Raw genomic sequence first — 55,265 nt, forward strand, 5'->3', positions numbered from 1 at the left:
GGGCGGCTACCGCGCCGGCTTTGAAGCCAACGGCAAGATCAAGCTGAAAGATTTCGGCATCACCACCGATCTTGGCCCGGCGTCGCAAGACGTTGAGCTGATCATCTCCGTAGAAGGCGTGCGCGAGAAATAAAAAAAAAGCCCGGCTTGGCGGCCGGGCTTGTCGGTTCCTCAGGCTCAGCGGGCTGGGCCTTCTTCTTCCGGTGCCGGAATGTGCATCGTGGTCTGCAACAATCCTTTCGATTTATTGAAAATCTTGACGCCGTTTTCGCGGCCGGCACGGCGCGCGCGCTGCTCTTCGCGCGGCAGCTTCAGCTCTTCGCGGCAAATCTCGCTGCAGCATCCTTCAAACTTGGCGGCGCAGCTCGGGCACTGAATGAACAGCAGATGGCAGCCGTCGTTCTTGCAGTTGGTATGGGTGTCGCACGGTGCGCCGCACTGGTGGCAGTTGGCGATCACATCGTCGGAGATGCGCTCACCCATACGCTCATCGAACACGAAGTTTTTGCCGATAAACTTCAGCGGCAACCCCTGTTCTTTCGCTTTGCGGGTGTACTCGATAATCCCGCCTTCCACGTGGTAGATGTTTTTAAAGCCGTTGTGCAGCATATAGGCGCTGGCTTTTTCACAGCGAATGCCGCCGGTGCAGTACATGACGATATTCTTGTCTTTGCTGTCCTGCAGCATCTCCACCGCCATCGGCAGCTGATCGCGGAAGGTATCCGACGGCACCTCGATGGCGTTTTCGAAATGGCCGACTTCGTACTCATAGTGGTTGCGCATATCGACGAATACCGTATTCGGATCGTCGATCATCTGATTGACGCGATCGGCCTGCAGATACTCACCGACGTTGCTCGGATCGAAGCTCTCGTCATCGATGCCGTCAGCCACGATGCGCTCGCGCACCTTGAGGCGCAGCACCCAGAAGGATTTGCCGTCGTCTTCCAGCGCGATATTCAGGCGGACCTGATCCAACGCCGGGTGCGAGGCGAACAGCGCGGCTTTGAACGCGTCGAAGTTATGCTGCGGCACGCTGATCTGCGCGTTGATGCCCTCTTTCGCCACGTAGATGCGGCCGAACACCTTCAGTTTTTCGAACTGAACGTACAGGCTGTCGCGAAACGCCTTGGGATCGTCGATGGAGAAGTATTTGTAAAAAGAAACTGTGGTGCGCGGCTCGGTTTCCGCCAGCATGCGCGCCTTCAGTTCCTCATTAGAAATTCGGTTATGTAACACTGGCATGGTGTACTTTCCTGTCTTTCGGGAGGTGACTGATTACCGCGCGCAGCCAGCCGGCCCGCGCGCGGCGCACATCATACCCGAAAAACCGCCGCCGCGCAGCCCTGGCGCTCGCGTACGCATACCCGCATCGCGCACTCATCCCGGAAGCCACCGTATTGACCTTCCTGATAATGATATCGCCATGGGCTTTTGGCAGGAAACATTGTGGAAAAATTCGGCATTCGATGCATATTTAACGCCCAAAAAGGGATTTTAATGCGTTGTGTTTTCCCGGATCGTCAGAAAAATGCCACAATAGTCGCAAACAATCGGCAGAAACGAACCTAGCGACCGAGCCCACCCGGCCGTCAGACCATGCTATGACTCTGTCATTACACTTAAACAACCGTATTAAAACAGAGAACCCATGACTCAAGTTCCTACTTTCAATCGCTCCTTACTGCACCCGCGCTACTGGCTGACCTGGGTAGGCATCGGCTTGCTGTATCTGCTGGTGTTGCTGCCTTATCCCGTCATCTACTGGCTCGGCACCTCGATCGGGCGATTTTCCATGCGCTTTCTCAAGCGACGCGTCGTTATCGCCCAACGTAACCTCGAACTCTGTTTTCCCGACATGCCGCAGGCTGAACGCGATGCGCTGGTGGTAAAGAATTTCGAATCGGTCGGCATGGGGTTGTTTGAAACCGGCATGGCGTGGTTCTGGCCGAACTGGCGCATCGAGCGCTGGTTCAAGGTCAGCGGCCTGGAGCACATTCAAAAAGCGCGCGACAACCATCAGGGCGTGTTGCTGATCGGCCTGCACTTTTTGACGCTGGAGCTGGGCGCGCGCATCTTCGGCATTCACAACCCGGGCATCGGCGTTTACCGCCCGCACGACAACAAGCTGATGGACTGGCTGCAAACCTGGGGCCGGATGCGTTCCAACAAATCGATGCTGGATCGTAAAGACGTCAAAGGCATGATCCGCGCCCTGAAACAGGGAGATATCATCTGGTATGCGCCGGATCACGACTACGGCCCGCGCAGCAGCGTTTTCGTGCCGCTGTTCGCGGTGGATAAAGCCGCCACCACCACCGGCAGCTACGTGCTGGTGCGGATGGGCAAACCGGCGATCATTCCGTTCACCCCGCGTCGCCTGCCGGACGGCAAAGGCTATGAGCTGATCATGCAGCCGGCGGTGGAAAACTTCCCGCTGGACAACGAACTCGACGCCGCCGCCTTTATGAATAAAGTGGTGGAAAAAGAGATCCTGATGGCGCCGGACCAATACATGTGGCTGCACCGCCGCTTCAAGACCCGCCCGGAAGGCGAGCCTTCGCTGTACTGATCACGCAAACCCGCCGCCGGCGGGTTTTTTATTGCACGCCCCTTGAGAATCGCCGGCGAGGGTGGGATGGTAATGCTTTTGCCGCCACCCTTGGAGCCGCCATGTATATTGTCAGCCTGACCTACCATCGCCCGATCGCCGACGTCGACAGCCACCTTGACGGGCACATCGCCTGGCTTAAGAAATATTTTCAGGACGGCACCTTCGTCGCCTCCGGCCGCAAGAATCCCCGCACCGGCGGCGTGATCCTGGCCAAAGGCATTGAGCGTGCTCGGCTGGACGCCATCCTGGCCGAAGATCCGTTCAACGCCGTGGCCCACTACGAGGTCACCGACTTTAGCGCCACCACCACCGCCGCCGGTTTCGAGGCGCTGGCCGGACTATAAAACGCTGTAAATTCCGCGCGCCAAGCGCGGAATAAGGTTTAAACGCCATTTTTAAAACTTTATTTCATTTTTTGCCCTATCTGCGTCCCCTCGTTTGCCGTCGCCGCGCCTGCGGCGCATACTTACCACGCTAACTTTCACGTTTTGCCCCATCATCTCGCCACCGGCAAAACGCGTCACCTTTCGGCAGTGGACATTTATGGCTTCGGCAGCAGAACCCGTTAACTGGAAACGCAATCTTTTCGTCGCCTGGCTGGGATGTTTTCTCACCGGCGCCGCCTTCAGCCTGGTGATGCCGTTTCTGCCGCTGTACGTAGAGACGCTGGGCGTTACCGGCCATCAGGCGCTCAACATGTGGTCCGGTCTGCTGTTCAGCATCACCTTCCTGTTTTCCGCTATCGCCGCACCGTTCTGGGGCGCCCTGGCCGATCGACGCGGCCGCAAACTGATGCTGCTGCGTTCGGCGCTCGGTATGGCGATCGTCATGGCGCTGATGGGCATGGCGCAAACGGTCTGGCAGTTTCTCGCACTGCGTGCGGTGCTGGGGCTGCTCGGCGGGTTCATTCCCAACGCCAACGCGCTGATCGCCACCCAGGTGCCGCGCAACCGCAGCGGCTGGGCGCTCGGCACCCTGTCCACCGGCGGCGTCGGCGGTGCGCTGATCGGCCCGCTGATCGGGGGGCTGCTGGCCGATTTATACGGTCTGCGCCCGGTGTTTTATATCACCGCCGCGGTGCTGTTCGTCTGCTTCGTGCTGACGCTGCTGTATGTCAAAGAACAATTCACCCCGGTGCAAAAGCGCGACATGCTGCACGCAAAACAGGTGTTCGCTTCGCTGAAAAACCCGAAGCTGGTGCTCAGCCTGTTCGTCACCACCATGATCATCCAGATCGCCACCGGCTCGATCGCGCCGATCCTGACGCTGTATGTGCGCGATTTGGCCGGCGCCACCCACAATCTGGCGTTTATCAGCGGGCTGATCGCCTCGGTGCCCGGCGTCGCGGCATTGATGAGCGCCCCGCGGCTGGGCAAGCTGGGCGATCGCATCGGCCCGGAACGCATACTGGTGTTCATGCTGATCGTTTCGGTGCTGCTGCTGATCCCGATGGCGTTCGTGCAAACACCGTGGCAACTCGGGGTGCTGCGTTTTCTGCTGGGGGCGGCCGACGGCGCGTTGCTGCCGGCGGTACAGACGCTGTTGATTTATAACTGCACCAATCAGGTGGCCGGCCGTATTTTCAGCTATAACCAGTCGTTCCGCGACGTCGGCAACGTCAGCGGCCCGCTGCTCGGCGCCGCAGTCTCCGCCGGTTACGGTTTTCGCGCGGTCTTCGGCGTCACCGCGCTGGTGGTGCTGTTCAACGCCGGCTATTCCTGGTGGTGTCTGCGACGACGGCCGGGCTATATGCGGGAAGATACGCTGCAGGAAGAGCAATAGCTGCATTTATCGCCAGCTTTCGCCATTGGCCGGATCAACGGCGCGTTTCCCCTATTTTTAATAATGCTTTCTCGCCGCCGGTGAATTTTCACCTAACTCAGAACCTTCTTAATACAACATCTTGTTTATCAACAATTAATTAACTTTCAGCGCATAAAACCCGCTGTCAATCATATTCCCGCCACAACCAACAGAAAAACCAGAAAAGGAGATGCTTGTCGACTTTTCGTCTAAAAAATGGGATACAGGTACTAGACAAAACCAACGACCAGTTATCAAATGGTTAAATAATATCACGCCAGATGTGAACCATCGGCCAAGTGAAAAAAGGTCAGCACGCTTTCCACGGTTTATCAGCGTTGCAGCCACGGTTTTGTCGGGTAATCCGCATTGGGCGGATCGCCTTCATTAAATACACATACAACCACAGTACGGGCTGCAGCCATGCAGCGCCTTTTTATTGGGAAATCGTTATGCAATCCTCTGTCAATAAGTCAGAAAGCCGGACCTTCTTCGGCCATCCCTATCCGCTGGGTTCTCTGTTCTTCACCGAAATGTGGGAACGCTTTTCGTTCTACGGCATCCGTCCGCTGCTGATCCTGTTTATGGCCGCCACCGTGTACGACGGCGGCCTGGGTCTGGCGCGTGAGAACGCGTCGGCGATCGTCGGCATTTTCGCCGGCAGCATGTACCTGGCGGCACTGCCGGGCGGCTGGCTGGCGGACAATTGGCTCGGCCAACGCAAGGCCGTCTGGTACGGGTCTATCCTGATCGCCCTCGGCCACCTGTCGATCGCGCTGTCCGCAGTGATGGGCACCAACCTGTTCTTCATCGGTCTGATGTTCATCGTGCTCGGTTCCGGCCTGTTCAAGACCTGTATCTCGGTGATGGTCGGTACGCTGTACAAGAAAGGCGATGCGCGTCGCGACGGCGGTTTCTCGCTGTTCTACATGGGCATCAACATCGGTTCGTTCATCGCCCCGCTGATCTCCGGCTGGCTGATCAAGTCACACGGCTGGCACTGGGGCTTCGGCATCGGCGGTATCGGGATGCTGGTGGCGTTGGTGATCTTCCGGGTGTTCGCCGTCCCGGCGATGAAACGCTATGACCGCGAAGTGGGCCTGGACTCCACCTGGAACAGCCCGGTCGCGAAGAAAAAAGGCGTCGGCGCCTGGTTGCTGGCGTTGGCGGCCATCCTGGTGGCGGTCATCGTGCTGATCGCCCAAGGCACTATCGTCATCAATCCGGTCGAGGTGGCCAGCCTGCTGGTGTACGTGATCGCCGCGTCGGTCACGTTGTACTTCATCTATCTGTTCGCCTTTGCCGGCCTGAGCCGCAAAGAGCGCGCACGCCTGCTGGTGTGCTTCATCCTGCTGATCTCCGCCGCGTTCTTCTGGTCAGCGTTTGAACAGAAACCGACCTCGTTTAACCTGTTCGCCAACGATTACACCAATCGCATGATCGGCGACTTCGAGATCCCGGCGGTATGGTTCCAGTCGATCAACGCCCTGTTCATCATCCTGCTGGCGCCGGTCTTCAGCTGGGCCTGGCCTGCACTGGCACGCAATAACGTGCGTCCGAGCAGCATCACCAAGTTCGTGATCGGCATCCTGTGCGCCGCCGGCGGTTTTGGCCTGATGATGCTGGCCGCGCAGAATGTGCTGAGCAACGGCGGCGCCGGCGTATCGCCGATGTGGCTGGTGGGCAGCATTCTGATGCTGACGCTGGGTGAACTGTGCCTGAGCCCGATCGGGCTGGCCACCATGACGCTGCTGGCGCCGGAGAGAATGCGCGGTCAGATGATGGGGCTGTGGTTCTGCGCCAGCGCGTTGGGCAACCTGGCAGCCGGTCTGATCGGCGGTCACGTCAAGGCCGACCAACTGGATATGCTGCCGAATCTGTTCGCCCGCTGCTCAGTCGCGTTGCTGATCTGCGCCGCCGTGCTTATCGTGCTGATCGTGCCGATTCGCCGCATGCTGGAAAATACCCAGTCCAAGAGCGCGCAAAAACCGGCGACCAACGCCTGACGGATAGCCCGTTTTATCTCGCAAACCGGCGCTCGATGCGCCGGTTTTTTTATGCTTGCCAAGCCTGATGCTGCAATACCACCCGGTAGCCATCAGGATCTTCAAAGGTTTGCCCCGCCCGATCCCAATAGGGATTATAGGCGGCGACCGATAAGAATCCCGCCTCCCGCATCCGCTCACACGCGGCCCGCCATTCGTTCTCATCCGGCAGATAAAATACCAGCAGATGATCCTGCGTCGGCGCCTGCCCGACCCGTACCCCGCGATGCTGCGTGAACTCCAGATGGTAGGCATGCTGCGGATGCCCGATCATCATGCCGTCAAAGCCCTGATGATCGACAAACTCGCCCAGCTTTTCGAACCCCAACCCGCGGCAATACAGCGTAGCAATCTCTTGCAACCGATCGGTCGGGCGCGCAATGCGCAACACCGCTTTGGCTATCGACATGTCCTCCTCCTCCTCATGATAACGTCATACAGCGCCATGCCCGCCAGCATTGCCAGCAGGAACGGCCATACCCGGCTTATCTCCGCCCCGGCCAACACCCAGGCTGGGCCGGGGCAAATACCCGCGATACCCCAGCCGATGCCGAACAGCGCGCTGCCCGCCAGCAAACGACGATCCAGACGCCCGGCGGCCGGGATCTGCAGCGTTTCCCCCAACAGGCTACGCTCTCGTCGCCTCGCCCACAGGAAGGCCGGCGCCGCCACCGCGATCGCACCAGCCATCACCAACGCCAGCGAGGGATCCCACGCGCCGGTAACGTCGAGAAACGCCAACACTTTGGCCGGATTGGCCATGCCGGCGACGATCAGCCCCAGACCAAAAATGACGCCGCTCAGCAGCGCCAACAGCGTTTTAAGCATTCTCAACCTCCCGCCAGGTGGCGCATCAACCACACGGTCATAAAGCCCAGCAGCATAAACACCGCCGTGGCGGCCAGCGAACGCGGCGCCAACCGTGCGACGCCGCACACGCCATGCCCGCTGGTGCAACCGCTGCCCAATCGAGTGCCCAATCCCACCAACAGCCCCGCGATCGCCAGCCAGCCGCTGCCGGCCGCGATCTCACCAGGAGGCAAAGCCGCCGCAGCAGCATACAGCCAGGGAGAGAGCAGCAACCCGCCAATAAATGCGGCGCGCCAGCCCCGCTCCTGGCCAGCGGCACTCAATACACCGCCGGTAATGCCGCTGATGCCGGCGATCCGGCCGTTGAACAGCAGCAGCAGCGCCACCGCGCCGCCGATAATGGCCCCGCCCGCCAGCGCGGAATAAGGCGTGAAGTGTTGCCAGTCAATGGTCATCGCGGTTCTCCGGTTGTGGGCAATAAAGCTGATACAGGGTATGGAGCAGCGCCAGCGCTTTGGCATCGGCCACCGCATAGTAAATCTGCTTGCCGGCGCGCCGGGTGGACACCAACCCTTCCTCCCGCAGCACGCCAAGCTGCTGGGACAGCGTCGGCTGGCGGATATCCAGCGCCTGCGCCAGCTCGCTTACCGCCATCTCGCCCTGACTGAGCCGGCACAGCAGCAGCAGCCGATCTTCGTTGCCCAGGATGCGCAGCATCGCGCCGGCCTGCGTCGCCGCCTTACGCATCGCGTCAATATCCATTGCCCCTCCATCAATATATAAAATTATATAATATTATTTTATAAAGTATTCGCACACAAAGCCACCGGCTGGCGTGAAATAACGCCGCATGGCATGCTGTTTGGTCTTATCCTTTTGCCGCGCGGAGGGCGCCAGCGATGCTATTTTTTCACGACGTTCTGCCGCCCGATCAGCCTGTCCGGCCGTTAGCCAGGGATTATCATCATGGCGACAGCGAGCCGGAGCACTACCATAACTGCGCGCAGCTGATCCACAGCCTGAGCGGCGTGGTGCAGGTCACTACCCGGCTCGGCAGTTGGGTGGTGCCGCCCGGCCGCGGCGTCTGGGTACCGGCGAAAGTGGTGCACAGTCTGCGCATCACCGGCCAGGTAGCGGCCAGGACGTTGTTCATCGATCCGCTGGCGCGCGCCGATCTGCCGGCTCAGTGCCAGGTGGTGCAGGTGTCGCCGCTGCTGCGCGAGCTGATTATCAGCGCGATGGAGATTGCGCCCGGCTACCCCAGCGGCGGGCGCGACGAGCGCATCATGGAGTTGATTCTGGATGAATTACGGGTACTGCCGAGCTTGCCGCTGCACCTGCCCGAGCCGCGCGAGGCCTCGCTGCTCGCCCTGTGCCGCCATATTCAGGCCACGCTGGCGCAGCCCTGGACGCTGGAACAGGCGGCCGAACGCCTCAATGTCAGCGGACGCACCCTGTCGCGGCGCTTCCAGCGAGAAACCGGGCTGCGTTTTGGCGATTGGGTGCGACGCGCCCGTTTACTGGCGGCGCTGAACGCGCTGGCGATCGGACGTTCGGTGTTGGAAGTGGCGCTGGATCTCGGCTATGACAGCCCCAGCGCGTTCAGCGCCATGTTTCGCCGGGTGCTGGGGGTCGCGCCCAGCGACTATTTCAGCCGGGCCGCGCCGACGTTGACGCCAGATAGCGCCCGGCGACGTTGAACAACGCCTGCAGCGAAGCGCTGGCGGAGTCGACGTCGATGCCAACGCCGTAGCTCGCCTCGCCGTACGGCAAAACGCAGCGAATGTAAGCCACCGCTCGGCTGTCGCTCTGATGCCCCAGCGTATGCTCGTGGTAATCTTCGATAGCCAACCGCAAACCGAAGCGTTGGCGCAGCGCATCCACCGCGCTGGAAAGCAGGCCGTTGCCGGCCCCCTGCAGCTGCAGAGGCTCCCCCTGCCAGGCGACTCGCGCGTTGAAACTGTACGCTTCCACGCCGTGACTTTCCGTTTGATAGCTCAACAGCTGCAAGCGCGGCTGCTCCACCAGCCCGTAAGTGTCGCGGAATAAGCGCCACAGCTGCGCGACGCTCATTTCCTTACCGCTGCCGTCGGTCGCCCGCTGGACCACCTGGCTGAAATCAATCTGCAAACCGCGCGGCAACGCCAGCCCATGGTTCTGCTCCAACAGCCAGGCGGCGCCGCTTTTGCCGGACTGGCTGTTAACCCGGATCACCGCCTCATAGCTGCAGCCGACATCGGCGGGATCGAGCGGCAGGTAAGGCACCTGCCACCAGCCATCTTGCCGCTGCCGTTGCGCGGCGAAGCCTTTCTTGATCGCATCCTGATGCGATCCGGAGAAGGCGGTAAACACCAACTCACCGGCATAAGGATGGCGAGGATGTACCGGCAGCTGATTGCACTGCTCCACCACCTCCACCACCTGCTTCAAGCGGCTGAAGTCCAGGCCCGGCGCCACGCCCTGGGTATAGAGATTCAACGCCAGCGTGACCAGATCAACGTTGCCGGTACGCTCGCCGTTGCCGAACAGGCAGCCTTCGACCCGATCGGCGCCGGCCAGCAGCGCCAGCTCGGCGCAGGCGACGCCGGTGCCGCGATCGTTATGCGGGTGCACGCCGATCGTCACATCAGCGCGACGGCTGAAGTGGCGACAGAACCATTCGATCTGATCGGCATACACGTTGGGCGTACTCACCTCCACCGTCGCCGGCAGGTTGATGATCATCGGCCGCTGTGCCCCCGGTTGCCAAACATCCGCCACCGCTTCGCAGATCTCCAGCGCGAACGCCAATTCGGTAAAGCAGAAGGTTTCCGGCGAATATTCGAAGCACCAGACGGTATCAGGCTGCGCCTCGCAATGCCGGCGAATGCGCCGCGCGCCGTTCACCGCTAGCGCCACGGTAGCCGCCTTATCCTGGCGGAACACGATGTCGCGAAACATCGGCGCCGTGGCGTTATACAGATGCACGATAGCCCGCGGCGCCCCCTGCAGCGCCTCGAAGGTGCGGTCGATCAGATCGTCGCGCGACTGCGTCAGCACCTGAATGGTGGCATCGTCCGGGATCAGCCGCTCGTCGATCAGGGCGCGCACAAAGTCGAAGTCCGTTTGCGACGCCGAAGGGAAAGCCACCTCAATCTCTTTGAAACCGCACTGCAACAGCAGCTGATAGAACTCGCGCTTGCGCGCGTTATCCATAGGCTCCGCCAGCGCCTGGTTGCCGTCGCGCAGATCGCTGGAGCACCAGCGCGGCGCCTGTCGCAGGGTACGCGAAGGCCACTGGCGATCCGGTAACGTCACCGGCGGGAACGGTCGGTATTTGCTTGAAGGGTCGATTAACATGGGCTTCTCCTGATGCCTGAGTGAACGATACCGTCATTATTTCCCGCCTCCGCGCCTGCTTCTCCCGCTTTGCGGACAACCGTCGTCGCAGAGCGGACAACAAAAAAATTTGCATCCTGCGCCAGTGAGACAACAATTAGTTTTGACGTTTTCCCCCACCGCGCCGGCAGCACGCCGGACGCTTTACTCTCATTGTCAACGGAGGCGAACATGAGCCTGTATGCAACCCTGGAAGAAGCCATCGAGGCCGCACGCGAAGAGTTTCTCGACACCGCCGAAGGCGGCGGCGGTGACGAACCGCCGGTGCCGCAGCAGTTCAATCTGCAAAAGTACGTGATGCAGGATGGCGACACGATGTGGCAGGCGGAGTTCTTCGAAGAAGAAGGCGAGGCGGTGGAATGCCTGACGCTGCGCAGCGGTGCGGCGGCGCAGGCGATCTTCGACGGTGACTACGACGAGGTGGAAATCACCGCCGAGTGGATAGACGAAAACACCCTGTACGAATGGGAGGAAGGCGACTTCCAGCTCGAGCCGCCGTTGGATACCGAAGAAGGCCAGGCCGCCGCCGATGAGTGGGATGAACGTTAACCCGCACGACGCTTTGAACGCCAAGGAGGCAGCATGAACATTCGCCAGGCCCGCCCCACCGACTACCCCGCCATTTTGCAGCTGCAGGCGGAAAACGTGCCGGAAGCGCTCGATGAGCGCCAAAAACGGCAAGGATTTATCGTATCGCGCATGAATGAGGCGCAGCTGACGGCGATCAACCGCGGCATCGGCATATGGGTGGCGGAACAGGAAGGTCAACTGGCGGGGTTCGTTTGCCTGATGCCCGCCGACGCGCAGCCGCGGCCGCCGGTGGTGGATGCGATGCTGGCGACGCTCGCCACGCACTCCTTCGCCGGACGGCCGCTGCGTGAGCAGCGGGTATTTCTCTACGGCCCGGTCTGCCTCAGCATGGCCTGGCGCGGCAAAGGCGTATTAAAGCGCCTCTACGCCGCAGTCAAAGCGCACACCCGCCATGATTACGACGTGGGCGCACTGTTTATCGACGACGACAATCCGCATTCGTTGGCCGCTCACGTGCAAGGGCTGGGGATGACGGCGCTGGCGCCTTTCCATTGCGGGCAGAAAGGCTACCAGCTGGTGGTGTTCGCCACCCGCTGAACGAAGTTACTCGTAGGGGCCATGCTGCGCATCGAACGGCAGCATAAAGGTGTCCACCACCATCGACAGCGGCACGTCTATCACCGTGACGTAGCGCCAGGGCGTATCGCGCAGATCCCACTGCACGCCGGGATAATACTGATGACCGTGCCCGGCGCCGGGCACGGTGCGGCTGATGATGCTGCCGCAGCCGGTTAGGGCCATCACGCCGGCCGTCACGCAGGCCAGGCGAAAGTAGGAAGAGAGCTTCACGACATTGACTCTGAGAAAGGGGTTGTTTCGCGAGTGAACAACGCATCGGCCGCAGTCTATCACAGTTCCCTTTTTTCACCGGCACCGGCGCGCTCAGGCAAAAGGTAAAAAAAAACGGGGAACGCGCCGTGCGCATTCCCCGTCTAAGCGTTGCCGCTAAGCGATTAACGCCGGCCCGTTGGGTGCGCCAGCGGGTTGTGCGGCAACTGCTGGTAGTGTTCACGCCAGGCGGCGCCTTCCGGCAGCAGCCAGACGCGCTGGTGCAGACGAGCCAGCGTGACCGGATCGCTCAGCAGTTCCAGACGCTTGCCCTTCACCAGCTTCTCCGGCCCCAGCTGCAGCGCTTCGTTTACCCGCTCCTCGCGATTGCGATCGAGCGTCGCGCGCAGGTGGTGACGCGCCGTCGCCAGCGCCGTCGCCAACGCGTTGAAGGACGGGTTGACCACCGCGTGCATAAAGCCGTTGGTCAACGCCCGGTTGCGGTTGAGATGCAGGTACTCTTCCGTCGCCAGCAGCTCACGCGGCGGATTGTACTCTTCCGGGATCAGGAACAGCTTGGCGCGTTTGCTTTTCATGCCCAGCGTCGCGCGGCTCGACAGCACCGACACGAACGGCGACAGGATCAGCGAGAACACGATTGGCGACAGCCACCACAGGAAACGCAGATCCAACCACGCCATGCCGCCGGCCCACACCAGGCCCAGCAACATCTGCGAGCCATGGCGGCGGAACGCTTCGCCCCACGGCGTGTCGTCGTCGTCACGCTGTGGCGAATTCCACACCACTTCCCAACCGAGGAAGGCGCTCACCACGAACACGGTATGGAACAACATGCGCACCGGCGCCAACAGCACCGAGAACAGCATTTCCATCAGCATCGAAATGAACAAACGGAACGCGCCGCCATACTCTTTCGCCCCCTTGGCCCAGATCAGCACGATGCTGAGCAGCTTCGGCAGGAACAGCAGCACCAGCGTGGTGGAGAACAGCGCTATCGCCAGCTCGGGCCGCCACTGCGGCCAGACCGGGAACAGCTGCCGCGGCTGCAGGAAGTATTGCGGCTCCATCAGGGTATGCACCACCTGCAATGCGGTGGAGAGCGCCAGGAACATGAACCACAGCGGCGCCGACAGGTAGGACATCACGCCGGTGAGGAACACCGCGCGGTGCACCGGGTGCATGCCCTTCACCAGGAACAGGCGGAAGTTCATCAGGTTGCCGTGGCACCAGCGACGGTCGCGTTTCAGCTCGTCCAGCAGGTTCGGCGGCAGCTCTTCGTAACTGCCCGGCAGATCGTAAGCGATCCACACGCCCCAGCCGGCGCGGCGCATCAGCGCCGCTTCAACGAAGTCGTGCGACAAGATAGAACCGGCGAAGGAGCCCTCGCCCGGCAGCGGCGCCAGCGCACAGTGCTCGATAAACGGCTTCACGCGGATGATGGCGTTATGGCCCCAGTAGTGCGACTCGCCCAGCTGCCAGAAATGCAGACCGGCGGTAAACAGCGGCCCGTAAACGCGGGTAGCGAACTGCTGCACGCGCGCGTACAGGGTATCCATGCCGGACGCCTTCGGCGCGGACTGGATGATGCCGGCGTTCGGGTTGGCTTCCATCAGGCGAACCAGCCCGGTGAGGCATTCGCCGCTCATCACGCTGTCGGCATCCAGGATCACCATGTAGCTGTACTCACCGCCCCAGCGACGGCAGAAGTCGTCGATGTTGCCGCTCTTGCGTTTGACGCGGCGGCGACGGCGGCGATAGAAGATGCGGCCGTGGCCGTCGACATCGCGGCACAGCTCCATCCACGCCTTTTGCTCGGCCACGCAGATGTCCGGATCGTAGCTGTCGCTCAGCACGTAGATATCGAAGTGTTCCAGCTGACCGGTCGCGGCGACGGACTCATAGGTCGCGCGCAGGCCGGCGAACACGCGTTCGACGTCTTCGTTGCAGATCGGCATGATCAGCGCGGTACGGTGCGCCGGGTTGATCGGCTCATCGCCCTTGATGGTGGAGGAAATGCTGTATTTGTCCTTGCCGATCAGCAGCTGCAGGAAGCCCATCAGCGCGGTCCAGAAACCGGCCGAGACCCAGCAGAACAGCACGGCGAACAGGATCAGAATGCCGGTTTGCAGCACATACGGCAGCAGCTGCAGCACCGACTGCATCAGATCCTGGTCCAGCATGGCGATAGGATCGATCAGCGCCCAGCCCTGGTAAGGCAAGATGGTTTTCATGTACCAGGTGGCGATGCCGGTTTGCACCAGCATCAGCACCAGCAGCACATAGCGGCGCATGGAGCCAACGGTACGCCAGCGGTTCTCGGCCTCGGCCTCCTCTTTGGTGGCGTGCCGATTGTGCGGCGACCGCCCCAGCAGAGAATCCCAGAAGCGCGCCACCGGGTTGGTGCGCCAGGCTTCCGGGAACATGGTGGTGCGTTTGATCGGCGGCGTCGCCTTCAGAATGGCGCGCCCTTCGGCGTCGGTATCGAAGTCGTCATCGCTGACCGCATCCGGCCAGGCGCTTTCGATGCGCGGTTTGACCGAGGCCAGCGCCACGTCATCCGCCGACAGGCTATTGACGTTGGCGTCGGCGGCGCCCATCTGCCGATGGAGCGCCTCCAGAGCCTGAGCGTCATCCGCCGTTTTAGGGGTAAGCGCCTCCGACCGCTCGGCGGTCAGAGGCAGCGCCGCAAGATAATCCTGGGCGGGTTGAGTAGGCTTATTCATTGGCAGGTAGCTGATAGCTCCAGGTTTCCGACAGTGTCTTATCGCCATTCACCAGCGCCGCGCGCATTTCTACCGGCTTCTTGTCGTCTTTCACTTTCAGACGCACCGTCAGGCGCCAGCCTTTGGTCACTGGGTTATAGCGGACGTTGTTTTCTACCATTTCACCGTTGTCGCCGATGCTGATCTGAGAAGCGACCGGCGTATTGGCGTCCAGCGCTTTCAGCACCGGGCCGACGAAATCGACCAGGAAGGCGACGCTGCCGTCAGGCTCGCGGATCAGGTTGGACTGCTTCACGTCACCGGTCGAACGCATGGTCCGTGCCACATAGGCGATGTCTTGCGAATGCAGTTTGTCTTCATCGCGGGTGAAGTTCAGACGGTAGCTCAGCGTCAGCGGTTTTTTGGCTTCCGGCAAGGTATCCGGCGTCCAGAACGCGACGATGTTGTCGTTGGTTTCATCCGCCGTTGGGATCTCCACCAGCTCGACCTTGCCTTTGCCCCAGTCGCCTTTCGGTTCGATCCAGGCGCTCGGGCGCAGATCGTAACGATCGTCCAGATCTTCGTACTCTTTGAAGTTGCGACCGCGCTGCAGCAGACCGAAGCCTTTCGGATTCTCAACGGTATAGGTGCTGACGGACAGGTGTTTAGGATTGTTCAGCGGACGCCAGATCCACTCGCCGTTGCCGGCATGGATAGACAGACCGTTGGAATCGTGCAGCGCCGGGCGGTAGTTCAGCGTCGGCGACGGCTGGTTCGGCCCGAACAGGAACATGCTGGTCAGCGGCGCCAGGCCCAATTTGCCCACCTTATCGCGCAAGAACACTTTGGACTCGACGTCCACGGTGGTGTCACGGCCCGGGATCACCGTGAAACGGTAAGCGCCGGTGGCGCGCGGGGAATCCAGCAGCGCGTAGATCACCAGGTGTTTGTCGCCCTGCTTCGGACGCTCAACCCAGAATTCGCGGAAACGCGGGAACTCTTCGCCGGAAGGCAAAGCGGTATCGATAGCCAGGCCACGAGCGGAAAGCCCGTAAACCTGCCCTTTACCCACCACGCGGAAATAGCTCGCGCCCAGCAGGCTCATAATCTCATCGTTTTTGTCGGCGCTGTTGATCGGGTAGAGCACCTTGAAGCCGGCAAAGCCGAGGTTCTTCACTGATTCAGGATCGTGTTTGACCGAGCCGAAGTTGAAGTAATCCGGGCTGTACTTGATCTGTTTTACGCTGGTAGAGGTGACTTCGTTGATTTTCACCGGCGTATCGAAATACATCCCCTGATGATAAAACTCAAGCTTGAAAGGGGTTTTCAGCTTGCTCCAATAGGCTTTATCGTGATTGAACTGAATCTGCTGATAGTCTGCGAACTTCATCTCGCGGAACTGAGAAGGAAGGTTGCTCTTCGGGGCTTCGAAACCTTTCGCAGCCAGATCCTGCGCCTGCTTGGCCACATCATCAATAGAAAAGGCCCATGCCGGCGAACTGAACAGCGTGAACAATACGGTAGCACCTAACCAACGAACGCTCGCGGCGCGTGGTTGTCCGGATAATATATTAACTAGCACATCCCCCCCTATTCGTGTGCTCAAATCATTTAAATCCATATTAATGGATTACTCAGCTTTCCGACAACATGATAAATGGATGGTTCATGTTTACGGCTCATTGTTTAAGCAGCTGATGGAGCACCAGCGTAGCAAGCCGCGCAACAAGACGCTATGGAAAAATGCGAGGGGCTATAGTAGGGTTCCGGATAACAATTTAACGTTTGACGACTTATTAAGCGTGTTAATGAGCACCCGATTAAATCACCAGCGGTAATCTATGACTAAAGGCAGCAAACAGCGCGAGTTTTTCCTCGATTCGATCCGAGCCTATTTGATGCTGCTCGGCATTCCGTTTCACCTTTCCCTGATTTATTCCAGCCACGCCTGGGCGGTGAACAGCGCGTCGCCCTCCTTCTCACTCACGGTGCTGAACGACTTCATCCACGCCTTCCGCATGCAGGTGTTCTTCGTGATTTCCGGCTACTTCTCCTACATGCTCTACGAGCGTTACGAGCGCCATCAGTGGCTGAAGGTCAGGCTGGAGCGGGTGGCGATCCCGCTGTTGAGCTCCATCCCGCTAATTACGGTGCCGCAATTTTTCATGCTGAAATATTTCACCGATAAATTAAACGGCTGGGACGAGTTTTCTCTCTATCAGAAAATAAATGTAACAGTTTGGGAATTGGTGTCTCATCTGTGGTTCTTATTGACCCTGTCATTGTTAACCTTCGCCTGCTTTTATCTGTTCCGCAAAATCAAGCGTCAAACACGCGAGCCTATTCCAGCGTTAATCAACAGAATGCGTGGATTAGGAAACATCTCACTGTGTTTCTTTATTTATGCGGTATGCTATTCGGCCGCGCACCGTATTATTTTAATTTTCGCGCCACAGCTATTATCCAATGGCCTGTTCAATTTCGTGGTGATGGAGACGATGTTCTACCTGCCGTTCTTCATCCTCGGCGCCTATGCGTTTAAGTATGTGTGGCTTAAAGAGATTTTTCTGCGCCGTTCGCCGCTGGCGCTGCTCGGCTCGCTGCTGCTGTTTATCGCATATATGCTGAACCAGAAACTGTTGGCGCACAGCAGCTATATGTTCGAGCTGGAAGTGGTGATCAAAACCCTAATGGGGATCCTGATGACCAATGTGGTGTTCTCTTTCGGGCATAACCTGCTGAATTATCACTCGCCGCGCATCACCTATCTGGTCAACGCCTCGCTGTTTATATATCTGGTGCACCATCCGTTGACCCTGATATATGGCGCTTTCGTGACGCCTTATATCGGCAACAACCTGTTGGGGTTCTTGCTGGGCTTGCTGTTTGTGTTCTCGCTGGCCTTCGCTTTATATGAGCTGCACAAACGCATCCCGGTGCTGCGCTTCCTGTTCTCCGGCAAGCCGCAATAAACCTGGCCCCTGTAAACCTGAATGTTTGCAGGGGTTTTCTGTCATATTACCGCCGCGCAAAAAGCCTATACTGGTCGTTTGCATGCAGAGCACACATTGTTCAGCTTGACGTCGTCCGTTAAGGCAAAGTGATACGGCGGCATAGATAACATGGCCGTTATAACTGCAATGCATAAGTAGAAATCCGGATCCCTGCCTTACGGTAGTGATTGGGCTCAACCCCCGAAGGGCTGCGCGATCGCTTGATTGATTCGATGGCGTTACCTGTCTCTCCCTTCCGTCACGACAGAGAGGATTTTGAATGACCGATAAAAATACCCAGGCTCAGGAAGCCGTAGCGGAAAACGCCACCCTGCTGAAGATCCTCAGCAGGTTGCTGTCCGCGCTGGACGCTTCGATCAGCGGTAAAGAACGCAGCGTTTTGGTCGCTGAGCTCTCCAACTTCAATCTCGACGGCATTTCCGAAGCGGAACGCAAACTGGCCACCGAGCTGATCAAACGGTCGCTGGAATCGCTCGACCATTAACCCTACCGCGCCTGCAAACCATTAAGCCTGCCTGCGCGGGCTTAATGGTTTTTCCCGCCGTGCAAACCCGGCATTGTTGCCAAAACCGAAATACAGCAGCCTGATAATGTTGGATAAAAGGCAGAACTTCACCTCTTCCCCTCACTTTCTTAGTTTAATCGCACCAAAGGGTAATAATTGATCGATTGTTTTCGCAATCAGCCTTGGCGTTTTACCCACTAAACACGTTATCATCGAAATACGCGCAGAGTCCCCTATCCCCCAGCCTCAGGAGAACGATATTTTGGATGCCAGCACCATTAACAGCTTGTTCGTCATCGGTGCCGTGCTGGTGGGGGCAAGCATTCTGCTCAGCTCATTTTCTTCCCGGCTCGGCATTCCGATCCTGGTGATCTTCCTGGCGATCGGCATGCTGGCCGGCGTTGACGGCCCCGGTGGCATCGTCTTCAGCAATTACCCGGTCGCTTATCTGGTCAGCAACCTCGCGTTGGCGGTGATCCTGCTCGACGGCGGCATGCGCACCCGGGTCAGCTCGTTCCGCGTGGCCCTGTGGCCGGCACTGTCTCTCGCCACCGTCGGCGTGGTGATCACCGCCGGGCTGACCGGCATGGCCGCCGCCTGGCTGTTCAATCTCGATCTGTTGCAGGGGTTGCTGATCGGCGCCATCATCGGTTCTACCGACGCCGCCGCGGTATTTTCGCTGCTGGGCGGCAAAGGCCTGAACGAACGCGTCAGCGCCACGCTGGAGATCGAGTCCGGCAGCAACGATCCTATGGCGGTATTTCTCACCATCACGCTGATTGCGATGATCGCCGCCGGTGAAACCGCGCTGAGCTGGACCTTCCCGCTGCATCTGATGCAGCAGTTCGGCATGGGCATCGTCTTCGGTCTCGGCGGCGGCTGGCTGCTGCTGACGCTGATTAACCACATCAAGCTGGCGGACGGCCTCTACCCGCTGCTGGCGGTGAGCGGCGGCATTCTTATTTTCGCGCTGACCACCGCGCTGGACGGCAGCGGCATTCTGGCGGTGTACCTGTGCGGCCTGCTGCTGGGCAACCGTCCAATTCGCAACCGTCACGGCATCGTGCAAACCTTCGATGGCCTGGCATGGCTCAGCCAGATCGGCATGTTCCTGGTGCTCGGCCTGCTGCTCAATCCGCATGAGCTGTTGCCGATCGCCATCCCTGCCCTACTGCTGTCGCTGTGGATGATCCTGTTCGCACGCCCGCTGTCGGTGTTTATCGGCCTGCTGCCGTTCCGCAGCTTTACCCTGCGCGAACGCGGCTTTATTTCCTGGGTTGGCCTGCGCGGCGCGGTACCGGTGATCCTGGCGGTGTTCCCGATGATGGCCGGGCTGCCCAACGCCCAGCTGTTCTTTAACGTGGCGTTCTTCGTGGTGCTGGTCTCCCTGCTGCTGCAAGGCACCACGCTGTCGTTCGCCGCCAAAAAGGCCAAGGTGATCGTGCCGCCGGCGCTGACGCCGATCTCCCGCGTTGGGCTGGACGTGCACCCGGAAAACCAGTGGGAACAGTTTGTGTATCAGCTTTCGGCGGAAAACTGGTGCGTCGGTGCCGCGCTGCGCGAGCTGAAAATGCCGCCCAATACCCGCATCGCCGCCCTGTTCCGCGGCAAAGAGCTGCTGCACCCTAGCGGCAGTACCCGGCTGCGCGAGAACGATATCCTGTGCGTTATCGGCCATGAGCACGATCTGCCGATCCTCGGCAAACTGTTTAGCCAAGCGCCGGCCGTGACGCTCGACGAACGCTTCTTCGGCGACTTTATCCTGCAATCCGACGCCCGTTTAAGCGACATCTCGCAGGTTTATGGCCTCAATCTGCAAGACGATGTCGACGAGCAACAGACGCTGGGGCAGTTCGTCATTCAGCTGATCGGCGGTGAACCGGTGATCGGCGACCAGGTGGAGTGGGACGGCCTGACCTGGACCATTGCCGAAATGGAGGGCAATCAGGTCAGCAAGATAGGCGTCAGGATCGTGACCGACTAACGCGGCCGCGATATCAGATGAGGGAACTTCTGGCCTTAAGAACGTTCTTAATCACTATCATGATGCATGAAGTACGGCGTCGCTGAATTATATCCGTTTGATATAAAAACAATTTAACAGCGGCGCCAACGGGGATTAGGGATGTGAACGGCAAGACTCGATTTCTTTCGGTGATGATGATCATGGCGCTGGGCGTAGCGGCGCTCGATCTCAGCATCGCCGGTTTGGTCCATAGACTTTTAATTGGATAATTTCAACGTGACGCAGCGGGAACAAGAAAAAGACATTCTGGGGAAAATACTGGTGACGGTGTCCGCGCTTTGCCTGATTCTGGTGGCGGCGTTCCTCATCTGGGGATTCATGCTGGACTGATGCCGAGGACGCTCAGAGATAAAAAAAACCGCCGCGGCGGTTTTTTTATGGGTCAGGCGATCAGATCTTGCAACCTTCGCAGTCCGCTTCGTCTTCGAGGAATTCAGGGACCTCTTTTACCTTCTGCGCCGCTTTTTCTTCGGCTTTCGCCAGTTCGGCATCGATATCAAAATCGAAAATATCATCACTCATCGCTTGGTCCTCATTCTGCTTCGCGTTCAAACGCTGAGTATAATCGACAAGCCACCGGCCGGAAACCTTTCAGTTTGCCGCCGCCAGCTGCGGTGGCTCATCCTGAGGCTTTTTTCCGTAGGCCATGTCGTACACGTCGTAGAAGTCGATTTCGCCCTTGTTGCCGATGATGACTCTCATCTTCTGTTTCAGCGCGGCGCCGATGGACGGCTCATCCAGCAGTTGCTGCACCGCATAAGGCGACAGCGCGCGGGTGAAGTACCACTCGCCGTTATAGCACACCCGCAGATCCAGCACCCCGATGTCTTCAAAGCGGTAGACCGGCCGGATCTCTATCAGCAGCATGGCGAACATGAACAGCACAAAGGCGGTGAAGCCGAGGAAGGCATACATCCCCATGTACGGCACCTGATACATCACGGCGATCACCGCGAAGTAACCGGCGAACATGGCAAGGCACAAATAGCGGTGAGTGCGGGCGAATTCGCTGTTGAAGCGCGGCTTGCCGTCGCGCCCTTCGCGCCGATTGATCTGTTCAATCTCTTTAACCAAGATGCTTTTAATCGCGTCCATCGTTACAACCTTATGCTGGAAACAGCATTGCCATCAAATCTCACCGCTAAAAGTAACACAAGTACAGTTTTGCCGGGTAGATCAGTTAACCAACTTAATGGCGGCAACTGTTATAGTTCGGCTTCAGCGCGGTTGAGCGGCTTTGCCTTGCGCAAACATGAACATGCGCTGGGCGACGTCGTCGGCCTGTTTGATTTTCTGCTTTTGCGGTTCGTTGCTGCGTTGAATGGCGCGGGCGTAGGCGATTTCATGGGCCTGATCGATCATCGCGATGATGCGATCACGTTCAGTCTTCTCCATATTGCCCAACATGGTGGTGATAATCGCCTGGTAAGCGTTGGACGCGGCGGTCAGCACCTTCTCTCTCGCCTCGAGGGCGGCGACGCGTTGCAAGAGTTCCTGCAGTTGCTCGGAGTGGGACATATCGACCTCCTGTTGCCGGGCAGCAAGCCTGCCTGATTACAGTTTAGCAAAGGATCGAGAGAGAAAGAGGAAGGAAAGCCAGCGGTTACGGTAAAGCACACCCGAAAATCCCAACGAGGAGCCGATAGTGCAAATCAACCCGGGTGCGCTTTACGATAAGCGCGATGAGATGAAGTGAAAGAAAGCTGGCGCGCTATGCAGGACTCGAACCCGCGTCTATCAATTTTCAAGCCAAAACAAGCCATTATAAAACCAATCACTCTGCCAACTGAGTTAATAGCGCGTTCCTTCGCTTCGGGGCGTTATTATCCATAACAACATTATGGACTCAAGCTTTTTTAGCATAATGCCCTGATTTTACGGATAAGTCTTAGGTTATCGCCAGCGTTATGGCCTTATGGCAGCTCAATAATCGGGTAATCGCCGGCGATAAGCGGCTTGCACAAAATCTTGTAGCCATCGCTGTCGAAATGGCTGGCCGCGCTCTGTAGCCGCTCCGCCTGCGCCAGATTGCCGACCGAGCCCAGATAAAACCAATTGTGGATCACATGGTACTGACGCAGCGTCTCGCCCTGCTCCTCCAGCGCCACGCGCCCGGCGAACGGCCAACAGGTGATACGCAGCTGCTCAAGCGCCGCGCTGAGCCGCAGCGCATGCTCCTGCGCCGACTCCACGCCACAGCAGGCGCCCGCGCACTTGCGCAGGCTGTAGCGGAAACAGGCTCGCCCCGCCGGCAGCTTGTCGATCCCCAGCTTGCCGTAACATAAACGATGCTCGTCGGCGATGGCGCGCAGCTTTTCCAACGCGGCGTGGCGATTGGCAAACAGCCCGTAGAGATGGGGCGTGACGGCGAAGTCGATCTCTTTGGCGTGAGCAATCGTCACCGCATCAGCCTGCAAGCGCAGCGCGCACAGCTGTTTCGAGCGCCGCAGACGTTTGTTGAACAACGGCTGTTGTTGTTTGATCAACTGCGCCTCCAGCAGCAATGCGCCCAACTCACCGGCGGTCTCGATAAAGCTGATGCGTCGGGTTTGGCGCAGCATTTTAGCCTCGTCCTGCGCGCGAAAGTGCGCCATCACCCGGCTGCGTATATTGACGCTTTTACCGATGTAAAGCGGCAGGCTCTCGCTTTGACCGTGAAACACATACACGCCCGGCCCTTTAGGCAACGGCGTCAGGCAGGCGCGCAGGTGCTCCGGGTATTGATAAATGTCGAGTTCTGGCTCGAGGCGGTTTGGCATCATGGCGGTGGCATTATCCTGCTGATGAATGAATACTGGTTTTTTACCCAGTATAACGCCCAACGCAGCCGGTTGCACACCCGGCGGATAATAACTCACCGTGATCTTTAACGGGAAAGCCTTTACTATCCCCTTTCCAGCGGGAAAGCGCCTCACGTTTAGCGCCAGTTCAAGCTGGCGCTGCCATGATGGCAGACTGGAACCGCCGCTTTTATCGTTATGGAAAACCTGGGTATGTCATCACTGAAACTCCCCTCCCGCCGTCTGGCGTTGATCGCCGCCATCGTTTTCATCGCCGTCGCCGTCGCGCTGGCCATCTTTTGGCAACGCCCGCCGCAGCAGGATTACGTTACCGCGCCGGCCCGCCTGGGCGATATCGAAAACGCCGTGCTGGCCACCGGGCGGCTGGATGCCATCGAACGCGTCAACGTCGGCGCCCGCGTCTCCGGCGAAGTCAAATCGCTGAAGGTCAAGCTGGGCGATCGCGTCACCAAAGGGCAACCGATCGCCGACATCGACGATCTGCAACAGCGCAACGATCTGCGCAACGCCGAAGCGGCGCTGAACGTAGTCAAAGCCAATATGTTAGCCAAACAGGCCTTGCTGAAACAGGCGGAGTCGCGTTTCAAACGCCAGCGCCGCATGCTGAACGACGAAGCCAGTTCTCGGGAAGACTTCGAGACCGCCGAAGCCTCGCTCGCCACCACTCGCGCCGATCTGCAGGCGCTCAATGCGCAGTTGGTGCAATCGCAGATCGAAGTCGAGAAGAAAAAAATCGATCTGGGCTATACCCGCGTGGTTGCGCCGATGGACGGCATTGTTATCGCCGTGGTCACGCAGCAGGGACAAACGGTCAACTCCAGCCAAAGTGCGCCGACCATCGTCAAGCTGGCGCGGCTGGATATGATGACCATCAAGGCGCAGATCTCCGAAGCCGACATCACCCGCATTTCGCCGGGACAAAAGGCTTACTTCACTATTTTCTCCGATCCGGATAAACGCTACGACGCCACGCTGCGCACTATCGAGCTGGCACCGGAATCGGTGATGAAAGACGACTCGCTCGCCGGCACCAGCTCCGCTTCCGGCTCCGGCACCTCGAACGCCTCGGTCTATTACAACGCGCTGCTGGACGTGCCAAACCCGGAAAACCGCCTGCGCATCGCCATGACCGCGCAGGTGTCCTTGCTGCTCGGCGACGCGAAGAACACCCTGCTGGTGCCGATCCAGGCGGTGCATAAAATCGGTGGCAAAGAGCAGCAGGTGCAGGTGCTGACCCAGGACCAGCGGTTGGAAACGCGCAAAGTGACCACCGGCATCACCAACAATGTCGACATTCAGATCCTCAGCGGCCTGAAAGCCGGTGAAACCGTGGTGCTGTCGCAGCCCGCCGCCAAATCGGCTGAGGATGGCATCTTCCTGTGAACGCGATCATCGAACTAAAAGGCATCAGCCGAACGTACACCAACGGCGGTCAAGCGTTAACGGTGTTGAAAGACATCGATCTGACCATCGCCGCCGGCGAGCTGGTGGCGATCATCGGCGCCTCCGGCTCCGGTAAATCGACGCTGATGAACATCATGGGCTGCCTCGACGTGCCGGATCGCGGCGATTACTACATCAGCGGCCAAAACGCCGCCCACCTGTCGCCGGACGAATTGGCCCGCCTGCGCCGCGAACATATCGGTTTTATCTTCCAGCGCTATCACCTGATGCCCGATCTCAGCGCGCTGGGCAACGTCGAAATCCCGGCCATCTACGCCAACGCCCGGCGCGATCAGCGTCGGCAGCGGGCGGCGCAATTGCTGGCGCGGTTGGGGCTTGAGGGACGCGAAGACCACAAGCCCGGCCAGCTTTCCGGCGGCCAACAGCAGCGCGTCAGCATCGCCCGCTCCCTGATCAACGGCGGTGAGATCATCCTGGCGGACGAACCGACCGGCGCGCTGGACACCCAATCCGGCCAGGAAGTGCTGGCGATCCTGAGCGAACTGAATCAGCGCGGCCATACCGTGGTGATCGTCACCCACGATATGAAAGTGGCGCAACATGCGCAGCGCGTCATCGAACTGCAAGACGGCAAGATCATCGCTGACAGCGGCCGCAAGTCGGCGTCCGGCCCATCGTTGCCGCCGCCGCACCGCAGCCGGCAAAGCGGCTGGCAACGCCTGATTGACCGCACCCGCGAATCGCTGCACATGGCGCTGAAAGCGATGAACGCTCATCGTCTGCGCACCGCGCTGACCATGACCGGCATCATCTTCGGCATCGCCGCCGTGGTCACGGTAGTGGCGCTGGGCGAAGGCGCCAAACAGCGCACGCTGGAAAACCTCAAAGATCTCGGCACTAACGTGGTAAGCATCTATCCGGGCCGCGATTTCTTCGACGACGCCATCGACAGCATCCGCACCCTGGTGCCGGCCGATGCCGACGCGCTGGCGCAGCAAAGCTTCGTCGACAGCGTCAGCCCGGAAGTAGACGCTTCCGACAGCATCCGTTTTCGCAGCAAATCCGCCACCGCCTCGATCACCGGCGTCGGGCGCGACTATTTCCGCGTTAACGGCGTCGAGCTGTTACAAGGCGTGACTTTCCGCGACGATCGTAATGCGCTGCAGGAAGTGATCATCGACGACAATGCGCGCCAGGCGCTGTTCGGCGATTTCGGCGTCGAGCCGCTCGGCCAAATCGTGTTTCTCGGCTCGGTGCCGGCCCGGGTGATCGGTGTGGCGAAAAGCAATCGCAACTACGCGCCCAATCGCATCACTGTTTGGATGCCCTACAGCACGGTGATGTATCGCATGGTAGGCAAACCGACGCTCAGCGGCATCACCGTTCGGCTAAAGGACAATGTCGCCAGCGAATCGGCCGTCACCGCTATCACACAGCTGTTGACCCAACGCCATGGCGTAAAAGATTTCCGTTTGTACAACTTCGATAAAATCCGAAAGTCCATCGAACGCACGTCAATGACTTTTAGCCTGCTGATCCTGATGGTGGCGTCCATCGCGCTGGTGATCGGCAGCCTGGGCGTGATGAACATCATGCTGGTCTCGGTGACCGAACGCACCCACGAAATCGGCGTGCGCATGGCGGTCGGCGCGCGGCGCAGCGACATCATGCAACAGTTCATGATAGAGGCGGTGCTGGTCTGTCTGATCGGCGGCGCTTTGGGCATCGCGCTATCATTCGCCGCCGGGTCGCTGTTCACCTCGCTGGCGGGCGGCATGTTCACCGCCATCTATTCCTGGCAAGCCGCCGCCACGGCATTTTTCTGTTCAACCTTAATCGGCATGATCTTCGGTTATCTCCCCGCCCGCAAAGCGGCAAGGATGGATCCGGTCGTTTCATTGGCCAGCGAGTAACCCATGAAAATTTTATCTCCCCTGGCGTTAAGCCTCGCCGCCCTGCTCACCGCCGGCTGCGGCAATGCCCTGAAAAGCGACTACCGGGCGCCGCAGGTCAACTATCCTGCGGGGTGGCAATACGCTGCCGACAACGCCGCGCCGACGCCGTTCGACTGGCGCGATTTCCACGATCCCGAGCTCGATCGTTGGCTGCAACAGGTGATGGCGAGCAATAACGATCTGGCCGCCGCCGTGCTGCGCGTTTACCGCGCGCGGCTCGAGGCGGAACGCGTCGGCATCAGCACCGCGCCCGGCGTCAGCGCCTCATTAGGCAGCGGCATTAATCGCCCGCTGTCCGAGTCCTCCGCGTGGAATAAAACCAGCAACGCGTCGCTCACCACCAGCTATGAGGTCGATCTGTGGGGCAAGCTGGCACGCCAGCGCGACGCGGCCGAGTGGAGCAGCCAGGCTTCCGTGCAGGATCTGCAGGCGGCGCGCCTGAAGCTGTTGGCCGACGCCGCCACCAACTACTGGCGCATCGGTTTTCTCAATCAACAAATCAGCGTCAGCCAGGCGAGCATCGCCTATGCCAAAACGACGCTGCGGCTGGCCAACGCCCGTTATCAGGCCGGCAGCATCTCGGCGCTGGACGTAGTGAATGCGGAACAAAACTTGCTGACTCAGGAACGCAGCCTGGTGGCGTTACAACACGATCGTCAACAGGCGCTGAACGAACAGGCGGTGCTGCTGGGCGCGCCATCAGGCCAGGCCACCATCGCGCCCGCGCGCCTGCCGACGACGGCGATGCCGCAGATCAACACCGGCATTCCCGCCAGCGTCCTGAGCCGTCGCCCGGATCTCAGCGCTCAAGAGCTGCGGTTGCGCGCCGCCCTGGCCAACGTCGATGAAAAACGTCTGCAATACTATCCCGCGTTCAGCCTGACCGGTTCACTGGGCGCCAGCAGCAGCGCGCTGCTGGAATTCCTGCGCAACCCGACGGGCAGCCTCAGCGCCGGCCTGACGCTGCCGTTCCTGCAGTGGCGGCAAATGCGCGTGGAGATCAAGATCGCCCGCAACGACTATGAACAGCAAGTTCTGGCCTTCAAGCAGGCGCTGTACAAAGCGATGGGCGATGTGAACAACGCGCTGTCACTGCGCACGCAGCTGCTGGCGCAGGAGACGCAGTTGCGCGCCTCATTGGCGTTGGCGCGTAAATCGGAGCGGTTGAACGAGGTGCGTTACCGACAGGGCGCCGTCACCATTACCGACTGGCTGAACGCTCAGGAACAACGCCGTCAGGCGGAACTGGCGGTGGATGAGAACCGCTTCGCGCAGTACCAGAATCTGGCGAAAATCTATCTCGAATTCGGCGGTTCATCGGCGCCGTAATCTCACCGGCCTGGCCACCTGGCCAGGCGTTTTTTTAGCGGCGAACACATCAATTTTTCCTGTTTTATCTCCCGTATTCTCTATACTGGAAACACCATCAATCAGCCGAAAAATCGCCAGATCGCACAATTATCAGACCATTCTCGCACCAAATCGGTGCAAACACTTAAGTTAAACTGCTGGATTTGATCGCCGCAAGATATAACGTTAAGCTATAGATGCAAAATAATTAGTCACCTAAATGACATAACATCGGCATGAGCGACGCTATTTTGTGATCCACATCTCAACTTAAATGTGGATAATGAATCGTCTTGAACCGCGATTCGATTAGCCGATTTGATAACTCGAAAACAACAGTGAACGGAGATTACGCTTTCACGAACAACGAATAATTCATTAAGGGATGATTATATGAAGTTAAGAAAAAAACGACATAAACCGATGCACATTAACGACATCACCATCATCGATGACAGCAAACTCAAGAAGGCCATTACCGCCGCGGCCCTCGGCAACGCAATGGAGTGGTTCGACTTCGGCGTATACGGCTTTGTCGCCTATGCGCTTGGCCAGGTCTTCTTCCCCGGCGCCTCTCCCGGCGTGCAAATGATCGCCGCACTGGCGACCTTCTCCGTCCCCTTCCTGGTGCGTCCGCTCGGCGGTCTGTTCTTCGGCGCCATGGGCGACAAGTTCGGCCGTCAAAAAGTGCTCTCGGTCACCATTATCATCATGGCGGTCAGCACCTTCTGTATCGGCCTGATCCCGTCCTATGCGTCGATCGGCATCTGGGCGCCGATCCTGCTGCTGCTGGCCAAACTGGCGCAAGGCTTCTCCGTCGGCGGTGAATATTCCGGTGCGGCGATCTTCGTCGCCGAATACTCACCGGACCGCAAACGCGGCTTTATGGGCAGCTGGCTGGACTTCGGCTCCATCGCCGGCTTTGTGATGGGCGCAGGCGTAGTGGTGCTGATCTCCAGTATCGTCGGCGAAGCCAACTTCCTCGACTGGGGCTGGCGTATCCCGTTCTTCATCGCCGCGCCGCTGGGCCTGATCGGTCTCTACCTGCGCCATGCGCTGGAAGAAACCCCGGCGTTCCAGCAGCACGTGGACAAGATGGAGAAAGAGGATCGCAACGCCATCGAGAATCCGCCAAAGACCTCGTTCAAAGAGATCGCGGCCAAACACTGGAAAAGTTTGCTGGTGTGCGTGGGTATCGTGATTTCCACCAACGTGACCTATTACATGCTGCTGACTTACATGCCGAGCTACCTGTCGCATAACCTGCACTACTCGGAAGATCACGGCGTTCTGATCATCATCGCCATCATGATCGGCATGCTGTTCGTGCAGCCGGTGATCGGCCTGACCAGTGACCGCATCGGCCGTAAGCCGTTTATCATCGGCGGCAGCATCGGCCTGTTGGCGTTGGCGATCCCGTGCTTCATTCTGATCAACAGCAACGTCATCGGCCTGATTTTCGTCGGCCTGCTGGTGCTGGCGGTGCTGCTCAACTCCTTCACCGGGGTGATGGCCTCCATCCTGCCGGCGATGTTCCCGACGCACATCCGCTACAGCGCGCTGGCGATTTCGTTCAACATTTCGGTACTGATCGCCGGTGCGACGCCGACCGTTGCCGCCTGGCTGGTGGAAGCGACCGGCAACCTGTACATGCCGGCCTACTACCTGATGGTTGTTGCGGTGATCGGTCTTATCACCGGTCTGTACATGAAAGAAACCGCCAACAAGCCGCTACGTGGCGCGACGCCGGCCGCCTCTGACCGCTCCGAGGCAAAAGAGCTACTGCAGGAAACCTACGACAACATCGAACAGAAAGTCGAGGACATCAACGCGCAGATCGCCGAACTGGAAAAGAAAAAACAGATCCTGATCGACCAGCACCCCAAACTGGACTGATTCGCACTGACAAGCAAAAACCACCCGCCCGGGTGGTTTTTTTTGCCTGGCGTGCACAGAGTGGTAACTTGACCCGGCGGATGCCGAAGGAGAGATGAATGAATCAGTTTCAGGAGATGGCGACCTATATCGCCGTGGTCGAGGCCGCCAACATCAGCGCCGCCGCCCGCCGCTTGGGCACCACCAAGTCGGTGGTCAGCAGACGCATCCAGCAGTTGGAGACGCGCCTTGGGACTGTGCTGTTCGAACGCGGGAAAACGCTTGGGCTGACCGACGCCGGCCATCTGTTCTATCAGCGCGCCGTTCTCATATTAAGCGAAGTGAGCGATGCCGAAGAGTCGGTGCGAACACTGCACGGCCAACTGCAGGGCCCATTGCGGTTAACCGCGCCGATGGCGTTCAGCATCCGCTATCTGGCGCCGCTGTTATCCGCCTTTATGGAACAATACCCGAACCTCAATCTGGACGTGGAGTACAGCGATCGCCTGGCCAATCTGAATCAGGAAAATTTCGACGTCGCCATCCGTATCGGCGCCTTGGCGGATTCCGACCTGATCGCGCAGCGCATCTGCGCCAACCGTCACTTGATTTGCGCCAGCCCAACCTATCTTGCGCGTCAAGGCACGCCGACGCACCCGCAACACCTGCAACAGCATCAGGGGTTGCTGTATATTCACCGCGAGCCGACCGGCATGCTGCAACTCCCCATCGAAGGCGAGATCCGATCGTTTCGTATCGGCAAACGCCTGCGCACCGATAATGCTTTTCACCTGCTGGCGGCGGCGAAAGCTGGTTTGGGCCTCGCCATCCTGCCCGCATTTATCGCCGCCGACGCGATACGCGCAGGGGAACTGCGCATTGTGCTGGCCGCCTATTCACCCGACGGCGGCGACATTTCCGCCGTCTATCGCCGTTCAAAACGGGCATCCCCCAAGATCAAGGCGCTGGTGGACTTTCTGAGCGAGCACATTGGCCCTACGCCCAGCTGGGAAACCGCGCTGTCCCCTTTCCTGACGTCAACCTGAAAGGTTCGCAGAACGCGAACGGCAGGTTCGAATTTCGCCCGCTTGTCGCTTTTATCTCCGGGTTTTAGTCTGCAGAACACACCTTCCGCCCGCTCTGGAGACTACGCCATGAAAGACCTGTCACGCCGTCAGCTGATATCCCAAACGCTGGCCGTTTCAGCCGCCGCCACGCTCAGCGCTTGCGCATCGAGTTCCGCGTCGGCGGCGCAAACACAACCGGCCCAACGCGCCAGCGAGCCATCCACCTTCGACGTGATCATCGTCGGCGGCGGTTCCGCCGGCGCGGTGATGGCGGCTCGCCTCAGCGAAAACCCAACGCGCCGGGTCCTGCTGATAGAGGCCGGACACAGTTACGCGCCCTACGATTATCCGCGCCTCATCGCGGACAGCGACGTGCTCGGCGCCAATGGCGACCCGGAATTCGAATGGGGATACCGGACAGAACCCGGCTATGTCAGCCACGCGATCGGCGCCATCCGCGGTAAAGTCCTGGGCGGCAGTTCAGGCGTCAACGGCGCCGTGGCGATCCGCGCCCGCCCGGAAGATTTCAAACGCTGGGATCTGCCGGGATGGCGCTATCAGGATCTGCTGCCCTCCTTCAAAAAACTGGAGACTCGTCATGGCCTGCACGACCGCGCAATCCATGGCGATAGCGGTCCTTTCCCCGTCGTGCAACTCACATTGGATGACATCACGCCAATGCAACGCGCTTTCGTCGCCGCCACGCGCGCCAACGGCTATGACGCCATCGACGATTTTGACGGCCCTTCAGCGAATGGCGTCGGCCCCTACCCGATGAATATCGTCAACGGTGTGCGCGTTAACACCGGCATGGCCTATCTGGATGAGAAAACGCGCGCCAGAGACAATCTCATCCTGCGTGCCGATACGCTGGTCGACCGCGTGATATTTGACGGGCAGCGCGCGATCGGCGTTCGCCTGGCCAGTGGCGAAGAAATCCATGCCGCTGAAGTGATCCTGAGCGCCGGAACCTACGGCAGCGCCGCCGTTTTGATGCGATCCGGCATTGCGCCTGCGCAACAGTCGAAGCGTCTGGGGATCCCCGTCATCGCCGATTTGCCCGTCGGTGAAAACCTGGTCGATCACCCCTTTTATTACAATGCCTACGCAGCCCGCCCCGACGTCATCGGCAGCCAATCGCCGGTTATCGGCGCCAAGCTGTGGACCCGCAGCAGCCGAGCGGAACCGGAGGAGCTCGATCTGCACATTACCGCGACGCATCTGTTCCCACATGACCAAAGCCCCACCGGCGTCGGTTTTGTCCTGGCGGTGGCGCTGACTCGGCCGCAATCCACCGGACGCATCTGGCTGGAAAGCCGCGATCCGATGGCAGCCCCTCACATTGACCTTAACTTCCTGGCGCAAGAGAGTGACCGTGTTCGCTTGCTGGAGGGGGTTAAACTGGCGCGAAAAATAGGGCAAACCGCTCCGCTGTCTACGCTTATCCACAGCGAGCTTGCGCCTGCCGCAGACAGCGACGAGGCCATTCTGGCCTCGATGGCGGCGACGTTGGATACCTATCATCACCCGACCTCCTCCGCGCCAATGGGGAATGCCGGCGACCCGAAGGCGGTCGTTGACCTTCAGGGCCGCGTGCACGGCGTGCACGGGCTTCGGGTTGTCGACGCATCCATTTTCCCCGACGTGCCCTCCGTCGCCACTAATGTGACGACGATCGCCACCGCCGAGCATATCGCCCGCCACTATGCCTGATCGTTTGGCGGCAAGATAGGCTGTTGAAACCCGGCCGGTCACCCTGATGGCCGGCCTTCGCCATTCCACAGCGGCACAATCGAAATAACGGCGGCACATTTTATCCTGCCGGAAAACGGTGTTACCCTTGTGGCACCGTCACCTCTGCAAAACATTCTCATGGGCAAAATGGATCTTCCCGTCATCATCGGCATCCTGGTTATGCTAACTCTGTGGCTCGGCGCGCTCTTCAACATCGGCGATCTCAGCCTCACCATTTCGCGTCTGTTTCACTGGTTCGAAAGCCAGCGTGGATAATCTGGATTCGCGATAACGCAGGCGGCGAGCAAACATCGGCTATGATTGATAGACGTTACGTCATTTTCCGAGACTGTCGCTCGCGATAAAGAGGACCGCATCATGACCGACTATGTGTTCTACAATCAGATCCTGACCCGACTGGCCGCTAATCATCCCGGCACGCTGGATGAGAAAACTTACGAATTGTGGAAGCAGGACGCCACCAGCCCGCACGCCTTCGCGGATCCCTTCGCCTATCTCAAAACCAAGGGGCTGATACAGGCCTACGTGATGAGCGACATCGACGAGAACAACTATGATATCGATCCGCACCAAACGCGGATCACCGCCGCCGGTCTCGACTTCATCCGCAGCGGCGGGTTCAAATAAGACGCAAAAAACCGCCCAACGGCGGTTTTTTTACCCTAAAAAGCGTCCGGACCGTTTCAGGCGGGGAAAGGCCGATAAAAAATACGCAGCACTTCACTGTCGCCCTGGCGTAGAAAACCGCCTTCCGGCTGCCAGCGCAGATCGCGCGCCAGATTGAGATTCTCCCAGCCGACCGCGCCTCCCACGCCGATGCAAAGATTTTTATTGCCTGCGGCAAATCCCGCGCCGGTGCCGATCATGGCATGCAGCAATCGGGGCGAGGCCGCGTCGCGCATGGAGAATATCCCGATAAAACATCCCTGCGGGGCGCGCAGCATATCCGCCATGGTGCGGATCTCGGTATCGTCAGGGCTGACAAAATGTCTGTACTGCTTATCGAACACCGTCAGCCACAGTTGCTTGTATTTCGCCTTACTGAGCGCGCCGGAACGGTGGGCGCACAGCACCACCGCATCCCAACACATCTCCCCGCTGAGCGAAAGATACTCTTCCGTATTCTCCTGCGGCTTATCGGCATAATGCCGCGCAAATTCAGCGGCATTCAGATGCGGCGGCACGGCCTGTTTGGCGACGTCACTCTTGTAGCGCTTGAAATTCAACCAATGCATGGGAAGTCTCCTCTTCACCCGATAGATTAATAAATCCGCAGCCGTGAATAAGACGAGCCATCAAATCCAGCGCGTCGTCGGCAACGGCGGTGTCGTCGTCGTTCAGCCCCTGTTCCACCGCCCGCTCAATGGCGCTCATCACCGACGTCGCGCTGGTTTCTTCCCCTTGCGCTACCACGTCCAATACGGCTCTGCCGATCGCCAGACAAAGCTCATGATCAAACTCAACCTCTTTATACGGCTGCATACTCACCCCGATAAATTTTTACCCAAGAATACTAGACCACAATGACGCATCGCGCCTGCGGCCGTATCGCGGCGATCGGTGCAGCCGACAGAGAAATGCATCAGGCCCCGGATGGAAGAACCGGGGCCTGATAAATGGCAGGTTATTGTGGCGGCTGTTCGGTAGAGCGAATGATAAAGCAAGTGGCGGTTGCCGAAGCCAGCAATTTTCCTTCCGCCGTTTTGAGCGTGCCTTCCGCGAAAGCGACGTTTTTCGACGCATAGACCAGACGCCCCTCGGCGATCAGATCAATCTCCTTCGGCACCGGGCGCAACATTTTCACCTGCAGATCGACGGTGCCATAACCCGTCCCTGCGCCCAGCGTACTGTGCACCGCGCAACCGGTCACCGAGTCCAAAACCGTGGCGGCGAAGCCGCCATGAACGCCGCCCAGCGGGTTAAGATGGCGTTCGTCGGCCCGCGCCACGATGCGGATATATCCCTCTTCAACCGCGGCCGGTTTCATGGGCACCGTTTCAGCGATCGAAGCCGGTGGAATTTTGCCGGCCATCGCTGCCTGTAATAACGCCAGCCCCGTCATTTTTGTCGGATCCATAACTCTCTCCTCTGGTGGTAAATCCGTCATATAGGAGAGGTCTGACCTCTTGGCTTGCTTTTTCGTGCTGATACCGCTTTCCGCCCGCTCTCTATGTTCTTTGAATGTGACCGACATCACTCTTTAAGGTTAATAACCACAATTTATTAATGCCTTTAGATTTAAAACAACTTTCTGCTGTAAACGCCGCCGGAAACTGAACGTAGTTAAGTTCAACATTATTAAGGCGTATCTATCATGGATTTCTTTCTGCAATTAGCGGTGATATTGGCATGCCTGCTGTATGGGGCGCGTAAAGGCGGCATTGCGCTGGGGTTGCTGGGCGGTATCGGTTTGATGATTCTGGTGTTCGGCTTTCACCTGCAGCCCGGCAAACCGCCGGTAGACGTGATGCTGGTGATCATCGCGGTGGTGGCGGCCTCCGCCACCCTGCAGGCCTCAGGCGGGTTGGACGTCATGCTCCAGATCGCCGAGCGGATGCTGCGGCGCAACCCGCGATATGTCTCGATCATCGCGCCGTTCGTCACCTGCATTCTCACTATCCTGTGCGGCACCGGCCATGTGGTGTACACCATCTTGCCGATCATCTATGACGTGGCGATCAAAAATAACATCCGCCCGGAACGGCCGATGGCAGCCAGCTCGATCGGCGCGCAGATGGGCATTATCGCCAGCCCGGTCTCGGTGGCTGTCGTTTCACTGGTGGCGATGCTCAGCAGCTACACCTTCAATGGCCGCCATCTGGAATTCCTCGATCTGCTGTCGATCACCATTCCTTCCACCCTGTGCGGCATTCTGGCGATCGGTATCTTCAGTTGGTTCCGCGGCAAAGACCTGGACAAAGATCCCGAGTTTCAGAAATTCATCTCGGTGCCGGAGAACCATCGCTACGTCTATGGCGACGCCGCCACCCTGCTGGATCGGGTATTGCCACGCAGCAACTGGATCGCCATGTGGATTTTCCTCGCCACGATCGCCCTGGTGGCGGTGCTGGGGGCTTTTTCCGACCTGCGGCCCAGCTTCGGTGGCAAGCCACTTTCCATGGTTCTGGTGATCCAGATGTGCATGCTGATGGCCGGGGCGCTGATCGTCATCATTACCCGCACCAACCCGGCGTCTATCTCTAAAAACGAGGTGTTCCGTTCCGGCATGATTGCCATCGTGGCGGTGTATGGCGTCGCCTGGATGGCGGAAACCATGTTCGGCGCGCACCTGACGCAGATAGAAGCCACGCTGGGCGTGCTGGTGAAAGAGTACCCCTGGGCCTATGCGCTGATCCTGCTGCTGGTGTCGAAATTCGTCAATTCGCAGGCCGCCGCGCTGGCGGCGCTGGTGCCGGTGGCGCTGGCGATCGGCGTCAACCCGGCCTATATCGTCGCTTCGGCGCCGGCCTGCTACGGTTATTATATTTTACCGACCTACCCCAGCGATTTGGCGGCAATTCAGTTCGACCGCTCCGGCACCACCCGCATCGGCCGCTTCGTGATCAATCACAGCTTCATTCTACCGGGCCTGATCGGCGTCAGCGTCTCCTGCGTCTTCGGCTGGATCCTCGCCGCGGCGTTCGGTTTCTTATGATCTGTAGTGTGGAGCCCTGCGGGGCTCCCTGCAGGCAGGGTGGCGGCATGACAAGAAAGGAAAAAAATGCAGGCGTAATGCGAATTTCAGACACAAAAAAACCGCCTCTCGGCGGTCTACGACATTACTACTTATTGCTTTGATTATTCGGTATTTTCGTTCCCTGGTACCCGGGGCGGGACTTGAACCCGCACAGCCATAAGCCGAGGGATTTTAAATCCCTTGTGTCTACCGATTTCACCACCCGGGCTCGGGAAAATTGGAGGCGCGTTCCGGAGTCGAACCGGACTGGACGGATTTGCAATCCGCTACATAACCGCTTTGTTAACGCGCCTTTATTCTGTTTTGCCTTTTCAGGCCAAAGCCGGTGAATCACCCACTTCGTTTTGTTCTTCGGGATTGCGATGATAAAATCGCTTATCCTAATCATCTGATTCTTAAGTAATTTATTTCGTTACTGCCGAATCGATGGACTGCATTATGGACTAAACCCCCCACCTTGGCAACCCCCCGAAATAGCAAAAAGTTCTCTAACGCTTTCAACTGCTTATTTTGTGGGCGCACTGTTCACAATGCCAACGAAAAGGCAAGCGGAATGTTGATATTATATGCATCGGCTCAGGAATTCACGGGCAAAACGGTTCTTTTTCTCGACAGGAATAGCTCTCCCCGGCTTTTCGCTTGCTTATGGCGAAGGGCTATCGTGCAAAACCTCATCGGTCGGGGCATCACGCAATCTTCGACGCCACCATAAAAACCCGGCGAACATTCCCGGTAAGACCGCGATCGCGCCAAAAATACGCTGATCGGCATTCAGCAAACCGGGAGCAATGGCGGAAACCACCGCACACAACAGCAGAAACCACCGCAATTGGCGAATGCCTAAATGGGCGATACCGGCAATAGCCCCCGCCAAACATGCCGGCAAAAAACCGAGCGCATAAGAAAAAATGCCGATAAACCCCGCCATGCCCAGCAAGTCGCCGGCATCGAGAAGACTTATTCCCACCCACTCACCGCTGCCGAACGCCATCAGCAGAAACATGAGCACGCCCCCCAACGGCGGGGCGACCAGGCCGAAGAACAGCGCACATCCCGCCGCCGTTCTTATCAGATGCTTTAAAGCACCAGATTCCATACATCCTCCTATGCCCGGTTTCAAAAGACCGACCTACCGCTTCACTTTGCCGATAACCCAGCGATTTGACGAGGCGACAGCGATGCATGGCTGTGCCTGAGTGCTCAGATGGCGTCATACGCCGCATTATTTTCTTCTTGCATGGCGAACCGCCGGACGTAACAAATTATTGTTGCACCGTTTAACGGCTGCATCCAACAGTATGACAACGACAGGAAAGATACGTGAGAAGAGTCAATAATCGATATGGGAAGATGAAGAAAGGTGTCGCCGAATGGCGCAGAAGCAGAAAACGAAAAAGGGGCCGAAGCCCCTTTTCCTTACCTGCCGAATCGCGGGGATTCAACAGGCTAATGTTTGGAGCGGGAAACGAGGCTCGAACTCGCGACCTCAACCTTGGCAAGGTTGCGCTCTACCAACTGAGCTATTCCCGCATTACCAGAACTGACTGATTTCTTTGCTATCTTTTGCAATTCATCGTTGTCGTCTGATGCGATGCATTCTACTTACCTGACGTGATGAGTCAATAAAATTGTTGGCCCATCACGATCGTTTGCCGCTTTTTGCAGCGTATCGATCACGGTTCCAGCAAATCGTTACGCGCCGCGTTCAAATATTGGAACATCGACCAGAAAGTCAGCACCGCCGCAATATACAGCAAGCCGATCGCCACATATTCCACAGAGCGATCCGGGCGCCACAGCAAGCCCACCAGCGACATCATCTGCGCCATGGTCTTCACTTTGCCGATCCAGGACACCGCCACGCTGCTGCGTTTGCCAATTTCCGCCATCCACTCGCGCAGCGACGAAATGATGATTTCGCGGGCGATCATGGTGGCCGCCGGCAGCGTGATCCACCAGCTGTGGTAGTGCTCCGCCACCAGCACCAGCGCTACCGCCACCATCACTTTGTCCGCGACCGGATCCAAAAACGCCCCGAAGCGCGTCGTTTGTTTCCAGCGGCGCGCCAGGAAACCGTCAAACCAGTCGGTGACAGCGGCAAACACAAAGATAACGGCGCAAACCATCGGAGCCCAGCTGAACGGCAGGTAAAACGCCAGCACAAAGAATGGGATCAGAACTACGCGAAACAGGGTAAGCCAAGTCGGTATATTCAATTGCATAATGCTACGGTAACTATCTGGCTAAAGTGGAAATTAAGAGTATGTTGCTACATTGCCCTCAGTGTTTCAATGCATTGTAGATCTTTTCTGCCAATGCTTGTGAAATACCCGGCACTTTTGCAATTTCCTCCACGCTGGCGTTCAACAAAGGTTGCAGTCCGCCCATATACTTCAACAGCACCTGGCGCCGTTTCGGCCCTACGCCCTCAATCAGTTCCAGTGCGCTGGTATTTCTGACTTTCGCCCTTCTCTGCCGGTGACCGGTAATCGCATGATTATGTGAATCATCGCGGATGTGTTGGATCACATGCAGCGCCGGCGAATCCGGTGGCAACGAAATCCCTTCGCCTTCCGGCACGAAGAACAACGTTTCTAACCCGGCCTTGCGATCGGCGCCTTTGGCGATGCCGATCAGCAACGGTTTATTCTTGTCCCAGGTGACGTTCAGCGAGTTGAACACGTCGATCGCCATGCCGAGCTGCCCTTTGCCGCCGTCGATGAAAATGACATCCGGGATTTTTTTCTCTTCCAGCGCTTTGCCGTAACGGCGTTTCAGCACCTGCGTCATCGCCGCGTAGTCATCGCCGGGGGTGATGCCGCTAATATTGTAGCGCCGATACTCCGAACGCACCGGGCCGTTTCCGTCGAACACCACGCACGAAGCTACGGTCTGTTCGCCCATGGTATGGCTGATATCGAAGCACTCCATACGATTGATTTCCGCCAGATTCAGCACCTTGGCCAATTCCGCCAGCCGCTGATGGATCGTCGACTGTTGCGAAAGCTTGGTGGTCAACGCCGTTGCCGCGTTGGTACGGGCCAGCTTCAGATAACGGGCGCGGTCGCCGCGCGGCTTACTTTGAATTTGGATCTTGCGCCCCGCCAACTCGGAGAGCGATTCTGCGAGCAGGTCCTTTTCCGGCAAGCTGAAATCCAACAGGATCTCGCCGGGCAGCGTGCGCGCCTGGCTGCCCTGCAGGTAAAACTGGCCGACGAAAGTCTGCACCACTTCGCTCATATCCGTACCGCCCGGCACCTTAGGGAAATAGCTGCGGCTGCCCAACACCTTGCCCTGACGGATGAACAGCACGTGCAGGCATGCCATACCGGCGTCGAACGCCACGCCGATGACATCCAGATCGTCACTGTCGCCCGAGACGAACTGCCGCTCGGTAACGCGGCGCACGGCCTGAATTTGATCGCGTATGCGCGCCGCCTCTTCGAAATTGAGCAGCTTGCTGGCTTCTTCCATGCGGGCAATCAGCTGGTGCAACACCTGTTGATCTTTGCCCGAAAGAAACAGCCGCACATAGTCCACCTGTTGCCGGTACTCTTCTTCACTCACCAGGCCGGCGACGCAAGGGCCCAGACAGCGGCCGATCTGATACTGCAGACACGGGCGCGAGCGGTTGCGATACACGCTGTTTTCGCACTGGCGGATCGGGAACAGCTTCTGCAGCAGCGCCAGCGTTTCGCGCACGGCGTAAGAGTTGGGAAAAGGACCGAAATATTCGCCCTTGGCGTGTTTGGCGCCGCGATGCACCGCTAAACGGGGATGGGTATCGGCGCTGAGAAAAATCAGCGGATAAGATTTATCGTCTCGCAAAAGAACATTATATCGCGGTTGGTACAATTTAATGTAGTTATGTTCCAACAACAGCGCTTCTGTTTCGGAATGGGTAACCGTTACGTCTATTTGCGCGATATTTTTAACCAGCGTTTCGGTTTTACGGCTGCTGACCTGCTGCCGAAAATAGCTGGCGAGACGTTTTTTCAGGTCTTTGGCTTTACCGACGTAGATCACCGTGCCAGTGGCGTCATACATACGATAGACGCCAGGTTGGCTGGTGACGGTACTCAGGAAAGCTTTGGCATCAAAACGGTCATTCACTGCTTAACAACGTCTCCGCATTGAACAATCCATGTCGGATGGCCAGGTGGGTCAGTTCGACGTCGCCGCTGATATTCAATTTGCTGAACATACGGTAACGGTAACTGTTCACCGTTTTCGGGCTGAGACTCAGTTGCTCCGAGATCTCATTCACTTTTTTGCCTTTGGTGATCATCAACATGATCTGCAGCTCGCGCTCAGACAGGCAGCTGAACGGCGTTTCGGCCTGCGGCTCCAGCTGGCTCAGAGCCATTTGCTGGGCGATGTCAGACGCGATGTAGCGCTGCCCCGCATGCACGGAACGCAAGGCGTTAATCACTTCCTGCGGCGCGGCGCCCTTGCTCAGGTAGCCGGCGGCACCCGCCTGCATCACCTTCGCGGGCAAGGGATTTTCGGTATGGATAGTCAGCATGATGACTTTGACGTCGGGTGCATAACGCACAATCTTGCGCGTGGCTTCCAGCCCGCCAATGCCCGGCATATTCATGTCCATCAGCACGATATCGACAGCGTTGCCACGGCACCATTTTACGGCGTCTTCACCGCACTGGGCCTCACCGACAACTTTTATACCTTTGATATCTTCAAGAATGCGTCGTATCCCTGCGCGCACCAGTTCGTGGTCATCAACAAGAAGAACGCTAATCAAGGAAAATTCTCCAAAAAAAGGGAGTAACGCAATCAGCCTCTGTTTTCGCCAGAGATATTACTTGTTTTTCAGACAAGAATGAACACAGATTAATACATACTTCCGAATAACTTTGCGGAGCATAGCTGATTTTTCAATTTTAGCCGTCTATGCCGCCGATAAATCGTCACGTCGGAAAAGATCGAGCGACGAAAATAATTTCGTCGCGCTGCGTCAGACACAGGATAGCGCGACAATCATGCCGCGAGGGAGAAATCTGTGTAAGCAATCACGACATGAATAATATTAACACGGCTGTTGGCTGTTTGTAATCATTTGATATTTAAAGCCGCGGCCAACGCGAGCCTGACAGCCGGCGTACAAAACTATTATTACCGACCAACGCCGGCAAAATCAGTGCCACCCGCCCCTAATAATTATAATAACCCCGATTGTTCAACAATAACGAGCCGGGCAAATACTTGTTAACCGCCTCGAAATAACTGGCCGACAATGGATGACCCGGACGTGCAATGAGCAAACTTCACCCACCAGCGCCGCCAGAGCAAGCCCGGTGCAGATGGCTGACGCATGCTATGCTATACTCCGCGCCCAGTTAAATTCGCCGCCGTGCGTGGGCAACTTGCCTATAGTCCGCGCGCGGTGCGCTAAAGCAGCTTGTATCAGGCTACGGCCTCAAAAATCAGGAGAGAAAATGAGCAACGTTGATTTCACTACGTCTGCAAACCCGGAGATCTTGGCGACCGAGGTTGCCTGCCTCAAAGCCACGCTGACGCTGATCCTGAAGTCGATCGGCCAGGCCGATGCCGGGAAAGTCATCATCAACATGGAACGTTTCATCGCCCAGATTGAAGATCCGACTCAGGCGGAAATCTTCAAGAACAGCATTCAGCAAATCAAGCACGCTTACCGCCAGTAAACGTTGCCGCTCAGACCCGCGATTCATGCGGGTCTGTTTTTCCCCGCACTACGCAATACGCCATTGATTCTGCTCAGGCTTTCGGGCAGTGTGTTGGCTTTCCCCCGACACCCGAGACCGTTATGGGCATCTTTGTCAAAGCGCTGATAGGCGCGCTGGTCGTGGTTCTGATCGGCCTGCTGGCCAAAACGCGCAACTATTATATCGCCGGTTTAGTCCCGCTCTTCCCCACTTTCGCTTTGATTGCGCATTATGTTGTCGGCAGCGAACGTTCAATAGCGGCGCTGAAAACGACGCTGATTTTCGGCATGTGGGCGGTGTTGCCCTATCTGGTGTATTTGATTTCGCTGTATTTCCTGATTAACAGTCTGCGGCTGTCGTTAGCGCTGGGGGCGGCGGTACTGTGCTGGATTGCGGCGGCGTGGCTATTAATTACGCTGTGGGGATGGTGGCAAGGGCGTTAACGCCCTTGCCTGGGCGGTTACGGCCGCCCAGCCTGCAAAACGAAGCCTCGCTGCCGATCGCCGGCGATCCGCAGATAGCGGCTTTCACCGGCGCGCAGCGTCATCGGCACGCTGCCGCTGGTATCTCGCCAAATACACAGAGAGTTCTCTATCATATCTTGCCCGATGCTCACCGAAGTATTGCCCGGCGGCACGCGAAACTCCGCTTTTTCTTTCGCGCCCAGCGAAGCGGCGAACTCCCCATTCACATAAACGCCGGTGCGGCAGCTACCCGCCAGCATTCCACTGTCGCGCACCACCACCACCGTGGCGTATGGCGTATCCGGGATATTCTGATAAAGCATCAGACGGCTTGGGGGCGGTAATTCAGCCTGTTGCGGTGGTACGGCTTGGGTCGCACATCCCGTCAACAGTGCAGAGGCGAACAACAACGCGGCGTAATGCTTCATCCTTGGCTCCTGAAAAAAATAATGCTTATCGTAACAAGAGAATAGCTGCTGTCAGTAGTCCTCATGTCGCAGAGACGAAAAAATCGGATAACTTCCCACTCATCGCCCAGCGCGTCTTTCCGGATAAGAAGATTCTGTATTAAAGACCTTGAAATAAAGGCGATTTTTACAAATTTAAAACTTTACCATGCCACGTTGGATATCTGCCGCAAACGCGTCACTGACGTAGCTGAAGCCATCCGGCGTGACGTAAACCCGGGTATGACCGGTCTCTGACAGCACTGCCACCATATATCCCAGACTGAGCATTTCATGCGAAGGAACATTCATCGGCGTTAGAAATCCGCGTCCGCGGCACCACTGATAAAAGCGAGTTCGCCCATATCCCAACACGGTGCCAACATCGGAAAGGTGCTTAAAATTATCATAATCCCCTGATGGTGAAGGCAAACCGCCATGGCTTTCAGGCGTTTTCTTTATCCCAGACAAAATAAACTCCTTTTTTGAACCTGTCGCTAACGGTTATCCCTCATCTGAGCTGAATTTAAAAAATCCAAATTTAAAATGCAAATGAATTCCCTGTAACTAAAAAGTATTTAATGGAAGAATTCCGAAAATAAAGGCACAATAAAAAAACAGAAATAAAAAAATAGAGCATTAATACCGTGCATTAAAACTTGGCCATGGGTAAATATCTTAATTCAAAATTCCATTTAAACAGGATAAGAAAATACTTAGCTTGCATACTGTTCTTCCCTCTCATAACGCTGAGATAATGACCAGGCCATGCAGCAAAAAGAGAAAAGATATAAAATCGCTCTGCCCACACACTCTCATCGTCAGATCTGCCCCTTGTAAGCCTCTCCCCTATCGCCGACGGCGCATTTCAGGGTGCCGTTGCCTCAATCACACCTAAACAATAACCATTATCATTTCCAATTGTGTCGTCAGTTGATTACACTTTTTCGCATCGCTGGTTGGGAAGATTCCTAGTCAGTGATCACCTGGATAGAGGAAGAGTTAGGGACACCATGAAGAATTACCGTTGTTTGATTGTTTTGCCGTTATTGATGATGACTGCCTGTACCCAATGGGAAAGACCCGGCGCAGTTGAGAGCACCCGAAATGCCGAATATGCCGAATGCCGCAGTCGGGGCTACGATCGCTTCCCGCCAGACGTCGTGCGGGACGTAGAGTTCAGCTACGAAAACAAATACATCCCTTGCGAGAAGAATAAGAAAGATTGTCCATCGGGATATCGCTATGACAAAGAGCCGTCGATCAAAACGGTACAGACCGATCGCAATCAGTCAGCCCGAAACGCCACCATCGAGGCTTGTATGTACGGCAAGGGCTGGCGAGAGAAAACCTACTATTGGCCGCAGTGGTGATACAGCGAAATCGATTTGGACTGAAACGCCACTGCCGCGATGCCCCATCAATTATCGTCGTCGCTGCAATGCCTTCCCAGAGCAACCAGCGTTTCCGTCCGCACCGGCGTTAAAGGGGCGCGTGGCGGCGGCAAAGGCCACCCCAACAGGTGCCGCGCCGCCGTCGCGCAAACCTTGCCCTGACAGGCTCCCATACCACAGCGGCTGCTCAGCTTGGCCGTGTTCCAGTCCGGTTGATGGCACACCTGTTCCAGCGTGACGTCTTCGCAGCGGCACAGCAGCGTCTGCGGTTTGGCCAGATAACTCATGCGTTCATCAAGCGCAAAAGCGGCCGCTGTCGACGTGGCGAAACGCCGCCATCGCCGCCGCTGCGCCGTCAGGGATTCGGCTTTTGCCTTTTGCCCGGTGGCGGCATAACCGGCGATGGCGCCGGTGGTGAGCGCCAGTTCACTGCCGCCGATACCGGTACACTCTCCGGCGGCATAAATTTGCGCCTGGCTGGTTTGCTGCCAATAATCCACCGCGACGGCGTCGTGTGCGATCCGGCATCCCAGCAGCATCGCCAGTTCAATATTCGCCACCAAACCGAAGCCGCAGGCCAGCCTGTCGCAGGCCACCGTACTTTCCCGCCCGCCGTTGCCGACGCGCACTGACGTCAAGCGCTCTTGCCCCAATGCCGCCAATACTCGGCTATCGGCACGGTAATGAGGCTGAATCAGAGAAAACGACTGACGCAGCTTGGACGGCCAACGCCACAGGCCGCCGGCGAATGCCGCCAATCGCCGCAGAGCCGCCTGTTCCGCTACCAGCACGACCTCGCCACCGGCCTGTTTCACACTTTTCGCCACCGCCAACAGCAACGGACCGCTGCCGGCTATCACCACCCGCTCACCGCGGATCGCCAGCCCCTGCTTGATTTGCGCCTGTAGACCACCGGCGCCGCTCACTCCCGGCAACGTCCAGCCAGGAAACGGCAGCAGCAGCTCACGGGCGCCATTGCATAGAATCAGCTTTTGATAGCGAATCACGCCGCAGCCTTCGGCGTCTTCATACGCCAATCGGTTAGCGCCACACTGCGCCACCAGCTTGCAGCCGGAGTGCAGCACAATATTTTCCCGCGCCGCCATCGCCTGCCGATATCGTCTCGCCGCTTCAGGCAAAGCCACCTGCGGCCCATCACGCCAGATTTGCCCACCGGGGTGCGGATTATCGTCGATCACCCGTATCTGCCCCTCGTTTTCCGCCGCCGCCAGCGCTGCCGCCATGCCGGCCGGCCCGGCGCCGACGATCAGCACCTCGCAATCGAAGTCACTCATCATCGCTCCTCTCAATCCGCATGCCGGATTGGCACAACGTCTGGCACGCCAGGCGGCGCAGACCGTTAATGGTTACCCGGCACTCCTGACAAACGCCCATGCCGCAAAATGGTGCGCGCGGCTGGCGTGAAATCGACAACCGGCAATGATCCCCGCCGCACAAACTGAGCGCCGCGGCAACGCTGATGCCAACCGGCACCCGGTAGGGTTTGCCATCGATGCTCAACGCGAGCGTGTTTTGCCTCTCTTTCATACGGACAACTCCTCGGCGGCAAACGCCCGCGCCGCCAAATACGGGGAATCATCAATCTCCGGCGCCTGCCGGCCGATCTGCGCAGCAAGCAGCGCGGCGCTGCCGAGGGCGGTCGTGACGCCCAGCCCCTCGTGCCCCAACGCCAACCACAACCAGGTATGCCGCGGATGTGCGCCCAACAGCGGCAATCCATCGGCAGAGGCGGCGCGCAGCCCGGTCCAACAGCGAATGATGTTCAGCTGCGCCAGTGTGGGCAAGAAATGCTGCGCGCGCATGAGCATCGCCGCCAGCAGCGGCATATCCAATGACGAATCGACGGAATCGAACTGGCGGGAAGAACCGATCAGCCATTGCCCGGTGGGCCGCGCCTGCACATTGAACGCCACGGAAGCGCCGTCGCTGGCATGCGCGCTGGCGCCATACCCCAGCTCCACCAACTGATGCCGCACCCGCGGCGGATAACGATCGGTGATCGCCAGGTGGCCCTTCTTGGCACGCAGCAACGGCTGCGATAACAAATCATTGGCCCGCAGGCCGCAGGCCAAGACGACCACCGGCGCCGCCAGCTCTCTGCCGTCCGCCAACCGCACAGCCGCCTCGTCCAGCGCGATCGCTTCACCCTGCACCACATCGATCGCCACGCCAGCGTCGGCCAACAGCCAACGCGCCGCCTGCGGCGCATACAAAATGCCGTCGCCCGGCACCCGCAGCCCACCAGCGAGCCCCTGCCGCAGCATCGGCTCCATGGCGGCAACCTGCTCCGCCGTCAGCAGTTCCGCCGCCACGCCCTGCTCCGCCAGCCGCGCCCGCTTTTGTTCGGCGATGGCCATTTCATTCGCTTGCTCCGCCAACCACAGCGTTCCGCAGCCGCGCCAGGCGCAGGCTTGCGGCATCCGGCCCGTCACTTCACGCCATAACCGCAGCGAATAAGCGCTCAACGCCAGCTCGGCCGGGTTGTCGTCCATGCATACCAGGTGCCCCATGCCGGCGGCGGTGGCGCCAGCGCGACAGTCGTCCACCACCGAGACGCGGTACCCCTCCCTCGCCAACCGCCAGGCGCAGGCGGCGCCGATGATGCCGGCACCCACCACGATGGCATCAACTCCCCGTCCGCCGCCCATCAGCGTATGCCCCAGACAAAAGGATCGCGTTCGTCGAGCAACAGTTGGCTATCGGCGCATACATAAGCCTGCCCACGAATAAAGGGGGTGATGCGCTCGCCGTTCCAGCGGTAATAAGCCTGGAATTCGCTGCCGATAACGCTGGCCTGGCGCCAGTGCATATCGGGCGCCAGTTTGCCGTCCGCCGCCAGACACGCCAGCTTGGCGCTGGTGCCGGTGCCGCACGGCGATCGATCGTAGGCTTTGCCGGGGCACAGCACGAAGCTGCGGCTGTCGGCCTGCGGATCGTCACCGAACAGCTCGATATGGTCGATCGCCCCGCCGTCTTCGCCACGAATGCCCGCCTGTTCAAGCGCCTGCCGGACCGCCCAGGTGAACGCGGTCAGCGCCTCCAGATTGTGTTTATCGATGGTCAACGGCGACTCGCCGATGAGAAAAAACCAGTTTCCCCCCCAGGCAATGTCCCCCGTCACCGGGCCGTAACCGGCCACCTCAACTCGCACCTGGTGGCGATAACGATAAGCCGCCACGTTCTCTACGGTAACGCTGCCGTCATCATGCAGCGTGGCGTTCACCGGGCCGACCGGGGTCTCGATCAGATGACGCCCGGCGCGGATGCGCCCGAGATGCGCCAACGAAGCAATCAGCCCGATAGTGCCGTGGCCGCACATGCCCAGATAGCCGGTGTTGTTGAAAAAGATCACCCCGGCGGTAGCCTGCGGCGAACAAGGCCGACACAGCAACGCCCCCACCAACACGTCATTGCCGCGGGGTTCGAGCATCACCGCGCAGCGCCAATCGTCATAATGTTGCGCGAAATGCGCCCGCCGTTCCGCCATGCTGCCTTCGCCAAGGTCGGGGAAGCCTTCGACGATCAGCCGGGTCGGCTCCCCGCCGGTATGAGAATCAATCGCCCGCAAAGCGGTGATATGCGCAGAAAGTGCCATCGGCGTCTCCAGGGTTAATGAGATGTTACCAATGACGTTAGCCTGAACGAATGCGCGCATGACGGCTTGATGCGTTTCGGCGTGGCGAATGAAGAAATCAGCACAATGACGACAGGCTAGCCTGGCCCATCACGGGCATACGTTTAACGCAACCATAACAATAACTTATTTATCATGACGTTACTTTCATGCTAAACCACCGCGTAGCGAGAAATGCCGCAGTTTTCAAGCAACCGGCGCGCGCCGTCCGGCAAAAGTATGCGGCGATCCGCATATTTGGTAGCCAGCCGGAAATAGCGCTTGATTCGTTACAAAAAAGTTAATATTGATGCGAAAGCGCCAACCTGGCCGCCTGTTTTTCCGGCTAACGACCGAAAAGGGACTGCTATGCGATCCATTTCAGACCATCAACATCAGATTTCTCTCTCGCCGCCTGCCCTGGTGGAGCTGCCGGATCAGGAGGACGTTTTCGCCGTCGAACATTTGTCGCGCCTGTGCGACGGGCTGGCGCAGCAGCGTCCGAACAACCTGCGCGATCTGCTCAATACGCTGGCGCTGATCGCGCCGTTGCTGAACGCGATTCCCAATGTGGTGTTCTTTATCAAAGACGCCCAGGCGCGCTACCTGTTGGCCAACCTGACGCTGGCCAGGCGCTGCGGTTTCAAGACCGTCGCGCCGCTGCTGGGCAAGACGTCCGCCGACGTTTTCCCCGCGCAGCTCGGATCAGGCTACACCGAGCAAGATCTGCGGGTATTGCGCCACGGCGTGCTGATCCAGGATCAGCTGGAAATGCACCTGTACAACGGCCGTGAAACCGGCTGGTGCCTGACGCAAAAGCTGGCGCTGTACGACGCGCAGGGAAAAATCATCGGAATGGCGGGCATTTCACACGATCTGCAAGAGGCCAAAGCCAATCATCCGGCTTACCAACGGCTGGCCGCGATCGACGTATACATCCGCCGCCACTACGCCCGGCCGATCGCGCTCGAGGAGCTGACGGCGTTGACCGGGTTGTCGGTGGCGCAGATAGAACGCTACTGCAAACGTATCTTCCACCTCACTCCGCGCCAGATGATCCACAAAGTGCGGCTGGAAAAGGCCACGGAACTGCTGGCGGGCGATCTGCCGATCACCGACATCGCGCTGCAGTGCGGCTATACCGATCACAGCGCCTTCAGCCGTCAGTTCAAAGCGATGACCGGTTCCACACCGCGCGATTTCCGCCTGACGCTTTCCGCTTAATTCGCTGATTTACCGCATTAAAAGCATTCTTTATGGCGCACCGGCGCCCGATTTCTGCATGCCCGCTTTCCGGCGCCATTGTGCCAATTTCGTCGCAGCAATCGGCGAAAAGCGTCAAGCCTCCCTGTGCAATACCGGTCAATCTGTCGGTGAGCCTCACCAAAGATTCACTTTTTATTAACACTTTCGGACGACAGGACAAACACGATGAGCCATAAAACCCTAAGCTGGAGCGGCGTATTCCCGGCGGTGACGACCCAGTTCCGCAACGATTTTTCTCTGGACCTCGACGCCACGCATACGGTGATCAAAAACCTGGTGCGTGACGGCGTCTCCGGCCTGGTCGTCTGCGGCACCGTCGGTGAAAACACCTCGATGACGGTACAGGAAAAGCTGGCGGTGATCGAAGTGGCTAGGGACGCCGCCGACGGCCAAGTGCCGGTGATCGCCGGCATCGCCGAATTCACCACCGCCTTCGCGCAAAACATGGCGCGTGAAGCGCAAAAGGCCGGCGTCGACGGCATTATGGTGATGCCGGCGCTGGTCTACTCCGCCAAGCCGCACGAAACCGCCGCGCACTTTCGCAGCGTCGCCGGCGCTACCGATCTGCCGATCATGGTCTACAACAACCCTCCCATTTACAAAAATGACGTCACGCCCGACATCCTGACCTCACTGGTCGACTGCGAGAACATCGTGTGTTTCAAAGACTCGTCGGGCGACACCCGCCGCTTTATCGATCTGCGCAACGAAGTCGGCGACCGCTTCGTACTGTTCGCCGGGTTGGATGATGTGGTGCTGGAGAGCATCGCCGTCGGCGCGCAAGGCTGGATCTCCGGCATGTCCAACGCTTTCCCGCGCGAAGGGGAAACCCTGTTCCGTCTGGCGAAGGAAAAACGCTATGAGGAAGCGCTGGCGCTGTATAGCTGGTTCATGCCGCTGCTGCATCTCGATGCCCGCCCCGATCTGGTGCAATGCATCAAGCTGTGCGAACAGCGGGTCGGCCGCGGCAGCGCCGTCACTCGCCCGCCGCGTCTGGCGCTGCAGGGGGAAACGCTCTCCGAAATCAACGCCGTGATCGATAAAGCGCTGGCCACTCGTCCCGCGCTGCCGAACGTCGGCCTGTAACGCCTTCACCGCCCGGCCACGCCGGGCGTCGCACTTTCTCTACCGGGGGGACCCATGCCCAACGCTCGCGATGCCGCCATCAGCGGCCAACAATTTATCGGCGGCCAGCGCCGTGCTACGGGAGAAGCGGCGCTGCCCAGCCTGCGCGCCGACGACGGTCAGCCGACCGGCTACCGCTTCCACCAGGCTACGGCGGCAGAAACCGCCGCCGCCGCCGAAGCCGCCGCGGCGGCCTTTGATCCCTATTCGCAATGCAGCGCCGAACAACGCGCGAGTTTTCTCGACGCCATCGCCGAGGAACTGGACGCGTTGGATGAGACCTTCTTCGCCTTCGCCATGCAGGAAACCGCTCTGCCGCCAGCGCGGTTAAGCGGCGAACGCGCCAGAACCAGCGGCCAGATGCGGCTGTTCGCCACGCTGCTGCGACGCGGCGACGTCGAGGGCGTGCGCATCGACTGCGCGTTGCCGCAGCGTTCTCCTCTGCCGCGTCCCGATCTGCGTCAATATCGCACGGCGCTCGGTCCGGTGGCGGTGTTCGGCGCCAGCAACTTTCCGCTGGCGTTTTCCACCGCGGGCGGTGATACCGCCGCCGCGCTCGCCGCCGGCTGCCCGGTCGTGTTCAAGGCACACAGCGGCCATATGATCACCGCCGAGCTGACCGCTCAGGCGATCGAGCGCGCAAGGGAACGTATGGGCATGCCCACCGGCATCTTCAACATGATCTTCGGCAACCGTGTAGGAGCCGAGCTGGTGCAGCATCCGGCGATTCAGGCCGTGGGGTTTACCGGCTCACTGCAAGGCGGCCGGGCGCTGTTCGATCTGGCCGCGCAGCGTCCCCAGCCGATCCCGGTCTTCGCCGAGATGTCGAGCATTAACCCGGTCGTGATCCTGCCACAGGCGTTGGCTCGGCGCGGGCAGCACATCGCGCAGGAACTGGTCTCCTCCTTCACGCTCGGCTGTGGCCAGTTTTGCACCAAGCCCGGCGTGATCGTCGCGCTGCGCGGCGTCGCCTTCGAACGGTTGGCCGCGACGATGAGCGCATTGGTCGACGCCGCCCCCCCACAGCCGATGCTGAATGCCGGCACGCTCGAACACTACCGGCGCGGGCTGGCCGCGCTCGATGCCCATCCGCACATACGGCATCTGGCGGGGGAGCGCGAGATTCTGCCTCACCGGGCAGCGGCGCAGCTTTATCAGGCGGAGGAAACATTGCTGCTGCAGGCCGATCCGCTGCTGCAAACAGAGGTCTTCGGCCCGGCCAGCGTGCTGGTGGCGGTAGATAACGAAGCGCAGCTGCATGCGGCGCTGGCGGCGTTGCAAGGCCAGCTGACCGTCACGCTGCTGGCGGAGGACGGCGATCTCGATATGGCCGCCGGGCTGACGGCATTGCTGACGCGCAAAGCCGGCCGGGTGCTGTTCAACGGGTATCCAACCGGGGTAGAGGTGTGCGACGCCATGGTGCACGGAGGCCCTTACCCGGCGACCAGCGACGCACGCGGCACCTCGGTAGGCACGCTGGCCATCGAGCGTTTCCTGCGGCCGGTCTGCCTGCAAAACACCCCAGCGGCGCTGCTGCCGCCGCCGCTGCAGGACGCCAACCCGCTCAACCTGCTGCGGCTGGTGAACGGCGTTTACACCCGAGATCCCATAGTTTCACCTGCTCAACATTAGCCCGGCCGCATCTGCCTGCCACTCAATAACAAAAGGGTAATACCATGACAACCCAAGGCAAATTCAAGAAGCAGCTTACGCTCACCGATCTGACGTTCATCGGTCTGGGCGCCATATTCGGCTCAGGCTGGCTGTTCGCCGCCAGCCATGTCTCCTCCATCGCCGGCCCCGCCGGCATCTATTCCTGGCTGATCGGCGGCCTGGCGGTGCTGCTGCTGGGCATCGTCTACTGCGAGCTGGGCGCCGCCCTGCCGCGCGCCGGCGGCATCATTCGCTATCCGGTGTTCTCGCACGGCGAATTGATGGGCTATCTGCTGGGGTTTATCACGCTGATCGCCTTCTCCAGCCTGATCGCTATCGAGGTCGTCGCCGCCCGTCAGTACGCCGCCGCCTGGTTCCCGCTCCTCAGCCAGCCGGGTTCCGGCGATCCGACAGCGCTCGGCTGGCTGGTGCAGTTGGCGCTGCTGTGCTTTTTCTTCGCGCTCAACTACTACAGCGTCAAAACCTTCGCCAAATCCAATAATCTCATCAGCGTGCTGAAGTTTCTGGTGCCGCTGTTGGTGATCGTGGTGCTGTTCAGCTTTTTCAAACCGGAAAACCTGCACAGCCAGGGCTTTGCCCCCTTCGGCTCCGCCGGGGTTGAAGCCGCCATTTCCGCCGGCGGCATCATCTTCGCCTACCTCGGCCTGACGCCGATCATTTCGGTCGCCAGCGAGGTGCAAAAACCGCAGCGCACCATTCCCATCGCGCTGATCCTGTCGGTAGTGCTGTCCACCATCATCTATGTGCTGCTGCAGATAGCGTTTCTCGGCAGTATCCCCAGCGAGATGCTGAGCGGCGGCTGGGCCGGCATCAGCCAACAGTTTTCCCTGCCTTTCCGCGATATCGCCATCACGCTCGGCATGGGATGGCTGGCGTTTCTGGTGGTCAGCGACGCGATCGTTTCGCCCAGCGGCACCGGCAACATCTACATGAACGCCACGCCTCGCGTGATCTACGGGTGGGCGCGCGCCGGCACCTTCTTCAAACTGTTCACCCGGGTGGATGGTGAATCCGGTATCCCGCGCCCGGCGTTGTGGCTGACCTTCGCCCTCTCGGTCTTCTGGACGCTGCCGTTCCCATCGTGGGAAAAGCTGATCGGCGTGGTGTCCGCCGCGCTGGTGCTGAGTTACGCCATCGCCCCGGTCACCGCCGCCGGGCTGCGGCGCAATGCGCCCGATATGCCGCGTCCGTTCCGGGTGCGCGGTTTCTGCGTGCTCGGCCCGCTGTCATTTATCATTTCGGCGCTAATCGTCTTCTGGTCCGGCTGGGACACCGTCTCCTGGCTGCTCGGCTTGCAGATACTGATGTTCTTCATCTACACCCTGTTCAAGAATCAGGTGCCGACCCACGCCGTTAGCCTCAGGCAGCAAATTTGGTCCTCGCTGTGGCTAATCGTCTTCTATGCGCTGACGATCGCGCTTTCCTACCTCAGCAGTTTCGGCGGCATCGGCGCTATTGCTCATCCGTGGGACACCCTCACCATGGCGGTGATTGCGCTGGCGATTTACTACTGGGGCGCCTATACCTGTTTACCCCAGGCCAATTTTATCGGCGATGAAGAAGAATGACCCAGGGAGGACATCGAAATGACAACCATGCACGTTTTGTCGCTGGAACACGCTTATCAACTGGCGCTACGCGCACTGCGCTGCAACGGCTTCAATCAGGCGCATGCCGAGACAGTGGCGCAAAATGTCATTCAGGGCGAGCGCGACGGCTGTGCTTCGCACGGGTTGTACCGGCTGTTGGGCTGCGTCCGCTCATTACGGGCGGGCAAAGTCTCTGCCGATGCGAAACCCAGGCTCTTCGACCAGGCGCCGGCCATCTTGCGCGCCGATGCCGGCGGCGCCTTTTCCCTGCTCGCCTACCGCACCGCTCTGCCGGCCTTTATCGATAAGGTGCGCGCCAACGGCATCGCCGCCCTGGCGATCAACCGCTGCGTGCATTTCTCCGCGCTGTGGGCCGACATCGAACCGCTGACCGAACAGGGTTTAGTGGCCTTAGCCTGCACGCCCAGCCACGCCTGGGTGACGCCGGCCGGCGGTTCACGCCCGCTATTCGGCACCAATCCCATCGCCTTCGGCTGGCCGCGCCCGGCTCGGCCGCCGTTTTTGTTCGACATGGCCACCAGCGCGGCGGCGCGCGGCGAAATCGAATTGCATCGCCGCGCCGGCACCCCGCTGCCGGAAGGCTGGGGCATTGATAAGGCAGGCAACCCCTCCACCGACGCCGCCAGCGTGTTGGAGGGCGCGATGCTGACTTTCGGCGGCCATAAAGGCTCGGCGCTGGCGGCCATGGTTGAATTGTTGGCTGGGCCGCTGATCGGCGACATGACCAGCAAAGAATCGCTGGCCTATGACGACGGCACGGGTTCATCGCCCTACGGCGGTGAACTGATCATCGCGTTCGATCCCGAGCGTTTTCTCGGCGCGGATAAGGAGCGGTATTTCGCCAGCGCGGAGGCGATGTTTGCCGACATGCAAGCGCAAGGCGCACGCATTCCCGGCGAGCGGCGCTATCGGCAACGACGCCACAGCGAACAATACGGCGTGGAAATCCCCAGGACGCTGTATAACGAGATAGCGGCGCTGTGCGATTAGCGCCGAATTGATGCCCCCGCGCCGCCAATCCGGCGCGGGGCGAAGTTTAGCCTGCCTGAGCCAAGTCGCTGTGCAGGCGCTTGCGCCACACGGGTTTGCTGTCCCATTGGGCGAAATGTTTCGCCTCTTTACCAGGTTGCACTTTGTGCCACATGCCCTCTTGCCACCGGATCGGTTCCTTTCCGCGCAACGTTGGGCGGGTCTGTTTAATCGTTCGTTGCAAGACGCTCGCTTCTTCCGCAGTAATGTTCGGCGCCTGTCTGGCGGCGTCCAGCGCGCGGCTTCCCAGCGGTGCCATCACCTGATACAACACTTTGACCTGCTGTAGCGTCGCTTGCTGATTCGTGCTCATGCCTTTGCCGGACCAGTCGTCGAAATTTTCACCGGGATCGTCACCCTGCGCGCGATATTCGTTACCCGGCCCCTCGACGATATTCCAGCCTTGCCAGGTCACCAGGGTATGTAACCCATCGCGATCCTGCAGATTTTCATTCTTGATCTGTTTGAGCACCTCGGCGCGGTTAGGCACACCGATCAGATTCATAAACTCGTCGAGCGCGTTCCAGTGCTCGCCAGCCACCAGACCATTCCAGACATTGCGTAAACAGTTCCAGGGGATGGTGTGATGCCAGGTCAGCGTGATAAGCGGTTTGGTTGGCGTATGTTGCCAATGGCTCGGTTCACTGCCTCGATCGCCTCTGATGATCCCATCGACTTCTAATGGCATGGCTGCCCCTCTTCTGGCTGAAATAAAGAATATGCGCAAGGCCGCTGGCCCG

The 55,265-nt window shown here is 58.9% G+C and carries 56 protein-coding genes and 4 tRNA genes (1 of these 60 only partly in view); 29 read left to right on the forward strand and 31 right to left on the reverse strand.

From position 1 onward, the window contains the following. Nucleotides 1-133: the final stretch of a YceI family protein gene (locus tag ACJ8M3_RS08780; RefSeq protein WP_016928208.1), read on the forward strand. 446 nt of this gene lie to the left of the window's left edge; only the last 133 of its 579 coding nucleotides appear in the window; the start codon falls outside the window, past its left edge; its stop codon occupies nt 131-133. Nucleotides 134-177: 44 nt separating this feature from the next. On the opposite strand, the gene trhO is transcribed toward ACJ8M3_RS08780, so the two are convergent. Next, nucleotides 178-1,245 (reverse strand): oxygen-dependent tRNA uridine(34) hydroxylase TrhO, encoded by a 1,068-nt coding sequence (gene trhO, locus ACJ8M3_RS08785; RefSeq protein WP_033638032.1) that lies wholly within the window; start codon nt 1,243-1,245, stop codon nt 178-180. A gap of 406 nt (nt 1,246-1,651) precedes the next feature. On the opposite strand from trhO, the gene ACJ8M3_RS08790 reads away from it, so the two are divergent. From ACJ8M3_RS08790 to ACJ8M3_RS08805, 4 genes are all read left to right on the forward strand, one after another. Beyond that, nucleotides 1,652-2,572: a Kdo(2)-lipid IV(A) acyltransferase gene (locus ACJ8M3_RS08790; RefSeq protein ID WP_025159951.1), complete on the forward strand. Its 921-nt coding sequence runs from the start codon at nt 1,652-1,654 to the stop codon at nt 2,570-2,572. A 101-nt stretch (nt 2,573-2,673) separates the two neighbouring features. Further along, a complete protein-coding gene (locus tag ACJ8M3_RS08795; RefSeq protein WP_033642669.1) occupies nt 2,674-2,958 on the forward strand; it encodes a YciI family protein in 285 nt (94 codons plus the stop codon). 199 nt (nt 2,959-3,157) lie between these two features. Further along, nucleotides 3,158-4,396: a multidrug efflux MFS transporter MdtG gene (mdtG, locus tag ACJ8M3_RS08800; RefSeq protein ID WP_046686848.1), complete on the forward strand. Its 1,239-nt coding sequence runs from the start codon at nt 3,158-3,160 to the stop codon at nt 4,394-4,396. 473 nt (nt 4,397-4,869) lie between these two features. Continuing rightward, a complete protein-coding gene (locus tag ACJ8M3_RS08805; RefSeq protein WP_089196917.1) occupies nt 4,870-6,423 on the forward strand; it encodes a peptide MFS transporter in 1,554 nt (517 codons plus the stop codon). Between the two features lie 49 nt (nt 6,424-6,472). Here ACJ8M3_RS08805 and ACJ8M3_RS08810 read toward each other — a convergent pair whose 3' ends face one another. From ACJ8M3_RS08810 to ACJ8M3_RS08825, 4 genes are read right to left on the reverse strand one after another with little or no spacing between them, the layout of a single operon-like run. Beyond that, nucleotides 6,473-6,871 (reverse strand): VOC family protein, encoded by a 399-nt coding sequence (locus ACJ8M3_RS08810; protein ID WP_046686846.1) that lies wholly within the window; start codon nt 6,869-6,871, stop codon nt 6,473-6,475. After that, entirely contained in the window at nt 6,862-7,290 is a 429-nt protein-coding gene (locus ACJ8M3_RS08815; protein WP_033650730.1) for a YeeE/YedE family protein, read from the reverse strand. Before ACJ8M3_RS08815 ends, ACJ8M3_RS08810 begins: the two co-directional genes overlap by 10 nt. A 2-nt stretch (nt 7,291-7,292) precedes the next feature. Further along, nucleotides 7,293-7,727 (reverse strand): YeeE/YedE family protein, encoded by a 435-nt coding sequence (locus ACJ8M3_RS08820; RefSeq protein ID WP_089196916.1) that lies wholly within the window; start codon nt 7,725-7,727, stop codon nt 7,293-7,295. After that, a complete protein-coding gene (locus tag ACJ8M3_RS08825) occupies nt 7,717-8,034 on the reverse strand; it encodes an ArsR/SmtB family transcription factor (RefSeq protein WP_089196915.1) in 318 nt (105 codons plus the stop codon). Before ACJ8M3_RS08825 ends, ACJ8M3_RS08820 begins: the two co-directional genes overlap by 11 nt. Nucleotides 8,035-8,171: 137 nt before the next feature. Between ACJ8M3_RS08825 and ACJ8M3_RS08830 the strand changes: the two genes are divergently transcribed. Then, nucleotides 8,172-8,972, forward strand: coding sequence for an AraC family transcriptional regulator (locus ACJ8M3_RS08830; RefSeq protein ID WP_033642662.1), 801 nt, complete (start codon nt 8,172-8,174; stop codon nt 8,970-8,972). Here the strand turns inward: ACJ8M3_RS08830 and leuA are convergent. Beyond that, nucleotides 8,923-10,611 (reverse strand): 2-isopropylmalate synthase, encoded by a 1,689-nt coding sequence (gene leuA / locus ACJ8M3_RS08835; protein ID WP_089196914.1) that lies wholly within the window; start codon nt 10,609-10,611, stop codon nt 8,923-8,925. The genes ACJ8M3_RS08830 and leuA overlap by 50 nt on opposite strands. A 210-nt stretch (nt 10,612-10,821) precedes the next feature. Here leuA and ACJ8M3_RS08840 point away from each other — a divergent pair, with 210 nt between their 5' ends. Together ACJ8M3_RS08840 and ACJ8M3_RS08845 are read left to right on the forward strand one after the other, a co-directional pair. Beyond that, nucleotides 10,822-11,199, forward strand: coding sequence for a MysB family protein (locus ACJ8M3_RS08840; protein WP_015377419.1), 378 nt, complete (start codon nt 10,822-10,824; stop codon nt 11,197-11,199). Nucleotides 11,200-11,232: 33 nt separating this feature from the next. Next, on the forward strand, nt 11,233-11,778 hold the full coding sequence (locus ACJ8M3_RS08845) for a GNAT family N-acetyltransferase (protein ID WP_033650724.1): 546 nt from the start codon (nt 11,233-11,235) through the stop codon (nt 11,776-11,778). 6 nt (nt 11,779-11,784) lie between these two features. Here the strand turns inward: ACJ8M3_RS08845 and ACJ8M3_RS08850 are convergent, their stop codons facing one another. The 3 genes from ACJ8M3_RS08850 to mdoG all read right to left on the reverse strand — a co-directional run bounded on the left by ACJ8M3_RS08850 (nt 11,785) and on the right by mdoG (nt 16,314). Further along, nucleotides 11,785-12,030, reverse strand: a complete 246-nt coding sequence (locus tag ACJ8M3_RS08850; RefSeq protein ID WP_033642658.1) for a YceK/YidQ family lipoprotein — start codon at nt 12,028-12,030, stop codon at nt 11,785-11,787. 164 nt (nt 12,031-12,194) lie between these two features. Beyond that, nucleotides 12,195-14,753, reverse strand: coding sequence for a glucans biosynthesis glucosyltransferase MdoH (gene mdoH / locus ACJ8M3_RS08855; protein WP_033650723.1), 2,559 nt, complete (start codon nt 14,751-14,753; stop codon nt 12,195-12,197). Then, nucleotides 14,746-16,314 carry a glucans biosynthesis protein MdoG gene (gene mdoG / locus ACJ8M3_RS08860; RefSeq protein WP_169539530.1) on the reverse strand — a complete coding sequence of 523 codons (1,569 nt, stop codon included), beginning with the start codon at nt 16,312-16,314 and terminating at the stop codon, nt 14,746-14,748. The genes mdoH and mdoG overlap by 8 nt, the downstream gene beginning before the upstream one ends. A gap of 259 nt (nt 16,315-16,573) precedes the next feature. Here mdoG and mdoC point away from each other — a divergent pair, with 259 nt between their 5' ends. The 4 genes from mdoC to ACJ8M3_RS08880 all read left to right on the forward strand — a co-directional run bounded on the left by mdoC (nt 16,574) and on the right by ACJ8M3_RS08880 (nt 20,607). Further along, complete coding sequence (gene mdoC / locus ACJ8M3_RS08865; protein WP_042784177.1) at nt 16,574-17,704, forward strand: glucans biosynthesis protein MdoC; 1,131 nt, start codon at nt 16,574-16,576, stop codon at nt 17,702-17,704. 301 nt (nt 17,705-18,005) lie between these two features. Then, nucleotides 18,006-18,230, forward strand: coding sequence for a hypothetical protein (locus tag ACJ8M3_RS08870; RefSeq protein ID WP_033642653.1), 225 nt, complete (start codon nt 18,006-18,008; stop codon nt 18,228-18,230). Between the two features lie 283 nt (nt 18,231-18,513). Next, on the forward strand, nt 18,514-20,235 hold the full coding sequence (locus ACJ8M3_RS08875) for a potassium/proton antiporter (RefSeq protein ID WP_004927894.1): 1,722 nt from the start codon (nt 18,514-18,516) through the stop codon (nt 20,233-20,235). 243 nt (nt 20,236-20,478) lie between these two features. Further along, a complete protein-coding gene (locus tag ACJ8M3_RS08880) occupies nt 20,479-20,607 on the forward strand; it encodes a hypothetical protein (protein WP_033642652.1) in 129 nt (42 codons plus the stop codon). A 60-nt stretch (nt 20,608-20,667) separates the two neighbouring features. On the opposite strand, the gene ACJ8M3_RS08885 is transcribed toward ACJ8M3_RS08880, so the two are convergent. The 5 genes from ACJ8M3_RS08885 to cho form a co-directional block, all read right to left on the reverse strand. Then, a complete protein-coding gene (locus ACJ8M3_RS08885) occupies nt 20,668-20,799 on the reverse strand; it encodes a hypothetical protein (protein WP_015377413.1) in 132 nt (43 codons plus the stop codon). Nucleotides 20,800-20,868: 69 nt separating this feature from the next. Further along, nucleotides 20,869-21,372 carry a YlaC family protein gene (locus ACJ8M3_RS08890; RefSeq protein ID WP_033642651.1) on the reverse strand — a complete coding sequence of 168 codons (504 nt, stop codon included), beginning with the start codon at nt 21,370-21,372 and terminating at the stop codon, nt 20,869-20,871. A gap of 123 nt (nt 21,373-21,495) precedes the next feature. Beyond that, entirely contained in the window at nt 21,496-21,795 is a 300-nt protein-coding gene (locus ACJ8M3_RS08895; protein ID WP_347882766.1) for a sigma-S stabilization anti-adapter protein IraP, read from the reverse strand. Nucleotides 21,796-21,981: 186 nt separating this feature from the next. Further along, nucleotides 21,982-22,078, reverse strand: a tRNA-OTHER gene (locus ACJ8M3_RS08900). A 112-nt stretch (nt 22,079-22,190) separates the two neighbouring features. Further along, a complete protein-coding gene (gene cho / locus ACJ8M3_RS08905; RefSeq protein ID WP_046688459.1) occupies nt 22,191-23,039 on the reverse strand; it encodes an excinuclease Cho in 849 nt (282 codons plus the stop codon). A 216-nt stretch (nt 23,040-23,255) separates the two neighbouring features. Here cho and ACJ8M3_RS08910 point away from each other — a divergent pair, with 216 nt between their 5' ends. The 8 genes from ACJ8M3_RS08910 to ACJ8M3_RS08945 all read left to right on the forward strand — a co-directional run bounded on the left by ACJ8M3_RS08910 (nt 23,256) and on the right by ACJ8M3_RS08945 (nt 33,111). Beyond that, nucleotides 23,256-24,461, forward strand: coding sequence for an efflux RND transporter periplasmic adaptor subunit (locus tag ACJ8M3_RS08910; RefSeq protein WP_080376434.1), 1,206 nt, complete (start codon nt 23,256-23,258; stop codon nt 24,459-24,461). Next, nucleotides 24,458-26,395 carry a MacB family efflux pump subunit gene (locus tag ACJ8M3_RS08915; protein ID WP_047571986.1) on the forward strand — a complete coding sequence of 646 codons (1,938 nt, stop codon included), beginning with the start codon at nt 24,458-24,460 and terminating at the stop codon, nt 26,393-26,395. The genes ACJ8M3_RS08910 and ACJ8M3_RS08915 overlap by 4 nt, the downstream gene beginning before the upstream one ends. Nucleotides 26,396-26,398: 3 nt before the next feature. Beyond that, nucleotides 26,399-27,766: a TolC family protein gene (locus ACJ8M3_RS08920; protein WP_347882765.1), complete on the forward strand. Its 1,368-nt coding sequence runs from the start codon at nt 26,399-26,401 to the stop codon at nt 27,764-27,766. Nucleotides 27,767-28,180: 414 nt separating this feature from the next. Continuing rightward, entirely contained in the window at nt 28,181-29,683 is a 1,503-nt protein-coding gene (gene proP, locus ACJ8M3_RS08925; RefSeq protein ID WP_025302375.1) for a glycine betaine/L-proline transporter ProP, read from the forward strand. A 98-nt stretch (nt 29,684-29,781) separates the two neighbouring features. Further along, nucleotides 29,782-30,708, forward strand: a complete 927-nt coding sequence (locus ACJ8M3_RS08930; protein ID WP_089196913.1) for a LysR family transcriptional regulator — start codon at nt 29,782-29,784, stop codon at nt 30,706-30,708. A 108-nt stretch (nt 30,709-30,816) separates the two neighbouring features. Further along, nucleotides 30,817-32,442, forward strand: a complete 1,626-nt coding sequence (locus tag ACJ8M3_RS08935; RefSeq protein ID WP_089196912.1) for a GMC family oxidoreductase — start codon at nt 30,817-30,819, stop codon at nt 32,440-32,442. Nucleotides 32,443-32,571: 129 nt separating this feature from the next. Continuing rightward, on the forward strand, nt 32,572-32,739 hold the full coding sequence (locus ACJ8M3_RS08940; RefSeq protein WP_154219868.1) for a hypothetical protein: 168 nt from the start codon (nt 32,572-32,574) through the stop codon (nt 32,737-32,739). A gap of 102 nt (nt 32,740-32,841) precedes the next feature. Continuing rightward, nucleotides 32,842-33,111: a hypothetical protein gene (locus ACJ8M3_RS08945; protein ID WP_033642645.1), complete on the forward strand. Its 270-nt coding sequence runs from the start codon at nt 32,842-32,844 to the stop codon at nt 33,109-33,111. Between the two features lie 56 nt (nt 33,112-33,167). Here the strand turns inward: ACJ8M3_RS08945 and ACJ8M3_RS08950 are convergent, their stop codons facing one another. From ACJ8M3_RS08950 to ACJ8M3_RS08960, 3 genes are all read right to left on the reverse strand, one after another. Next, nucleotides 33,168-33,719, reverse strand: a complete 552-nt coding sequence (locus ACJ8M3_RS08950; protein ID WP_060659680.1) for a hypothetical protein — start codon at nt 33,717-33,719, stop codon at nt 33,168-33,170. Continuing rightward, nucleotides 33,685-33,966 (reverse strand): hypothetical protein, encoded by a 282-nt coding sequence (locus ACJ8M3_RS08955; RefSeq protein ID WP_033642643.1) that lies wholly within the window; start codon nt 33,964-33,966, stop codon nt 33,685-33,687. The genes ACJ8M3_RS08950 and ACJ8M3_RS08955 overlap by 35 nt, the downstream gene beginning before the upstream one ends. Nucleotides 33,967-34,108: 142 nt before the next feature. Continuing rightward, complete coding sequence (locus ACJ8M3_RS08960; RefSeq protein ID WP_033642642.1) at nt 34,109-34,561, reverse strand: PaaI family thioesterase; 453 nt, start codon at nt 34,559-34,561, stop codon at nt 34,109-34,111. 237 nt (nt 34,562-34,798) lie between these two features. Here ACJ8M3_RS08960 and ACJ8M3_RS08965 point away from each other — a divergent pair, with 237 nt between their 5' ends. Then, entirely contained in the window at nt 34,799-36,139 is a 1,341-nt protein-coding gene (locus ACJ8M3_RS08965; RefSeq protein ID WP_033642641.1) for an anaerobic C4-dicarboxylate transporter, read from the forward strand. A 164-nt stretch (nt 36,140-36,303) separates the two neighbouring features. Here the strand turns inward: ACJ8M3_RS08965 and ACJ8M3_RS08970 are convergent. From ACJ8M3_RS08970 to uvrY, 7 genes are all read right to left on the reverse strand, one after another. Then, a tRNA-Leu gene (locus ACJ8M3_RS08970) sits at nt 36,304-36,389 on the reverse strand. Nucleotides 36,390-36,399: 10 nt separating this feature from the next. After that, nucleotides 36,400-36,473 (reverse strand) — tRNA-Cys (locus tag ACJ8M3_RS08975). 351 nt (nt 36,474-36,824) lie between these two features. Further along, entirely contained in the window at nt 36,825-37,277 is a 453-nt protein-coding gene (locus ACJ8M3_RS08980; protein ID WP_089196872.1) for a hypothetical protein, read from the reverse strand. 358 nt (nt 37,278-37,635) lie between these two features. Continuing rightward, nucleotides 37,636-37,711: transfer RNA gene (locus ACJ8M3_RS08985), tRNA-Gly, on the reverse strand. A 143-nt stretch (nt 37,712-37,854) separates the two neighbouring features. Next, the gene (gene pgsA / locus ACJ8M3_RS08990; protein WP_033642639.1) at nt 37,855-38,403 is read right to left on the reverse strand and encodes a CDP-diacylglycerol--glycerol-3-phosphate 3-phosphatidyltransferase; all 549 of its coding nucleotides are present in this window, start codon (nt 38,401-38,403) and stop codon (nt 37,855-37,857) included. Nucleotides 38,404-38,461: 58 nt separating this feature from the next. Beyond that, the gene (gene uvrC / locus ACJ8M3_RS08995) at nt 38,462-40,294 is read right to left on the reverse strand and encodes an excinuclease ABC subunit UvrC (RefSeq protein WP_074446875.1); all 1,833 of its coding nucleotides are present in this window, start codon (nt 40,292-40,294) and stop codon (nt 38,462-38,464) included. After that, complete coding sequence (gene uvrY, locus ACJ8M3_RS09000; RefSeq protein ID WP_004927947.1) at nt 40,287-40,943, reverse strand: UvrY/SirA/GacA family response regulator transcription factor; 657 nt, start codon at nt 40,941-40,943, stop codon at nt 40,287-40,289. Before uvrY ends, uvrC begins: the two co-directional genes overlap by 8 nt. Before the next feature lie 694 nt (nt 40,944-41,637). Between uvrY and ACJ8M3_RS09005 the strand changes: the two genes are divergently transcribed. Next, nucleotides 41,638-41,862: a DUF2594 family protein gene (locus ACJ8M3_RS09005; RefSeq protein WP_004927950.1), complete on the forward strand. Its 225-nt coding sequence runs from the start codon at nt 41,638-41,640 to the stop codon at nt 41,860-41,862. Nucleotides 41,863-41,984: 122 nt separating this feature from the next. Then, entirely contained in the window at nt 41,985-42,326 is a 342-nt protein-coding gene (locus ACJ8M3_RS09010) for a GlpM family protein (protein WP_033642637.1), read from the forward strand. 17 nt (nt 42,327-42,343) lie between these two features. On the opposite strand, the gene ACJ8M3_RS09015 is transcribed toward ACJ8M3_RS09010, so the two are convergent. Continuing rightward, nucleotides 42,344-42,775: a hypothetical protein gene (locus ACJ8M3_RS09015; RefSeq protein WP_033642636.1), complete on the reverse strand. Its 432-nt coding sequence runs from the start codon at nt 42,773-42,775 to the stop codon at nt 42,344-42,346. A 174-nt stretch (nt 42,776-42,949) separates the two neighbouring features. Continuing rightward, nucleotides 42,950-43,264 carry a hypothetical protein gene (locus ACJ8M3_RS09020; protein WP_033642635.1) on the reverse strand — a complete coding sequence of 105 codons (315 nt, stop codon included), beginning with the start codon at nt 43,262-43,264 and terminating at the stop codon, nt 42,950-42,952. Nucleotides 43,265-43,806: 542 nt separating this feature from the next. Between ACJ8M3_RS09020 and ACJ8M3_RS09025 the strand changes: the two genes are divergently transcribed. Further along, a complete protein-coding gene (locus ACJ8M3_RS09025) occupies nt 43,807-44,166 on the forward strand; it encodes a hypothetical protein (RefSeq protein ID WP_033642634.1) in 360 nt (119 codons plus the stop codon). Nucleotides 44,167-44,213: 47 nt separating this feature from the next. On the opposite strand, the gene ACJ8M3_RS09030 is transcribed toward ACJ8M3_RS09025, so the two are convergent. From ACJ8M3_RS09030 to ACJ8M3_RS09045, 4 genes are read right to left on the reverse strand one after another with little or no spacing between them, the layout of a single operon-like run. Continuing rightward, nucleotides 44,214-45,482: an NAD(P)/FAD-dependent oxidoreductase gene (locus tag ACJ8M3_RS09030; protein WP_089196871.1), complete on the reverse strand. Its 1,269-nt coding sequence runs from the start codon at nt 45,480-45,482 to the stop codon at nt 44,214-44,216. Beyond that, a complete protein-coding gene (locus ACJ8M3_RS09035) occupies nt 45,475-45,735 on the reverse strand; it encodes a (2Fe-2S)-binding protein (RefSeq protein ID WP_033642632.1) in 261 nt (86 codons plus the stop codon). Before ACJ8M3_RS09035 ends, ACJ8M3_RS09030 begins: the two co-directional genes overlap by 8 nt. After that, nucleotides 45,732-46,856: an NAD(P)/FAD-dependent oxidoreductase gene (locus ACJ8M3_RS09040; RefSeq protein WP_033642631.1), complete on the reverse strand. Its 1,125-nt coding sequence runs from the start codon at nt 46,854-46,856 to the stop codon at nt 45,732-45,734. The genes ACJ8M3_RS09035 and ACJ8M3_RS09040 overlap by 4 nt, the downstream gene beginning before the upstream one ends. After that, nucleotides 46,856-47,803 (reverse strand): 4-hydroxyproline epimerase, encoded by a 948-nt coding sequence (locus tag ACJ8M3_RS09045; RefSeq protein WP_033642630.1) that lies wholly within the window; start codon nt 47,801-47,803, stop codon nt 46,856-46,858. Before ACJ8M3_RS09045 ends, ACJ8M3_RS09040 begins: the two co-directional genes overlap by 1 nt. 387 nt (nt 47,804-48,190) lie before the next feature. Here ACJ8M3_RS09045 and ACJ8M3_RS09050 point away from each other — a divergent pair, with 387 nt between their 5' ends. From ACJ8M3_RS09050 to ACJ8M3_RS09070, 5 genes are all read left to right on the forward strand, one after another. Next, nucleotides 48,191-49,045 (forward strand): AraC family transcriptional regulator, encoded by an 855-nt coding sequence (locus ACJ8M3_RS09050; protein WP_060659683.1) that lies wholly within the window; start codon nt 48,191-48,193, stop codon nt 49,043-49,045. A 207-nt stretch (nt 49,046-49,252) separates the two neighbouring features. Next, a complete protein-coding gene (locus ACJ8M3_RS09055) occupies nt 49,253-50,173 on the forward strand; it encodes a dihydrodipicolinate synthase family protein (protein WP_033650710.1) in 921 nt (306 codons plus the stop codon). 54 nt (nt 50,174-50,227) lie between these two features. Continuing rightward, entirely contained in the window at nt 50,228-51,844 is a 1,617-nt protein-coding gene (locus tag ACJ8M3_RS09060; RefSeq protein ID WP_442514648.1) for an aldehyde dehydrogenase (NADP(+)), read from the forward strand. Nucleotides 51,845-51,888: 44 nt separating this feature from the next. After that, nucleotides 51,889-53,454 carry an APC family permease gene (locus tag ACJ8M3_RS09065; protein ID WP_047024916.1) on the forward strand — a complete coding sequence of 522 codons (1,566 nt, stop codon included), beginning with the start codon at nt 51,889-51,891 and terminating at the stop codon, nt 53,452-53,454. Between the two features lie 18 nt (nt 53,455-53,472). Then, complete coding sequence (locus ACJ8M3_RS09070; RefSeq protein ID WP_089196869.1) at nt 53,473-54,486, forward strand: Ldh family oxidoreductase; 1,014 nt, start codon at nt 53,473-53,475, stop codon at nt 54,484-54,486. Nucleotides 54,487-54,532: 46 nt separating this feature from the next. Here the strand turns inward: ACJ8M3_RS09070 and ACJ8M3_RS09075 are convergent, their stop codons facing one another. Further along, nucleotides 54,533-55,213 (reverse strand): hypothetical protein, encoded by a 681-nt coding sequence (locus ACJ8M3_RS09075; protein ID WP_033642624.1) that lies wholly within the window; start codon nt 55,211-55,213, stop codon nt 54,533-54,535. Nucleotides 55,214-55,265: the final 52 nt, after the last annotated feature.

It is taken from the genome of Serratia sp. CY55921 (assembly GCF_052167655.1).
GTDB lineage: Bacteria > Pseudomonadota > Gammaproteobacteria > Enterobacterales > Enterobacteriaceae > Serratia > Serratia ureilytica.

Bases quoted from the DNA above. Each gene is read 5' to 3' on its own strand.
- trhO (WP_033638032.1), bottom strand. From the start codon at position 1,245: ATGCCAGTGTTACATAACCGAATTTCTAATGAGGAACTGAAGGCGCGC.
- ACJ8M3_RS08790 (WP_025159951.1), top strand. From the start codon at position 1,652: ATGACTCAAGTTCCTACTTTCAATCGCTCCTTACTGCACCCGCGCTAC.
- ACJ8M3_RS08795 (WP_033642669.1), top strand. From the start codon at position 2,674: ATGTATATTGTCAGCCTGACCTACCATCGCCCGATCGCCGACGTCGAC.
- mdtG (WP_046686848.1), top strand. From the start codon at position 3,158: ATGGCTTCGGCAGCAGAACCCGTTAACTGGAAACGCAATCTTTTCGTC.
- ACJ8M3_RS08805 (WP_089196917.1), top strand. From the start codon at position 4,870: ATGCAATCCTCTGTCAATAAGTCAGAAAGCCGGACCTTCTTCGGCCAT.
- ACJ8M3_RS08810 (WP_046686846.1), bottom strand. From the start codon at position 6,871: ATGTCGATAGCCAAAGCGGTGTTGCGCATTGCGCGCCCGACCGATCGG.
- ACJ8M3_RS08815 (WP_033650730.1), bottom strand. From the start codon at position 7,290: ATGCTTAAAACGCTGTTGGCGCTGCTGAGCGGCGTCATTTTTGGTCTG.
- ACJ8M3_RS08820 (WP_089196916.1), bottom strand. From the start codon at position 7,727: ATGACCATTGACTGGCAACACTTCACGCCTTATTCCGCGCTGGCGGGC.
- ACJ8M3_RS08825 (WP_089196915.1), bottom strand. From the start codon at position 8,034: ATGGATATTGACGCGATGCGTAAGGCGGCGACGCAGGCCGGCGCGATG.
- ACJ8M3_RS08830 (WP_033642662.1), top strand. From the start codon at position 8,172: ATGCTATTTTTTCACGACGTTCTGCCGCCCGATCAGCCTGTCCGGCCG.
- leuA (WP_089196914.1), bottom strand. From the start codon at position 10,611: ATGTTAATCGACCCTTCAAGCAAATACCGACCGTTCCCGCCGGTGACG.
- ACJ8M3_RS08840 (WP_015377419.1), top strand. From the start codon at position 10,822: ATGAGCCTGTATGCAACCCTGGAAGAAGCCATCGAGGCCGCACGCGAA.
- ACJ8M3_RS08845 (WP_033650724.1), top strand. From the start codon at position 11,233: ATGAACATTCGCCAGGCCCGCCCCACCGACTACCCCGCCATTTTGCAG.
- mdoH (WP_033650723.1), bottom strand. From the start codon at position 14,753: ATGAATAAGCCTACTCAACCCGCCCAGGATTATCTTGCGGCGCTGCCT.
- mdoC (WP_042784177.1), top strand. From the start codon at position 16,574: ATGACTAAAGGCAGCAAACAGCGCGAGTTTTTCCTCGATTCGATCCGA.
- ACJ8M3_RS08870 (WP_033642653.1), top strand. From the start codon at position 18,006: ATGACCGATAAAAATACCCAGGCTCAGGAAGCCGTAGCGGAAAACGCC.
- ACJ8M3_RS08885 (WP_015377413.1), bottom strand. From the start codon at position 20,799: ATGAGTGATGATATTTTCGATTTTGATATCGATGCCGAACTGGCGAAA.
- ACJ8M3_RS08890 (WP_033642651.1), bottom strand. From the start codon at position 21,372: ATGGACGCGATTAAAAGCATCTTGGTTAAAGAGATTGAACAGATCAAT.
- ACJ8M3_RS08895 (WP_347882766.1), bottom strand. From the start codon at position 21,795: ATGTCCCACTCCGAGCAACTGCAGGAACTCTTGCAACGCGTCGCCGCC.
- cho (WP_046688459.1), bottom strand. From the start codon at position 23,039: ATGATGCCAAACCGCCTCGAGCCAGAACTCGACATTTATCAATACCCG.
- ACJ8M3_RS08910 (WP_080376434.1), top strand. From the start codon at position 23,256: ATGGAAAACCTGGGTATGTCATCACTGAAACTCCCCTCCCGCCGTCTG.
- ACJ8M3_RS08920 (WP_347882765.1), top strand. From the start codon at position 26,399: ATGAAAATTTTATCTCCCCTGGCGTTAAGCCTCGCCGCCCTGCTCACC.
- proP (WP_025302375.1), top strand. From the start codon at position 28,181: ATGAAGTTAAGAAAAAAACGACATAAACCGATGCACATTAACGACATC.
- ACJ8M3_RS08930 (WP_089196913.1), top strand. From the start codon at position 29,782: ATGAATCAGTTTCAGGAGATGGCGACCTATATCGCCGTGGTCGAGGCC.
- ACJ8M3_RS08935 (WP_089196912.1), top strand. From the start codon at position 30,817: ATGAAAGACCTGTCACGCCGTCAGCTGATATCCCAAACGCTGGCCGTT.
- ACJ8M3_RS08945 (WP_033642645.1), top strand. From the start codon at position 32,842: ATGACCGACTATGTGTTCTACAATCAGATCCTGACCCGACTGGCCGCT.
- ACJ8M3_RS08950 (WP_060659680.1), bottom strand. From the start codon at position 33,719: ATGCATTGGTTGAATTTCAAGCGCTACAAGAGTGACGTCGCCAAACAG.
- ACJ8M3_RS08955 (WP_033642643.1), bottom strand. From the start codon at position 33,966: ATGCAGCCGTATAAAGAGGTTGAGTTTGATCATGAGCTTTGTCTGGCG.
- ACJ8M3_RS08960 (WP_033642642.1), bottom strand. From the start codon at position 34,561: ATGGATCCGACAAAAATGACGGGGCTGGCGTTATTACAGGCAGCGATG.
- ACJ8M3_RS08965 (WP_033642641.1), top strand. From the start codon at position 34,799: ATGGATTTCTTTCTGCAATTAGCGGTGATATTGGCATGCCTGCTGTAT.
- ACJ8M3_RS08980 (WP_089196872.1), bottom strand. From the start codon at position 37,277: ATGGAATCTGGTGCTTTAAAGCATCTGATAAGAACGGCGGCGGGATGT.
- pgsA (WP_033642639.1), bottom strand. From the start codon at position 38,403: ATGCAATTGAATATACCGACTTGGCTTACCCTGTTTCGCGTAGTTCTG.
- ACJ8M3_RS09005 (WP_004927950.1), top strand. From the start codon at position 41,638: ATGAGCAACGTTGATTTCACTACGTCTGCAAACCCGGAGATCTTGGCG.
- ACJ8M3_RS09010 (WP_033642637.1), top strand. From the start codon at position 41,985: ATGGGCATCTTTGTCAAAGCGCTGATAGGCGCGCTGGTCGTGGTTCTG.
- ACJ8M3_RS09015 (WP_033642636.1), bottom strand. From the start codon at position 42,775: ATGAAGCATTACGCCGCGTTGTTGTTCGCCTCTGCACTGTTGACGGGA.
- ACJ8M3_RS09025 (WP_033642634.1), top strand. From the start codon at position 43,807: ATGAAGAATTACCGTTGTTTGATTGTTTTGCCGTTATTGATGATGACT.
- ACJ8M3_RS09030 (WP_089196871.1), bottom strand. From the start codon at position 45,482: ATGAGTGACTTCGATTGCGAGGTGCTGATCGTCGGCGCCGGGCCGGCC.
- ACJ8M3_RS09035 (WP_033642632.1), bottom strand. From the start codon at position 45,735: ATGAAAGAGAGGCAAAACACGCTCGCGTTGAGCATCGATGGCAAACCC.
- ACJ8M3_RS09040 (WP_033642631.1), bottom strand. From the start codon at position 46,856: ATGGGCGGCGGACGGGGAGTTGATGCCATCGTGGTGGGTGCCGGCATC.
- ACJ8M3_RS09045 (WP_033642630.1), bottom strand. From the start codon at position 47,803: ATGGCACTTTCTGCGCATATCACCGCTTTGCGGGCGATTGATTCTCAT.
- ACJ8M3_RS09050 (WP_060659683.1), top strand. From the start codon at position 48,191: ATGCGATCCATTTCAGACCATCAACATCAGATTTCTCTCTCGCCGCCT.
- ACJ8M3_RS09055 (WP_033650710.1), top strand. From the start codon at position 49,253: ATGAGCCATAAAACCCTAAGCTGGAGCGGCGTATTCCCGGCGGTGACG.
- ACJ8M3_RS09060 (WP_442514648.1), top strand. From the start codon at position 50,228: ATGCCCAACGCTCGCGATGCCGCCATCAGCGGCCAACAATTTATCGGC.
- ACJ8M3_RS09065 (WP_047024916.1), top strand. From the start codon at position 51,889: ATGACAACCCAAGGCAAATTCAAGAAGCAGCTTACGCTCACCGATCTG.
- ACJ8M3_RS09070 (WP_089196869.1), top strand. From the start codon at position 53,473: ATGACAACCATGCACGTTTTGTCGCTGGAACACGCTTATCAACTGGCG.
- ACJ8M3_RS09075 (WP_033642624.1), bottom strand. From the start codon at position 55,213: ATGCCATTAGAAGTCGATGGGATCATCAGAGGCGATCGAGGCAGTGAA.